Source organism: Mesorhizobium sp. L103C131B0 (assembly GCF_000502275.1).
Taxonomy (GTDB): domain Bacteria; phylum Pseudomonadota; class Alphaproteobacteria; order Rhizobiales; family Rhizobiaceae; genus Mesorhizobium.
Map to the genome: position 1 here is coordinate 55,803 of NZ_AYXC01000010.1, position 54,835 is coordinate 110,637.

Annotated in this window: 60 protein-coding genes and 1 pseudogene (1 of these 61 running past the window's edge); 27 read left to right on the forward strand and 34 right to left on the reverse strand. The window is 63.2% G+C overall.

Annotated elements, in window-relative coordinates; translation table 11 throughout:
• The 7 genes from purE to X730_RS147275 all read right to left on the reverse strand — a co-directional run.
• Window positions 1-133, reverse strand: the 5' portion of a protein-coding gene (purE, locus tag X730_RS147305) for a 5-(carboxyamino)imidazole ribonucleotide mutase (RefSeq protein WP_023822296.1). Its footprint begins 365 nt before the window's first position; 133 of the gene's 498 nt are visible here — the first part of the coding sequence; its start codon is at window positions 131-133; its stop codon lies beyond the left edge, outside the window.
• A gap of 74 nt (window positions 134-207) precedes the next feature.
• Entirely contained in the window at window positions 208-1,413 is a 1,206-nt protein-coding gene (locus X730_RS147300) for an aminotransferase class V-fold PLP-dependent enzyme (RefSeq protein WP_031197096.1), read from the reverse strand.
• Between the two features lie 20 nt (window positions 1,414-1,433).
• Complete coding sequence (locus X730_RS147295; protein ID WP_023673109.1) at window positions 1,434-1,895, reverse strand: RidA family protein; 462 nt, start codon at window positions 1,893-1,895, stop codon at window positions 1,434-1,436.
• Between the two features lie 117 nt (window positions 1,896-2,012).
• Window positions 2,013-2,807, reverse strand: coding sequence for an amino acid ABC transporter ATP-binding protein (locus tag X730_RS147290; protein WP_023673108.1), 795 nt, complete (start codon window positions 2,805-2,807; stop codon window positions 2,013-2,015).
• Window positions 2,808-2,811: 4 nt separating this feature from the next.
• The gene (locus X730_RS147285) at window positions 2,812-3,462 is read right to left on the reverse strand and encodes an amino acid ABC transporter permease (protein WP_023684027.1); all 651 of its coding nucleotides are present in this window, start codon (window positions 3,460-3,462) and stop codon (window positions 2,812-2,814) included.
• Window position 3,463: 1 nt separating this feature from the next.
• Window positions 3,464-4,129, reverse strand: coding sequence for an amino acid ABC transporter permease (locus X730_RS147280; protein ID WP_023673106.1), 666 nt, complete (start codon window positions 4,127-4,129; stop codon window positions 3,464-3,466).
• Between the two features lie 69 nt (window positions 4,130-4,198).
• Window positions 4,199-5,029, reverse strand: a complete 831-nt coding sequence (locus X730_RS147275; protein WP_023673105.1) for a transporter substrate-binding domain-containing protein — start codon at window positions 5,027-5,029, stop codon at window positions 4,199-4,201.
• Between the two features lie 156 nt (window positions 5,030-5,185).
• Here X730_RS147275 and X730_RS147270 point away from each other — a divergent pair, with 156 nt between their 5' ends.
• The gene (locus X730_RS147270) at window positions 5,186-6,001 is read left to right on the forward strand and encodes an IclR family transcriptional regulator (RefSeq protein WP_023752881.1); all 816 of its coding nucleotides are present in this window, start codon (window positions 5,186-5,188) and stop codon (window positions 5,999-6,001) included.
• Between the two features lie 24 nt (window positions 6,002-6,025).
• Here the strand turns inward: X730_RS147270 and X730_RS147265 are convergent, their stop codons facing one another.
• Window positions 6,026-6,229: a YdcH family protein gene (locus tag X730_RS147265; RefSeq protein WP_023673103.1), complete on the reverse strand. Its 204-nt coding sequence runs from the start codon at window positions 6,227-6,229 to the stop codon at window positions 6,026-6,028.
• A 239-nt stretch (window positions 6,230-6,468) separates the two neighbouring features.
• On the opposite strand from X730_RS147265, the gene X730_RS147260 reads away from it, so the two are divergent.
• The 6 genes from X730_RS147260 (at window position 6,469) to X730_RS147240 (ending at window position 11,747) form a co-directional block, all read left to right on the forward strand.
• On the forward strand, window positions 6,469-6,648 hold the full coding sequence (locus X730_RS147260; RefSeq protein WP_023684024.1) for a YdcH family protein: 180 nt from the start codon (window positions 6,469-6,471) through the stop codon (window positions 6,646-6,648).
• Window positions 6,649-6,936: 288 nt separating this feature from the next.
• Entirely contained in the window at window positions 6,937-8,190 is a 1,254-nt protein-coding gene (gene ispG, locus X730_RS147255; RefSeq protein WP_023684023.1) for a flavodoxin-dependent (E)-4-hydroxy-3-methylbut-2-enyl-diphosphate synthase, read from the forward strand.
• A gap of 4 nt (window positions 8,191-8,194) precedes the next feature.
• Window positions 8,195-9,052, forward strand: coding sequence for a lytic transglycosylase domain-containing protein (locus tag X730_RS147250; protein ID WP_023826714.1), 858 nt, complete (start codon window positions 8,195-8,197; stop codon window positions 9,050-9,052).
• Between the two features lie 8 nt (window positions 9,053-9,060).
• On the forward strand, window positions 9,061-9,612 hold the full coding sequence (locus X730_RS147245; RefSeq protein WP_023698479.1) for an AAA family ATPase: 552 nt from the start codon (window positions 9,061-9,063) through the stop codon (window positions 9,610-9,612).
• A gap of 165 nt (window positions 9,613-9,777) precedes the next feature.
• Entirely contained in the window at window positions 9,778-10,914 is a 1,137-nt protein-coding gene (locus X730_RS0134015) for a sterol desaturase family protein (protein ID WP_050588126.1), read from the forward strand.
• Between the two features lie 80 nt (window positions 10,915-10,994).
• Window positions 10,995-11,747 carry a Stf0 family sulfotransferase gene (locus X730_RS147240; RefSeq protein WP_023826715.1) on the forward strand — a complete coding sequence of 251 codons (753 nt, stop codon included), beginning with the start codon at window positions 10,995-10,997 and terminating at the stop codon, window positions 11,745-11,747.
• On the opposite strand, the gene X730_RS147235 is transcribed toward X730_RS147240, so the two are convergent.
• The 3 genes from X730_RS147235 to X730_RS147225 all read right to left on the reverse strand — a co-directional run bounded on the left by X730_RS147235 (window position 11,748) and on the right by X730_RS147225 (window position 15,418).
• On the reverse strand, window positions 11,748-14,090 hold the full coding sequence (locus tag X730_RS147235; RefSeq protein WP_023826716.1) for a response regulator: 2,343 nt from the start codon (window positions 14,088-14,090) through the stop codon (window positions 11,748-11,750).
• 85 nt (window positions 14,091-14,175) lie between these two features.
• Window positions 14,176-14,361 (reverse strand): hypothetical protein, encoded by a 186-nt coding sequence (locus tag X730_RS147230; RefSeq protein WP_023684018.1) that lies wholly within the window; start codon window positions 14,359-14,361, stop codon window positions 14,176-14,178.
• A 37-nt stretch (window positions 14,362-14,398) separates the two neighbouring features.
• Window positions 14,399-15,418 (reverse strand): substrate-binding domain-containing protein, encoded by a 1,020-nt coding sequence (locus tag X730_RS147225; protein ID WP_081731605.1) that lies wholly within the window; start codon window positions 15,416-15,418, stop codon window positions 14,399-14,401.
• Between the two features lie 218 nt (window positions 15,419-15,636).
• Here X730_RS147225 and X730_RS147220 point away from each other — a divergent pair, with 218 nt between their 5' ends.
• The 4 genes from X730_RS147220 to X730_RS147205 all read left to right on the forward strand — a co-directional run bounded on the left by X730_RS147220 (window position 15,637) and on the right by X730_RS147205 (window position 20,968).
• Window positions 15,637-16,470, forward strand: coding sequence for an inositol monophosphatase (locus tag X730_RS147220; RefSeq protein ID WP_050588128.1), 834 nt, complete (start codon window positions 15,637-15,639; stop codon window positions 16,468-16,470).
• A gap of 34 nt (window positions 16,471-16,504) precedes the next feature.
• The gene (locus X730_RS147215; RefSeq protein ID WP_050588127.1) at window positions 16,505-17,557 is read left to right on the forward strand and encodes an ABC transporter substrate-binding protein; all 1,053 of its coding nucleotides are present in this window, start codon (window positions 16,505-16,507) and stop codon (window positions 17,555-17,557) included.
• Window positions 17,558-17,666: 109 nt separating this feature from the next.
• A complete protein-coding gene (locus X730_RS147210; protein WP_050588129.1) occupies window positions 17,667-19,853 on the forward strand; it encodes an iron ABC transporter permease in 2,187 nt (728 codons plus the stop codon).
• 14 nt (window positions 19,854-19,867) lie between these two features.
• Window positions 19,868-20,968: an ABC transporter ATP-binding protein gene (locus tag X730_RS147205; RefSeq protein ID WP_245261380.1), complete on the forward strand. Its 1,101-nt coding sequence runs from the start codon at window positions 19,868-19,870 to the stop codon at window positions 20,966-20,968.
• A gap of 164 nt (window positions 20,969-21,132) precedes the next feature.
• Here X730_RS147205 and X730_RS147200 read toward each other — a convergent pair whose 3' ends face one another.
• From X730_RS147200 to X730_RS147185, 4 genes are all read right to left on the reverse strand, one after another.
• Window positions 21,133-23,514: a xanthine dehydrogenase family protein molybdopterin-binding subunit gene (locus X730_RS147200; protein WP_023826723.1), complete on the reverse strand. Its 2,382-nt coding sequence runs from the start codon at window positions 23,512-23,514 to the stop codon at window positions 21,133-21,135.
• The gene (locus tag X730_RS147195) at window positions 23,511-24,503 is read right to left on the reverse strand and encodes a xanthine dehydrogenase family protein subunit M (RefSeq protein ID WP_023826724.1); all 993 of its coding nucleotides are present in this window, start codon (window positions 24,501-24,503) and stop codon (window positions 23,511-23,513) included. Before X730_RS147195 ends, X730_RS147200 begins: the two co-directional genes overlap by 4 nt.
• Entirely contained in the window at window positions 24,500-24,991 is a 492-nt protein-coding gene (locus tag X730_RS147190; protein ID WP_023730815.1) for a (2Fe-2S)-binding protein, read from the reverse strand. Before X730_RS147190 ends, X730_RS147195 begins: the two co-directional genes overlap by 4 nt.
• 239 nt (window positions 24,992-25,230) lie before the next feature.
• The gene (locus X730_RS147185; RefSeq protein WP_023826725.1) at window positions 25,231-26,064 is read right to left on the reverse strand and encodes an SDR family oxidoreductase; all 834 of its coding nucleotides are present in this window, start codon (window positions 26,062-26,064) and stop codon (window positions 25,231-25,233) included.
• A gap of 154 nt (window positions 26,065-26,218) precedes the next feature.
• Here X730_RS147185 and X730_RS147180 point away from each other — a divergent pair, with 154 nt between their 5' ends.
• Window positions 26,219-27,112 (forward strand): LysR family transcriptional regulator, encoded by an 894-nt coding sequence (locus tag X730_RS147180; RefSeq protein WP_023826726.1) that lies wholly within the window; start codon window positions 26,219-26,221, stop codon window positions 27,110-27,112.
• Between the two features lie 313 nt (window positions 27,113-27,425).
• Here the strand turns inward: X730_RS147180 and X730_RS147175 are convergent, their stop codons facing one another.
• Window positions 27,426-28,010, reverse strand: a complete 585-nt coding sequence (locus X730_RS147175) for a TetR/AcrR family transcriptional regulator (RefSeq protein WP_023826727.1) — start codon at window positions 28,008-28,010, stop codon at window positions 27,426-27,428.
• A 105-nt stretch (window positions 28,011-28,115) separates the two neighbouring features.
• On the opposite strand from X730_RS147175, the gene X730_RS147170 reads away from it, so the two are divergent.
• Entirely contained in the window at window positions 28,116-28,931 is an 816-nt protein-coding gene (locus X730_RS147170; protein ID WP_023826728.1) for an oxidoreductase, read from the forward strand.
• 68 nt (window positions 28,932-28,999) lie between these two features.
• On the forward strand, window positions 29,000-30,001 hold the full coding sequence (locus tag X730_RS147165) for an NADP-dependent oxidoreductase (protein ID WP_023673085.1): 1,002 nt from the start codon (window positions 29,000-29,002) through the stop codon (window positions 29,999-30,001).
• A 96-nt stretch (window positions 30,002-30,097) separates the two neighbouring features.
• Here X730_RS147165 and X730_RS147160 read toward each other — a convergent pair whose 3' ends face one another.
• Window positions 30,098-31,015, reverse strand: a complete 918-nt coding sequence (locus X730_RS147160; protein WP_023826729.1) for a polyprenyl synthetase family protein — start codon at window positions 31,013-31,015, stop codon at window positions 30,098-30,100.
• 132 nt (window positions 31,016-31,147) lie between these two features.
• Between X730_RS147160 and X730_RS147155 the strand changes: the two genes are divergently transcribed.
• The 4 genes from X730_RS147155 (at window position 31,148) to X730_RS147140 (ending at window position 33,930) form a co-directional block, all read left to right on the forward strand.
• The gene (locus tag X730_RS147155; protein WP_050587122.1) at window positions 31,148-31,855 is read left to right on the forward strand and encodes a transglycosylase domain-containing protein; all 708 of its coding nucleotides are present in this window, start codon (window positions 31,148-31,150) and stop codon (window positions 31,853-31,855) included.
• A 153-nt stretch (window positions 31,856-32,008) separates the two neighbouring features.
• Window positions 32,009-32,191: a 50S ribosomal protein L32 gene (gene rpmF / locus X730_RS147150; protein ID WP_008834724.1), complete on the forward strand. Its 183-nt coding sequence runs from the start codon at window positions 32,009-32,011 to the stop codon at window positions 32,189-32,191.
• A 196-nt stretch (window positions 32,192-32,387) separates the two neighbouring features.
• Window positions 32,388-33,335: an agmatinase gene (locus X730_RS147145; protein ID WP_023826730.1), complete on the forward strand. Its 948-nt coding sequence runs from the start codon at window positions 32,388-32,390 to the stop codon at window positions 33,333-33,335.
• Window positions 33,336-33,528: 193 nt separating this feature from the next.
• Window positions 33,529-33,930 (forward strand): hypothetical protein, encoded by a 402-nt coding sequence (locus tag X730_RS147140; protein WP_023670154.1) that lies wholly within the window; start codon window positions 33,529-33,531, stop codon window positions 33,928-33,930.
• A gap of 122 nt (window positions 33,931-34,052) precedes the next feature.
• On the opposite strand, the gene X730_RS147135 is transcribed toward X730_RS147140, so the two are convergent.
• From X730_RS147135 to X730_RS147125, 3 genes are all read right to left on the reverse strand, one after another.
• Window positions 34,053-34,484: a heme-binding protein gene (locus X730_RS147135; protein WP_023690074.1), complete on the reverse strand. Its 432-nt coding sequence runs from the start codon at window positions 34,482-34,484 to the stop codon at window positions 34,053-34,055.
• Window positions 34,485-34,659: 175 nt separating this feature from the next.
• Window positions 34,660-34,893 carry a hypothetical protein gene (locus X730_RS147130; RefSeq protein ID WP_023684002.1) on the reverse strand — a complete coding sequence of 78 codons (234 nt, stop codon included), beginning with the start codon at window positions 34,891-34,893 and terminating at the stop codon, window positions 34,660-34,662.
• A 79-nt stretch (window positions 34,894-34,972) separates the two neighbouring features.
• On the reverse strand, window positions 34,973-35,500 hold the full coding sequence (locus tag X730_RS147125) for a helix-turn-helix domain-containing protein (protein ID WP_023684001.1): 528 nt from the start codon (window positions 35,498-35,500) through the stop codon (window positions 34,973-34,975).
• Between the two features lie 115 nt (window positions 35,501-35,615).
• Between X730_RS147125 and X730_RS147120 the strand changes: the two genes are divergently transcribed.
• The 5 genes from X730_RS147120 to X730_RS147105 all read left to right on the forward strand — a co-directional run bounded on the left by X730_RS147120 (window position 35,616) and on the right by X730_RS147105 (window position 38,433).
• Window positions 35,616-36,449 (forward strand): alpha/beta hydrolase, encoded by an 834-nt coding sequence (locus X730_RS147120; protein ID WP_023727309.1) that lies wholly within the window; start codon window positions 35,616-35,618, stop codon window positions 36,447-36,449.
• A gap of 116 nt (window positions 36,450-36,565) precedes the next feature.
• Window positions 36,566-37,222: a glutathione S-transferase family protein gene (locus tag X730_RS147115; protein WP_023826731.1), complete on the forward strand. Its 657-nt coding sequence runs from the start codon at window positions 36,566-36,568 to the stop codon at window positions 37,220-37,222.
• A gap of 5 nt (window positions 37,223-37,227) precedes the next feature.
• Window positions 37,228-37,554, forward strand: coding sequence for a metalloregulator ArsR/SmtB family transcription factor (locus X730_RS0134020; protein WP_031197100.1), 327 nt, complete (start codon window positions 37,228-37,230; stop codon window positions 37,552-37,554).
• Between the two features lie 23 nt (window positions 37,555-37,577).
• Window positions 37,578-37,952: a nuclear transport factor 2 family protein gene (locus tag X730_RS147110; protein ID WP_032910126.1), complete on the forward strand. Its 375-nt coding sequence runs from the start codon at window positions 37,578-37,580 to the stop codon at window positions 37,950-37,952.
• Between the two features lie 16 nt (window positions 37,953-37,968).
• A complete protein-coding gene (locus tag X730_RS147105) occupies window positions 37,969-38,433 on the forward strand; it encodes an SRPBCC family protein (protein ID WP_023826733.1) in 465 nt (154 codons plus the stop codon).
• 29 nt (window positions 38,434-38,462) lie between these two features.
• On the opposite strand, the gene X730_RS147100 is transcribed toward X730_RS147105, so the two are convergent.
• The 3 genes from X730_RS147100 to X730_RS147090 all read right to left on the reverse strand — a co-directional run bounded on the left by X730_RS147100 (window position 38,463) and on the right by X730_RS147090 (window position 40,288).
• On the reverse strand, window positions 38,463-38,726 hold the full coding sequence (locus X730_RS147100) for a metalloregulator ArsR/SmtB family transcription factor (protein WP_023690079.1): 264 nt from the start codon (window positions 38,724-38,726) through the stop codon (window positions 38,463-38,465).
• Window positions 38,727-38,758: 32 nt separating this feature from the next.
• Window positions 38,759-39,997 (reverse strand): MFS transporter, encoded by a 1,239-nt coding sequence (locus X730_RS147095; RefSeq protein WP_023683997.1) that lies wholly within the window; start codon window positions 39,995-39,997, stop codon window positions 38,759-38,761.
• A gap of 96 nt (window positions 39,998-40,093) precedes the next feature.
• Window positions 40,094-40,288, reverse strand: coding sequence for a DUF1192 domain-containing protein (locus X730_RS147090; RefSeq protein ID WP_023670145.1), 195 nt, complete (start codon window positions 40,286-40,288; stop codon window positions 40,094-40,096).
• 136 nt (window positions 40,289-40,424) lie between these two features.
• Here X730_RS147090 and X730_RS147085 point away from each other — a divergent pair, with 136 nt between their 5' ends.
• The 3 genes from X730_RS147085 to X730_RS147080 all read left to right on the forward strand — a co-directional run bounded on the left by X730_RS147085 (window position 40,425) and on the right by X730_RS147080 (window position 42,951).
• Entirely contained in the window at window positions 40,425-41,435 is a 1,011-nt protein-coding gene (locus X730_RS147085; RefSeq protein ID WP_032887144.1) for an NAD(P)H-quinone oxidoreductase, read from the forward strand.
• Window positions 41,436-41,791: 356 nt separating this feature from the next.
• Window positions 41,792-41,932, forward strand: a complete 141-nt coding sequence (locus X730_RS1000000166345; RefSeq protein ID WP_023670143.1) for a DUF1127 domain-containing protein — start codon at window positions 41,792-41,794, stop codon at window positions 41,930-41,932.
• 326 nt (window positions 41,933-42,258) lie between these two features.
• On the forward strand, window positions 42,259-42,951 hold the full coding sequence (locus X730_RS147080) for a DUF1013 domain-containing protein (protein WP_023670142.1): 693 nt from the start codon (window positions 42,259-42,261) through the stop codon (window positions 42,949-42,951).
• Window positions 42,952-43,014: 63 nt separating this feature from the next.
• Here the strand turns inward: X730_RS147080 and X730_RS147075 are convergent, their stop codons facing one another.
• From X730_RS147075 to X730_RS1000000166350, 3 genes are all read right to left on the reverse strand, one after another.
• Window positions 43,015-43,734: a YafY family protein gene (locus tag X730_RS147075; RefSeq protein WP_023683994.1), complete on the reverse strand. Its 720-nt coding sequence runs from the start codon at window positions 43,732-43,734 to the stop codon at window positions 43,015-43,017.
• A 126-nt stretch (window positions 43,735-43,860) separates the two neighbouring features.
• Window positions 43,861-44,271: a hypothetical protein gene (locus X730_RS147070; protein WP_031197101.1), complete on the reverse strand. Its 411-nt coding sequence runs from the start codon at window positions 44,269-44,271 to the stop codon at window positions 43,861-43,863.
• Window positions 44,272-44,452: 181 nt separating this feature from the next.
• Complete coding sequence (locus tag X730_RS1000000166350) at window positions 44,453-44,623, reverse strand: hypothetical protein (protein ID WP_023670139.1); 171 nt, start codon at window positions 44,621-44,623, stop codon at window positions 44,453-44,455.
• Window positions 44,624-44,827: 204 nt separating this feature from the next.
• Here X730_RS1000000166350 and X730_RS1000000166355 point away from each other — a divergent pair, with 204 nt between their 5' ends.
• Window positions 44,828-44,989, forward strand: coding sequence for a hypothetical protein (locus tag X730_RS1000000166355; RefSeq protein ID WP_023683991.1), 162 nt, complete (start codon window positions 44,828-44,830; stop codon window positions 44,987-44,989).
• Window positions 44,990-44,998: 9 nt separating this feature from the next.
• On the opposite strand, the gene X730_RS147065 is transcribed toward X730_RS1000000166355, so the two are convergent.
• From X730_RS147065 to tkt, 8 genes and pseudogenes are all read right to left on the reverse strand, one after another.
• Window positions 44,999-45,319 carry a hypothetical protein gene (locus X730_RS147065; protein WP_155922469.1) on the reverse strand — a complete coding sequence of 107 codons (321 nt, stop codon included), beginning with the start codon at window positions 45,317-45,319 and terminating at the stop codon, window positions 44,999-45,001.
• Between the two features lie 25 nt (window positions 45,320-45,344).
• Window positions 45,345-46,058, reverse strand: coding sequence for an SGNH/GDSL hydrolase family protein (locus tag X730_RS147060; protein WP_023706280.1), 714 nt, complete (start codon window positions 46,056-46,058; stop codon window positions 45,345-45,347).
• Between the two features lie 63 nt (window positions 46,059-46,121).
• Window positions 46,122-46,862: pseudogene (locus X730_RS01000000164575) on the reverse strand (thioredoxin family protein).
• 172 nt (window positions 46,863-47,034) lie between these two features.
• Complete coding sequence (locus tag X730_RS147055) at window positions 47,035-48,060, reverse strand: class I fructose-bisphosphate aldolase (protein WP_023826734.1); 1,026 nt, start codon at window positions 48,058-48,060, stop codon at window positions 47,035-47,037.
• Between the two features lie 120 nt (window positions 48,061-48,180).
• Window positions 48,181-49,383 (reverse strand): phosphoglycerate kinase, encoded by a 1,203-nt coding sequence (locus X730_RS147050; RefSeq protein WP_023670132.1) that lies wholly within the window; start codon window positions 49,381-49,383, stop codon window positions 48,181-48,183.
• A 145-nt stretch (window positions 49,384-49,528) separates the two neighbouring features.
• Complete coding sequence (locus X730_RS147045) at window positions 49,529-51,415, reverse strand: potassium/proton antiporter (RefSeq protein ID WP_023826735.1); 1,887 nt, start codon at window positions 51,413-51,415, stop codon at window positions 49,529-49,531.
• A gap of 206 nt (window positions 51,416-51,621) precedes the next feature.
• Window positions 51,622-52,632: a type I glyceraldehyde-3-phosphate dehydrogenase gene (gene gap, locus X730_RS147040; RefSeq protein WP_023826736.1), complete on the reverse strand. Its 1,011-nt coding sequence runs from the start codon at window positions 52,630-52,632 to the stop codon at window positions 51,622-51,624.
• Window positions 52,633-52,786: 154 nt separating this feature from the next.
• The gene (gene tkt, locus X730_RS147035) at window positions 52,787-54,778 is read right to left on the reverse strand and encodes a transketolase (RefSeq protein WP_023734661.1); all 1,992 of its coding nucleotides are present in this window, start codon (window positions 54,776-54,778) and stop codon (window positions 52,787-52,789) included.
• Window positions 54,779-54,835: the final 57 nt, after the last annotated feature.

The following is a 54,835-nucleotide window of genomic DNA, read 5'->3' on the forward strand; positions in this document are numbered from 1 at the left end:
TGCGGTGGGCGGAGACGATCAGCCGCTTGTGCGGAATGCCCAGCGCCTCCAGCGTTTCGGCGGCGTGGCGCATCGTCGCCCAGTCGGACTGGCTGCCCATGATGATGGCGACGTCGGCGCGGTGGTCGGTCAAGCGCATGCTCCCGGCGGTAAAGGCGCGCCTTAGCGGAATTCGGGCTGGCCCGCAAGGATGGCGGCCGCCGCAGCCTAGTCCGGCCAGCGCAGGGCGCCGGATGAATCCTTTCGCGGCTGTCTCATCGCATCCGCCGGCCTGTCGGCCGCGGTGAGCACGGCGCGGAGGCGTTCGGCGACGATCTCGGCCTCGCCTGGGTGCAGGTTGCACGGGTCGAGGAAGAAATGGCCACGCTCGACTTCGTGGTTGCGCACGATGATGGGCGGCGATCCGGCCGCCAATGCCGAGGCGAGGCCGGCGGCACTGAAGCGGCTTTCGGGGGAGACGAAGATCTGCAGCCGGTCGAGCGGATTGGCGGTCGGGTCGGGAATGATGTTTGCGACGATGCCGGGTATTCCCTGCAGCGAATCCCTCCATAGATGGAGCGCCGCTTCCTCGCGTCGGCGGATGCCGGCATGGTCGCGCTTTTCCCAGGCTTCGAGCGCCGCGATGGTGCCGGCGATGCTTTCCTTGCCGACCTTCATGGCGCGGGCGACGCCGCGGTTCTGCAGATAGGCGGCGCGGACGAGATCCTTGCGGCCGGTGACGATGCCGCTGGTCGGCCCCGAAAGGAATTTGTGGCCGCTATAGACGACGATGTCGGCGCCGCGCGCCAGGAAGCTGCGCAGGTCATATTCGGAAGCCGCATCGACGATCACCGGCACGCCCCTGGCGTGGCAGATATCGCAGAATTCCTCAAGGGAAAGCATGCCGTATTGCACGGTGTGGTGCGCCACGACGTAGAGCGCCGCCGCCGTGCGCTCGTTGATAGCCTCGCGCACATGATAATCCTGCGTGACGCTGACCGTGCCGGCCGGAATGACCTTGGCGCCGGCGACGCGGATCGACTGGTCGATCGGTGCGCCGTAATTGACGATATGGCCGAGCTGGATGACGACTTCGGACTTCAGCCCTTCGGTATCGTCGGGCAGCCGTTCGATCGCCAGCAAATTGGTGCCGGTCATCGCCCCGGCGATCGCCATTGTGATGCCTGAGGCGCAGCAGGCGGTGATGAAGCCGGCCTCGCCGCCGGTGAGGCGGGCGGTGATCACGCTTGCGGCGCGCTGCAGATCGTCCATCTCCACCCATTGCGAGGCGATCTCGGCCATGGCGCTGATCGCCTCGGGAACGATGATCGAGGCGCCGAGCGTCGTCATCGTGCCGGAGACGTTGATGATCGGCCGCAGTCCCAGCCGTTCACGGATCGTGGTGTTGGAGCCGGTGTCGGAATAGGTTTTCATGTTCAGCAATCCCTTGACGGTCAGGCGGCGATCTCGACGACCGCTTCGATTTCGACGGTGATGTTTCCAGGCAGCGAGCCGACCCCGATCGCCGAGCGGGCATGGCCGCCGATCTTGTCGAAGACGCTGGCGAACAGGTCCGAGCAGCCATTGACCACTTTCGGGTGGTCGCTGAAGGTCGGCGTCGCATTGACGAAGCCGAGCAATTTGACGACGCGCACGATGCGGCCGAGATCGCCGGCGGCGGCGTGCATGACGGCGAGCAGGTTGAGGCCGGTGAGGCGGGCATGCTCATAGGCCTGCTCGACGGTGACGTCCTCGCCGACCTTGCCGGTGCACAGCGTGCCGTCGGCGCGCAGCGGCCCTTGACCCGAAAGAAAGATCAGCCGGCCGCTTTCCGCATGGGTGACGAAATTGGCGATCGGTGTCGGCGGCTCGGGCAGCGTCAGGCCGAGTTCGGCGAGCCGGATGTAAGGCGTCATGGAAGAATTCTCCTTGGGCCGGCCTGTTGTTTTACGCAATTCCCAGGGGAAAGCGCTTCGCGCTTTTCCCGAGAAAACCGCTTACACTTCTCCTGGAATTGCTTTGGGCCGCCCATGTCAGAAATGGGAGGCGCGGAAGCGCGCCAGGAAAGAGCGGAGGCGCTCATTGGTGGTCTCTTCGGCAAGGATCTCCTTCGGCGGGCCAACAGCGCTGACACCGCCATCGGCCATGAAGACAATGCGGCTCGAAGCGTCGCGGGCGAAGGCCATCTCGTGCGTGACCATCACCATGGTCATGCCGTCTTCGGCCAGGCTGCGCACAACGGCCAGCACCTCGCCGACCAATTCGGGATCGAGCGCGGAGGTGATCTCGTCGAGCAGCAGGATCTTCGGCTCCATGGCGACTGCCCGCGCTATGCCGACGCGCTGCTGCTGGCCCCCGGAGAGTTCCGCCGGCAGGCTGTCGGCCTTGTGGGCCAGGCCGACGCGGCTCAGCCAATGCTCGGCGATCTGGCGCGCCTCGGCCTTGCTCTTGCCGCGCACCTTGGTGAGGCCGAGCATGATGTTGCCGGCGGCGGTGAGGTGCGGAAACAGGTTGAAGCTCTGGAACACCATGCCGGTTTCGGCGCGCATATTGGCAAGGTCGCGCTCGCTGCGCCGCTGGCGCGCGCCGGCCTCACGAAAACCGACCTCCTTGCCGTCGATTCGGATCGAGCCTGAGTCGTAGCTTTCGAGAAAGTTGACGCAGCGCAGCAGGGTGGTCTTGCCGCTGCCGGAAGGGCCGATGACGGTGACCACCTCGCCCCTGTCCACCTTGAGGCTGACCGAGCGAAGCACCTCGACCGAACCAAAGGCTTTCGAGACCCCGGCAATGTCGAGAAGGGCAGCATTGTCGTTCGAGCTTGTGGCCATCGTGCTAGTCCCGGATGAAGGCAAAGCGCCGTTCCAGCCGCCGGCTGGCGTAGGAAAGCGCATAGTTGACGGCGAAATAGATCAAGGCGCCGAGGATGTAGAGCGGCATCGCCTCATAGGTGCGGCCGATGACCTGGTTGATCGCCTGCATCAGGTCGGTGATGCCGAGCAGCGAGACCAGGGCGCTGCCCTTGACCGCATCGGTGACGCCGTTGATCCAGGGCGGCAGGAAGCGCCGGAAGGCCTGCGGAAAGATGACGTAGGTGAGCCGCTGGCGAAAAGTCAGCCCAATGGCCATCGCCGCTTCTGACTGGCCCTTGGGAATAGAGCCGACGGCGCCCCGGAGATACTCAATGACCTGCGCCGTCTTGAACAAGGTCAGCGCCAGCACCGCCGCCGAGAAGGATTGCAGATGCAGGCCGATGGCCGGCAGGCCGTAATAGACGAAGAACATCAGCACCAGGATCGGGATGCCGCGGATGGTGTCGGAGAAGATGCGCACGGCCCAGCGCAGCGGCGCCGGGCCGTAGACCAGGCCGACGCCGAGCGCGACGCCGGCAATCAGCGACAGCACCACGACCAGCAGCGACACCCACAAAGTGATGGCGAAGCCCTGGGCGAGGAACGGTACGGCGTAGAGGATCTGGCTCAGCATGTCAGCGCGCAGCCCTGAACCGGCGTTCGACCAGCCGCAGTCCGAACAGCAGGGTGTAACCGGTCACCAGATACATCGCCGTCGTCACCAGATAGACCTCGACGATGCGGAAGGTGTTGAAGTTGATCCACTGGGCGCCGAAGGTGAGCTCGGGCACCGAGATCACCGAGGCGATCGACGTGTCCTTGAACAGCGAGATGAAGGTGTTGGACAGCGCCGGCAGCGTGATGCGCAGCATGGTCGGCAGGCGCACATGAACCAGCCGCTGCCAGGGCGTCAGGCCGATGGCTTTGCCGGCATCGAGCTGGCCGCGCGGCACGGCTTCCAGGCCGGAGCGGAACACCTCGACCAGATAGGCGCCGCTATAGACCGACAGCGTCAGCACGAACGAGGTCGGCGCGTCGTAGGCGACGTCGATCACCGTCGGCAGGCCGTAGAAGACGAGATAGACGAGCAGGATCAGCGGCACGTTGCGGATGAATTCGACGTAAGCCGCAATGATGGCGCGCACCACGCGTCCGGCCGAGACATACCAGACCGCCAGCATCAGGCCGATGACGACGCCGATGGCAATCGAAATCACGGCAAGCTCGAGGCTGAGCAGAAGGCCGCCCCACAGCTTGTCGAAATGCCGCCAGATCAGGTTGAAGTTGAGCGTATAGCCCATGCGTCTCCCGCAATAACCAAGGGGATGCGAACTAGAAGGCGGAAGGGCTAACCCTTCCGCCAGCACTTGTCAGACAACCGGGAAACCCGGATGGCGGGCCGGCGGCTCTTGGCCGAAATAGTCCTTGAAGGCGGCGTCGTAGAGTGCGGTCTCATGGCCGAACATGGCGATGGTGAAGGTCTGGTTGACGAAGGTCAGCCAGTCCAGGTCGCCCTGCCTGACCGCCGCGCCGTAGAGCATCGAGTACCAGCTCTTGCCGGCATCGAAATATTTGTCGGGGTTGCGCGAGGCCAGCCAGCGCACGGTTGAAAGATCGACAGCGGCGGCATCGGCGCGTTTCGATTCCAGTGCCTGCAGCACATTGGCCTGGGTGTCGATCTGCAGCACCTGCGCCTCCGGCAGGGCGTAATGGACCGAGCTTTCGGCGTCGACATTCTGCAGGATCGAGATGCGCGTCGCCGAACCGCCGGCGAGCAGCTTGTCGAAGGTCTTGTTTTCCGCGGTCGGCAGCGTCAGCAGGGCGACGCCCTCGACATAGTATGGCCTGGAGAAGTGGATCAGCTGCGAGCGCTGCGCGGTCATGGTCATGAACTGGATGGTAATGTCGACCTTGTTGGTGGTGACATTGGGGATGCGCTGCGCCGGATCTTGCATGACGAACTCGACCTTGCTCGGATCGTCGAACAGACCCTTGGCCAGGATGCGGCCCATGGTGATGTCCATGCCGACCAGCTCGCCGGCATCGTTTTCGAAATGCCATGGCGCGTTGGTGCTGCCGGTGCCGACGATCAGCTTGCCGCGGTCAAGCGCGGTGCGCAGAACGCTGTCGGATGCGGCTTGTGCCGCCGCCTTTTCGGCGCTGACAGCGGTCATCACGCCCGCCGTTGCAAGCCCGGCCATGCCCAGTTTCAGAAAATCTCGCTTGGATGCGTCGTTCACTGCGACCTCCTGTTGTTTGAGTTCCCCTTACAGACACACGTGTCGCCGACTTGAATTGTCTCTTACAATAGACACATGTATCCTATACAAGACAGATACTAACATCAGGAATCAGTTATGCAAGACAGCAATGGACTCACGGATCGGGCGGAGCTTGGTCCAGCCGAGAGCCCGACGCCCGACAAGACCTCCGGCTCGCGTGAGAAGGGCCTCAACCGGGTGCTGGAGATCCTGGAATTCCTGCATGTCACGCAGCGCGCCATCGGCATTGGCGATCTCGCCAAGGGGGTGAATGCGCCGCGCTCCACCACCTATACGCTGGTGCGTTCGCTGGTCGATGCGGGTCTCCTGGAGATGGAGGGCGACGGCAACCGGGTCTATTTCGGCAAGAAGCTCTACCTCTATGGGATGGACTATGTCAGGGGCAACGACCTGCTTAGGCGGGGCCGGCAGGAGGTCGACAATCTGTCGCGCGAGACCGGCGAGACCTCCGAATTGTGCATGCTGCAAAGCGGGCGCTATACCATCGTCCATTCCAGCCCCGGCACCAGGCCGTTCCGCATCAGCTCGGCCACTGGCTTACAGATCCCGCTGCCATGGACGGCATCGGGGCGGCTGCTTCTGGCCGGATTGGAAAGGGCCGCCATCCAGGACATGGTCTCGGAAGACGACCTTTTGCTGCCCGACGGCCGCAGGCTGCAGTTCGACGACTTCATTGCCGATATCGCGACGGCCAGAACGACCGGCTATTGCATCACTTCGGGGCTGGTCGACGCCTACACCAAATGCCTGGCCGCCCCTGTCTTCGCGGCCGCCGGCAAGGTCGAGGCGACGCTGTGCCTGGTGGTGCCGATCGACACTTCAGCGGAGAAGACCGACGAATTGCTGACGTTGCTGCGCCATCGCGCGGCGCGGCTGTCGATAGCGGGGTGAGCAGTTAGGCCCCGAGGCCGTCGGCTAAGCGATGATGTCCGGAATGATCTTGTCTTCCAGCGCCATCAGCCGGTCCTTGAGGAAAAGCTTCTTCTTCTTCATGCGCTGGATCTGCAAGGGGTCGCAGCCCATGGCGATCATCGCATTGATGGCCGCGTCGAAATCGGCATGCTCCTGCTTCAGGCGGGAAAATTCGAGGCGGACATCGGCCTTTTCCTGGTCGGACATTCTCTACCGTCTGCATGTCTGCGGCGCCCGGCAATGGGCATGATTGGGCGGGGGCGGCATCAATTGCCGCCGGCGCGCAGCCAATATCACATATCACATTGTCGTGGAATGCTACCACGCAGCATTCGACATCGCAGCCGGATGGTGGCAGACTGTCATGGTGCCGTCACAGATGCGACCTGCGGTGGACGTGCCTTTGACGGCTGCAATCGAGGAAACCATGAAAGGGAGAACCAATCATGTCTCTTGCATCCCATCTTGATGAGTTGCAGCGGAAACACGGTGATATCGAACGCGAGATCGACGATGCGATGAACCATCCATCGGTCGACGACCTCGAAATCGTGAATCTGAAGCGACGCAAGCTGGCACTCAAGGACGAGATTGAAAAACTGAAGGCGAAACCGACGAGACACTGACGCCCTTCCAGGATTAGACGCGCCGCCTTGGCGCGTGACTATCGCTCCGGTGGCGACATGCCGCCGGAGGCCTGTTTTTGCTACTTGATTCCGATACTGTTGGCCGGCGAAACCCGTCTGTGGGGTCGCCGCGCTGCTGCGATTTGGCGGCTCTGCTTGTCTGTCGCCATTGACAAGCCATCTTTGCTCCTCCACCTCATGCCCGAACCTCAGCGCTATGCGCTGATAGCTGTTTGAGCGTGCGTCGACGTGGACGTATGTCGCTCGGGTGATCAAGAGGCTGCCGGCATGACCGGGTATTTTTCCTCCCCCTTTGCGCGCCGGACATCGGTCGGCGTCGATGTCGGCGGCGTGGTCGTCGGCGGCGGCGCGCCGGTCGTCGTGCAGTCGATGACCAACACCGACACGGCCGATATCGACCAGACCGTCGCGCAGGTTGCGGCTTTGCATCGCGCCGGCTCCGAGATCGTGCGCATCACCGTCGATCGTGACGAGAGCGCTGCCGCCGTGCCGCGCATCCGCGAACGGCTCGAGCGGCTCGGCATCAATGTGCCGCTGGTCGGCGACTTCCACTATATCGGCCACAAGCTGCTCGCCGACCATCCGGACTGCGCCGAGGCGCTGGCCAAATACCGCATCAATCCCGGCAATGTCGGCTTCAAGGACAAGAGAGACCGCCAGTTCGCGGCGATCGTCGAAATGGCGATCAGGCATGACAAGCCGGTGCGCATCGGCGTCAATTGGGGGTCGCTCGATCAGGAACTGCTCACCCGGCTGATGGACGAGAACCAGCGCCAAGGCTTCCCGCTGACGGCGCAGGAAGTAACCCGCGAGGCGATCGTGCAGTCGGCGATCCTGTCGGCCGAAATGGCCGAAGAGATCGGCCTCGCCCGCGAAAAGATCATCCTGTCGGCCAAGGTCAGCGGCGTGCAGGATTTGATCGCCGTCTATACCGAGCTTGCCACGCGTTCCAACCATGCGCTGCATCTTGGCCTCACCGAAGCCGGCATGGGCTCCAAGGGCATCGTCGCCTCGTCGGCTGCCATGGGCATCCTCTTGCAGCAAGGCATTGGCGACACCATCCGCATCTCGCTGACGCCGGAGCCGAATGGCGATCGCACCCGCGAGGTGCAGGTCTCGCAGGAACTGCTGCAGACCATGGGCTTCCGTCAGTTCGTGCCGATCGTCGCCGCTTGCCCCGGCTGCGGCCGCACGACATCCACCGTGTTCCAGGAACTCGCCCAGAACATCCAGGCCGATTTGCGCAAGAACATGCCGGTCTGGCGGGAGAAATATCCCGGCGTCGAGAACCTCAAGGTCGCGGTGATGGGCTGCATTGTCAACGGCCCCGGCGAATCCAAGCACGCCGATATCGGCATCTCGCTGCCCGGCACCGGCGAGACGCCGACCGCGCCGGTCTTCGTCGACGGCAAGAAGTCAGCGACGCTGCGCGGTCCGTCGATCGCCGCCGATTTCGAAAAAATGGTTGCCGACTATATCGAGCAGCGGTTTGGACAGCACGGCAAAGCCGCGGCCGAATGAGCACATGCGGGGGCTGCTCAAAGCCGGTTTGTTCCTGCTCTGCGCGCTGAGTGCCGGACAGGCGCTCGCCGATCCACCGCAATCGCGCTCGGCGGCGAAACGATTGATCGGCCGTGTCTGTGACCTGATCGAGACGCATGCCGAGCGGAACGGCCTGCCGAAGGATTACTTCGCCCGGCTGATCTGGAAGGAAAGCCGCTTCGACCCCAATGCGGTGAGCCCTGTCGGTGCCGAAGGCATCGCCCAGTTCATGCCGGGCACCGCCAAGATGCGCGGGCTGGCCGATCCTTTCGACATCGACCAGGCGATCCCGGCTTCGGCGAAATATCTCGCCGAAATGAAGACCGGCTTCGGCAATCTCGGCCTGGCGGCGGCTGCCTACAATGCCGGCGAGAGCCGCGTTTCGCGCTGGCTGGATTCCGGCGGTTTCCTGCCGATGGAGACCGAGAGCTACGTCTTCGACATCATGGGCGAACCGGCCGACAAGTTCTCCGACAGCGCCTACGCCGGAACGATCGAGCCGCTCGACGCGAAAACCAGCTTTGCCGTCGCCTGCCGCAAGCTGCCGGTGATCATGTCGAGAACCGTGGCCATGGCGTCGATCAATGTGAAGCCATGGGGCGTCCAGGTGGCCGGCAATTTCCGCAGGGGCGCGGCGATCAATCAGTGGCTGCGGGTCAGGAGCCGGTTTCCGGCGCTGCTTTCCGGTCGTGACCCGGTGGTCAGCCGGGTGCGCACGCCGATCGGCCGACGCGGCATCTACGCCGTCAGGATCGGCGTCGACGACCGTGCCGCCGCCAACGTCATCTGCCAGAAACTGCAAAGCGTCGGCGGCGCCTGTATCGTCGTGCGCAACCGATAGGGGGCGACATGACGGCCAAAATCGTCCTGCTTAATGGCGTCGGCAGCGCCGGCAAAAGCTCGATCGCCAGGGCGCTGCAAACAATCACCGCTGAACCGTTCCTGCATGTCCAGATGGATGCTTTCATCGACATGCTGCCGCCGGCGCTGCAGGATCATGCCGACGGGTTTTCCTTTGAGACGGTGCTGGAGGACGGCAAGCCGTCGGTGGTGATCAGGAGCGGGCCGATCGGCGCGCGAACCATGCGCGGCATGCGCCATGCCATCGCCGCCATGGCCGGGCAAGGCAACAATCTCATTGTCGACGACGTGATCTTCAATGACGAGATAGCGGAGTATGTCGAGTTGCTGTCGAGCTTTGACCTGCATCTGGTCGGCGTCATGGCGCCGCTGGAGGTGCTGGAAGCGCGCGAGGCCGCGCGCGCCGACAGGCTGCCTGGCCTGGCGCGCTGGCAATATGGACGCGTCCACAAGGGCATGGACTACGACCTCGAAGTCGACACCAGCCGGCTGACGCCGCTTGAATGCGCCCGTCGCATCCAGGAAAGATTCCGACTATAGTGGCCGGTGTCTTTGACACGATCGCAGCTTTTACCAATTGCCCAAAACGCCGATAGCCGTCTCTGGCCTGCAAAGTCGTGTCGATTAAATATTTATGAGCCTTGCTGTAGTAAGACGGGTCGAAATTTTCTGGCGAGACCTTTGGGGCCGTTAACGGGGGAAATCATGCCGGTGACAAATTTCCTTGGACGCGTCGTCGGTGAACTTGAAACGCCGCGCGCCAAACGGCCGTTCGGTTCTGGGTGGCTGTCCGGCTCGATTGGCTTGCTTGCCGGGGTCACCGCCCTGCTGATGGTCATCGTGCTGCGCTACCCGTCGCTTACATCGATGCCGGATCTGGCCCCCATCCACCAGATGCTGTTCTTCAAGCCGGTGCTCTATTTCGTCCTCATCTCCGGCTATATCCTGGCGATCCTCAGCATGACGCTGCGCAGGCAAAAGACGCTCGGCGCGGCAGCGATGTTCACTGTGCTGCTGGCGTCGCTGGTCGGCATGCTTCCGGTGCGCCATCAACTGCACATCGACGGGGTGTTCTTCGGGCTCGATTTCTTCATCCTGAACGCCTTGTTCATGGGTGTGCTGTTCGTCCCGCTCGAACGTCTTTTCGCGCGCAACAAGGATCAGACCGTGTTCCGCGACGAATGGCGCGAGGACCTGTTCTACTATCTGGTCTCATCGCTGCTGGTGCAGATTTTGACCTACCTGACCTTGGCGCCGTCCAACTTCGTCAATGCACAGGGCGCCCTTGGTTCGGTGCGCGCCTGGGTCCACGACTTGCCGTGGCTGGTGCAACTGATGGCGGTGATGTTCCTGACCGACCTTGCCCAGTATTGGGTGCATCGGGCCTTTCATCGCATTCCCTGGCTGTGGAAGTTCCATGCCGTGCACCATTCCGCCAAGTCGATGGACTGGATTGCCGGTGCGCGCATGCATTTCCTGGAAATCATCGTGCTGCGCAGCCTGACGGCCACCCCGATGTTCGTGCTGGGGTTCGATGAATCGGCTATCCAGACGTATATATTGATCGTCTACGTCTATTCGTCGTTCATCCATTCCAACATCGGAACCAGTTTCGGTCCAGTCGAAAAGGTGCTGGTGTCGCCGCGTTACCACCACTGGCATCACGGCCTCGAAAAAGAAGCGATCGACGTAAATTTCGCCATCCATTTCCCGCTGCTCGACCGGCTGTTCGGCACCCATCATATGCCCGAAGGGCGCTGGCCGAACGGCTACGGCATTCACGGACATCCCGTTCCGAACGGATACTGGCAGCAATTCCTCTATCCCTTCCGGCGCGGCTAGACTGGAGTCCTTCGCGAAGCGCGCGTGTCACCGCGCCTGGCGAGGTTAGCCCAATCCATGACAAGCGACAGAGCCCCGAGATGCGTGACGGCTACATAATCTGCGGCACGCCGAGAACCGGAAGCACCTTGCTGTGCGGCCTTCTGGCCTCGACGAAAACAGCCGGCGATCCGCACTCGTTCTACCGGCGGCAGGACAAAGCGGAATGGGCAGAAGAGTGGAAATTGCCGCATCCCGATACGATGAGCGCGCATGACTTCGATGTCGCCTACCTCAAGGCGGCAATCAGCGCGGGAAAGGGCGGAACAGCCGTCTTCGGGTTGCGCCTGATGCGGGAAAACCTGGATGAACTCTCGGCGATCGTCGACCGGATCTACCCAGACCTGCCATCGGACAAAGCACGCTTTGAAAAGGCCTTCGGGCGGGTCCTCTACATTCACCTGTCGCGCGAAAACAAGCTGGCGCAGGCGGTGTCGCTGATCAAGGCCGAGCAGACCGGGCTTTGGCACATCGCGCCCGACGGAGCCGAGATTGAACGGGTCGCACCGCCGGAGGAACCCCGCTACGATTTCAAGCGGATCCAGCGCGAGCTTGCCGAACTCGAAGCCTATGACGCGGCCTGGAACGTCTGGTTCGCGGAGCAGGGGATCGTCCCGCTGCGCATCGGCTATGAGCGCCTGTCAGCCGAGCCGGCAGCGGCATTGTCATCCATCTGCAAGGCCCTGGGCGTTCCGGCGCCGAATGCCGCCGACGTAAAGCCGGGCGTCGCCAAGCTCTCCGACGAGACCAGCCTCGACTGGATGCGCCGCTATCATCTGGACGCGGCGATTTGATCACGCCCTCTTTACCGCCACCGTTTCGCTGAGCCATGTGCCGATCTTGCTGCCGAGGCGGTCGGGCGACACCGGCTTGGGCAGATAGTCGTCCATGCCGGACTCGATACATTTGTCGCGGTCGCCCTTCAGTGCGTGCGCGGTGACGCCGATGATTGGTGTGTGATTGCCACTCGCTGCCTCCGCCGCCCGGATGGCGCGGGTCGCCTCGTAGCCGTTCATCTCCGGCATGGAGACGTCCATGAGGATCAGCTTCGGCCGCAGCGCCCGGTACATCTCGACGGCCGTGCGGCCATTGCTGGCGATGCGGTAGCTGAGGCCAAGCCCATTGAGGATCTGGCCGAACACCAGCTGGTTCACGTCATTGTCCTCGGCGATCAGAATATCGATCGGGCCGTTTGGCGTGGCGATCGATTCAGGCACTGTGGCCGCCGGAATTGCCGGGCCGCGAATGACGGTGAAGGCGGGTGGCGCCACAGGTGCCGCCTGCGGAACAACAGGCTCGCGAACGAACTGGGCCTTGCCGATCTGGGCCCGCGCTTTCTGGATTGCCGAGATGACGGTGCCGAGCAGGACGGCCGAGCGCGCCGGCTTGGTGAGATGCGCGGCGATGCCGAAATCGATGACCATCTTGCCGAAATCGACCTGGTCGACGGAGGTCAGCAGCACCACCGGGATAGCGGAGAGACGGCTGTCGGCGGAAATCGCCTTGGCGACATCGGCGCCGTTCATGCCGGGCATTTGGTAGTCGAGGATGATGCAGTCGACCGCAGCAGCGAGTTGGCTGGCCCGGTCTAGGAAGGCGAGGCCGACGGCGCCGCTTTCGGCGGCCGCGCAGTCGAAGCTCCAGCTTCTGAGCTGCTCCAGCAAGATCTCGCGGTTGACCGGGTTGTCGTCGATGACCAGCACGCGAGCGCCGGTGACATCGACCGGCACGACCTCGTTGCGCGTGTCCTGCTGATGCGCCGGCAGCGGCACGGCGAACCAGAACACCGAGCCGCGGCCGATCTCGCTTTCGACGCCGATCTTGCCGCCCATCAGGTCGATGAGGCGGGCGGCGATGGCAAGGCCGAGGCCGGTGCCTTCATGGCGGCGCGTCGACGAGCCGTCGACCTGCGCGAATTTCTCGAACACGTTCTCGAGCTTCTCGGCAGGAATGCCGATGCCTGTGTCCTCGACGCGGACCTTGAGCTGGACCATGCCGTCGACCACCTCGCCGCCGACATCGATCAGCACATGGCCCTTCTCGGTGAACTTCACCGCATTGCCGAGCAGATTGGTGACGATCTGACGGAACCGTCCGGCATCGCCGACGACATGGGCAGGCAGGCGCGGGTCGACACGCACGATCAGCTCGAGGTTCTTTTCGGCGACGCGCGCCGACACCAGTGTGGCCACGTCCTCGACCGCTTCGGCAAGCCGGAAGGGTGCAGGATCGAGCGTCAGCTGACCGGCATTGATCTTGGAGAAATCGAGGATGTCGTTGATGATGGTGAGCAGCGCATTGCCGGACTTGACGATGACTTCGGTGAAGGTCTTCTGGCGTGCGTTAAGCTCGGTCTTGGCGAGCAGTTCGGCCATGCCCAGCACGCCATTCATCGGCGTGCGGATCTCATGGCTCATATTGGCCAGGAATTCCGATTTGGCGCGGTCGGCCGCTTCGGCCTTGAACAAGGATGCGGCGGATTCGGTGAAGGCGCGGCGGATCGCCTTTTCCATCGGCCGGAAGATCCAGAGGGCGACGATGGCAAGAACCGCGAACAGAAGGCCGCTCGCCCAAAACAGCAGCCTGTCGCTGGAGGCGTCGGCCAGATGGCGTTCGCCATCCATGGCGGTACGCACACGCACCAGCATCGGCTGGACGAACAGGTCGTTCTGGTTGAGGATTTCGCGCGAGCTCCATTCGTCGGTCTGTTGCGCCGCCGACATCAGGTTGAAGTTGCGCACGATGTCACGCGACGACCAGAACAGGTCGCCGTTGACGGCGGCCGACGAGAGTTCGTCCAGCGTTTTGGCCGACAGGCTCGGCTTGATCGCGGCCAACTCCGCGGACAGTGTTTCGATCTCGCCGGTCAGGCGTTGCGAATGGCCGCGCGCGGCGGCGGCAAGGCCGTCTCGGGTTTCGGTGCGCCAGGCCGTGCTGGCGGTTTCGGCAAAGCTGGAGGCGTTGCGCAGGTCGCGGGTGAAGACGACGAGATTGCTGCTCAGCGCGTCGATGTCGTGGCGGAAGGAATTGACGCGATTGAGCGCAAACATCACCGCGGTGGAAGCCAGCGCAAAGATGAGCAATCCCGAGATGTAGCGGATCCGGATCGAGCGGATGAAGAAAGAATATTCCGGCATGCGCAACCCCAACACATACGCATCATTTTAACGGTCGGGATTACGCTTGATTTACATTAAAATTCCGTTCGCGCCTGGCGGGCCGTCAAGATCCTGGCTGCACGTGCCCGGAGTTGGCGCCATAGAGGGTGGCATCGCATTCGCGCATCATGCGCAGTGCTTCTTCCTCGGTCAGGCCAAACTTGCGCATCATGCTCCGGATTTCGGGGCCTACAGCTATCTCCACCGGTCTTGCCGCCTGGCGGGTCTTCCTGGCCTTTTTCTTGGACATCAGTTCGTTTCCCGTCTTGACCGGCACATGTTTCGCATCAGCCCTGGCCCGGCCTCACCGTGCTGCGCCAGACCATGGGCGCATGGCAGATCAGGCGGCTGCCAGCCTCCTCCCGCGCGCCGGTCGCGAGCCGCACGGCGCGCCTGGCGATCTCCTCGATCGGCGGCGAGAACGTCGTCAGCCGGTAAGAGGCCCAGTCGGCCTGTTCAATGTCGTCAAAGCCGATGACGCAGAGATCGCGGGGTACGCTGATGCCGAACTCGTGGCGGGCCGCATCGAGAAAGCCGCACGCAATCAGGTCGGTCACGCAGAACGCCGCATCCGGCCGCTGCCGGCCGGAAAAGAGCCGCCTGGCGCCATCGGCTCCGGTGGCATAGCCGGTGCGGCCCTCGCGCCACACGGTCACCTCCAGCCCTTCCTTCTGCGCGGCGGTAAGGAAGGCGGTTTCGCGGGAGAGCAGGCTGGGCGTGCCGGCAGCCGAGGTCACCAGGGCGGGGCGGGTACAGCCGGCCCGGATGAAGGCATGCAGCCCTGCCTCTGCGGCTGCAGCGTTGTCGACACCGATATTGTGCGGGCCGTCGAAGCGGTCATCGCGATTGATCAGCACCAGCCGCTGGCCGTTCTCAAGACAGGTGCGGATCAGCAACTGCGGCGGCGAGCCGGACAGAACGATGCTCGCATCGGCGCGATAGTTCAGCGTGTTGCGCAGCGCCTGGTCGACATGGTGGCTGGGGCCGGAGGTGTTGAACACCATGGCCATTTTGCCGGCGTCCCGCAGATGTTGGGTCAGCGCCCTCTGCAGGCGGGCATGATAGGGCGTGTCGCCATCGGCAACGATGAGGCAGACAATGCCGGTCGAGGCCCGCATCAGGCCGCGAGCCAGATGGTTGACGTGATAGCCGAGTTGCTCGGCCGCCAGCATCACCCGCTCGCGGGTTTCCCCGGAAACGGAAGCGCCGGGCGTGAAGGTACGTGACACGGCCGAGCGCGAAACCCCGGCGAGGTCGGCAACCTGCTGGGCGCTGGAAAAACCGGTGCGGATTCTCGGAACCGTCAAGCGAACGCTCTCGCTGCTGTTTTCGTGATTCTTTGCACACCCGTGCAGTGTAATGCAACTCTTCTGCCATTGCCACCCACCGCACTTGACAGGCATGGCGGAATGCAACAGCTTTGCACAGCCGTGCAATACAAGCCGGCTCAAGAGTGGCATCGGAGGAATACCCTGTCCATTTCGCCGAAGACGGCATTGAGGGCGCGATTGTCCGGACCGGCTGCATGAGCAGGGCGGCGGCGCATCCGAAGGCGGACCGGCTGTCCGAGGCCGAGATGGACAGGCGTGCCGAGGTCTGCCGGAAACTGCTTGTCACGGCCGGGCAACTGGCGATGGAAGGCTATGCCCGGCAGGGCGCCGTCCAGCCGGTGGCGATGAAAGGCCCGCAAGATTTTCTCACTGAAACCGACGGCAAGGTCGAGGAGCACATCCGCGCCACTCTGGCAGAGGCTTTTCCGCAGGACGGGTTTTTGGGCGAGGAAGGCGGCGGCATCGGCTCTGCCCGCATGTGGGTCGTCGACCCGATCGACGGCACCGCCAATTTCATGCGCGGTATTCCGCATTTCTGCATTTCGATAGCTTTCGTCGAGGACGGCCGCAGCGAGATCGGCGGCATTGCCAATCCGGCCATCGGCGAAACGTACTTTGCCCGCCGCGGGCAAGGCGCGACGCGCAATGGCGCGCCGATCCGTGTGTCGCCGACGCAATCGTTCGACCGCGCCTTTGTCGAGTTCGGCTGGTCGCCCAGGATTCCCAATCGCGACTATCTGGACAAGGTGAGCCTTGTCTGGGCACTCGGCGCCAATGTGCGGCGCTCCGGCTCCGGAGCGCTTGGGCTGGCCTATGTGGCCGACGGCCGCTCCGATGCCTATGCCGAGCTGCACATCAATTCGTGGGACTGCCTGGCCGGATTGCTGCTGGTGGAGGAGGCCGGCGGCCGGGTGAACCGGTTCCTCGACGGCGACGGCATGGCGAAGGGCAATCCCGTGCTTGCGGCAGCACCCGGTGTCGCAGCGACATTGTCCCAGGTGATCGGAGTGCCGCTCGACGACGGGTAGATCGTTTCCAGTGAGAAGACAGGGAGGAATATCGATGAAGACATTTGACAGTAAGCAAGGCTTGCGCGCCGCCTGGCTTGGCCTTGGCGCGGCGCTGGCCATGTTCGGATTGGCGGGTGCCGCCCAGGCGGCCGATCGCAGCCTCACAATGTATTGCGCGGTCGACGAGGCCTGGTGCCGGGCGATGGCGACCACCTACCAGAAGGAGACGGGCGTCAGCGTCGACATGACCCGCATGAGCGCCGGCGAAATCTACGCCCGCCTCCGGGCCGAGAAGGACAATCCGCAAGCCGATATCTGGTGGGGCGGCACCGGCGACCCGCATCTGCAGGCGGCGGAAGAGGGCCTCACCCAGGAATACAAGTCGCCGCAACTGGCAAACCTGCGCGACTGGGCGCTGAAGCAGGCCGACAGGTCGAAGAACCGCACGGTCGGCATTTATCTCGGTGCGCTCGGCTACGGCTACAATGAGGAAGATCTGAAGCAGCGCGGGCTGACCGCGCCGGCGTGCTGGGCCGATCTGGTCAAGCCGGAATTCCAGGGCGAGATCGAGATGGCCGACCCGAATTCATCGGGCACGGCCTGGACCATGCTTGCCACCATCGTCCAGCTGATGGGCGAGGACAAGGCATTCGACTATCTCAAGCAGCTCAACAAGAACATCGCCGAATACACCAAGGCAGGGGCCGCGCCGGCGCTCGCCGTCGGCAAGGGCGAGACGCTGATCGGCATCTCCTTCCAGCACGACGTGATCAATGCCGCGAAACAGAACTCTGCCGTGAAGGTGGTGTCGCCTTGCGAAGGCACCGGCTTCGAGATCGGTTCGATGAGCATCGTGACGGGCGCCAAGCATGCCGAAGAGGCGCAGAAATTCTACGACTGGGCGCTGAGCCCGGACGCGCAGAAGCTCGCGGCGCCGAACGGCAGCTTCCAGATCCCGTCGAACAGCGCCACGCCGGTGCCGCCCGAGGCGCCGGACCTCTCGAATATCAAGCTGATCGACTACGACTTCGCCAAATATGGCTCGTCCGCCGAACGCAAGCGGCTGTTGAAGAAGTTCACCGACGAGGTCCGCAATGGCGGCTGAGCGCGTTCTTTTGCGCTCACTCTAGCATCTGATCGCCGGCTGCCCTTCGCGGCAGCCGGCGCACCATCCTTTGGCAACAGAAAGACATTGAATGGCCGCGGCCGGTTCCATGGTCAGTTCCGCTCCTGGACGCAGCGCGCTCGCCTGGGTAATGGCCGCGTGGGCGAGCTTCGTGCTCTTGCCTTGGTACAAGGTCGAAGGCGGCTTCCTGTCGTTCGACTGGCTGGCACAGCCGGCGGATGCGACGCCGGCCATCATCCTGGCGCTCGGTGGCCGGCCCTGGCTGTTGCCGCTTGTCCTGCCGCTTCTGCTGGCGAGCTGGCTGGTGGCGCGCAACAACCCCAAGAGCCTGGCGGTTGCAGGCGCGGCGGGCCTGCTGTGGCTGGCCATCGAAGGCTTTTCCATCATCCATTCGGGCTGGGGATTTGGCTTACTTACCCAGATCGCCGGCACGCCGGGACCGATACAGCCGGGGCTCGGCTGGGGTGCGGCGCTCTATGCCGTGGCGATGCTGATGTTCATCGCCGAGGCGCTCGCCGCGCGCGGCTGGTGCAAGGGCGACCGCTTCGTCGTCGGCTCGCTCTCAATCGTGATTGCTTCGCTGATCCTGTTCGTCGCCTATCCGCTGCTGTCGATCCTCACCTCGGCCATCAAGGACAATGACGGCAATGTCGTGCCGGCGCTGTTCTTCGATAAGATCTTTAGCGCCAACATATGGAGCCTGCGCTGCCTCTATGGCGAGGGCTCCTGCGGCGTGGCGTGGAACACGGTGGCGATCGCAGTCCTCGTCGGCTTTTTCTGCACGGCGCTCGGCCTGGCGCTGGCGCTGATCGCGCTACGCACCAAGCTGCCGGCCAAATGGTTGCTGCGCGGCCTGTCCATCCTGCCGATCATCACGCCGCCCTTCGTCATCGGCCTGGCGCTGATCCTGCTTTTCGGCCGCGCCGGCATCGTCACCAACCTCATGTCGGTGCATCTCGGCATTCCGCGCAGCCGCTGGATCTATGGCATGGCCGGCATCATCATCGCGCAGGTGCTGGCCTTCACGCCGATCGCCTTCCTGGTTCTGGTCGGCGTGCTGCAAGGGGTCAGCCCAAGCATGGAGGAAGCATCACAAACCCTGCGCGCCAGCCGCTGGCGCACGTTTCGCACCGTCACCTGGCCGTTGATCCGGCCGGGGCTGGCCAGCGCCTTCCTGATTTCGTTTATCGAGAGCATGGCCGATTTCGCCAATCCGCTGGTGCTGGGCGGAAACTTCAACGTGCTGTCGACCGACATCTTCTTTGCAGTGGTCGGTGCGGCGCACGACCAGGGCCGCGCGGCGGTGCTGGCGATCGTGCTGTTGATGTTCACGCTGGCAGCCTTCGTCATCCAGCGCCGCTGGATCGGCAGCCGCAGCTACGTCACCGTCGCAGGCAAGGGCGATGGCGGTGTACCGGCGACGCTGCCCAAGGCCTTGCGGATCGGCTGCTACGCCGCCGTCGTTCCGTGGCTGGTTCTGACCATCGTGGTCTACGGCATCATCCTGGGCGGCGGTTTCGTGCAATCGATCGGGCGCGACAACACGCCGACGCTCGAATATTTCCTCACCGCCTTTTCGATCGAGAAAGGCGTCAATGGCTGGTTTTTCAGCGGCTCGGCCTGGCCGTCGCTGCTGATGACCATCGGCCTGGCGCTGGTGGCGATGCCGTTCACCGCGGCGCTCGGCATCCTGACGGCCTATCTGCTCGACCGGCAGCGTTTCGCCGGGCGTACCATGTTCGAGTTCCTGGCCATGATGAGTTTCGCCATTCCCGGCACGGTGATCGGCGTCAGCTATATCCTTGCCTTCAACGTGCCGCCGGTGCAGTTGACCGGTACCGGGTTGATCATCGTCATCTCCTTCATCTTCCGTAACATGCCAGTGGCGATCCGTGCCGGGCTCGCCAATCTGGGCCAGATCGACAAGAGCCTGGACGAGGCATCGCTGACGCTTGGGGCGCGGTCTTTTGCTACCTTGCGGCGGGTGATCCTGCCGATCCTGAAGCCGGCGATCGTGACCGCGATGATCTACAGTTTCGTGCGCGCGGTGACGGCGGTCAGCGCCGTCATCTTCCTGGCGAGCGGCCGGTTCAATCTCGCCACGGTCTACATTGTCGGGCGCGCAGATGTCGGCGAATACGGCATCGCGATTGTCTATTCGGCGGTGATGATCGTTGTCATGATGGTCATCCTCATCGGCATCCAGCTGCTGGTCGGCGAACGCCGGCTCGGCCGGCGCCGGCCTGGTCCGGAAGCCGTTGTGGCAGCAATCTGATGGGGAGAAGCGGCGTGGATCAGACGGCGAAGACTGCTGCCCCGGTTGCGACGGACAGGCCAGCGGTGCGGTTCGAGGGCGTCACCAAGAAATATGGCGCGGTGACCGCCGTCGACAACGTCAGCTTCGACATCGCGCCGGCCAGCCTGGTGACGCTGCTCGGGCCCTCGGGTTGCGGCAAGACCACGACGCTCAGGCTGATCGCCGGGCTGGAACAGACCAGCACCGGGCGCATCCTGATCGACGACAAGGATGTCACCTTGCTGTCCGCCGCCGAGCGAGATGTCTCCATGGTTTTCCAGTCCTATGCGCTGTTTCCGCATATGAACGTGATGGAGAATGTCAGCTACGGCCTGCGGGCTATGGGGCTTGGCAAGGCGCAGGCAGCCGAGCGCGCCGCCGAAAAGCTGTCGCTTGTCGGCCTGTCCGGCTACGAGAAGCGCCAGCCGAGCGAATTGTCCGGCGGCCAGCAGCAGCGCGTCGCGGTGGCGCGCGCCATCGTGCTGGAGCCGAAGGTGCTGCTGTTCGACGAGCCGCTGTCCAATCTCGACGCCAAGCTGCGCCGGCGGGTGCGCGACGAAATCCGCGGCCTGCAGCAAGATCTGGCGCTGACCATGGTCTATGTCACGCATGACCAGGAAGAGGCGCTCGCCGTCTCCGACCGCATCATCGTCATGAACGCCGCTCGCGTCGCCCAGGACGGTACGCCGCGCGACCTCTACAACGAGCCGACCAACCGTTTCATCGCCGACTTCATGGGCGACGCCAACCTGCTCGACGTCGAGGTGCTTTCCAGCAATGCGACCAGTGCAAGGGTCAAGGTCGGACCCTTGCTGCTCGACATGCCGGGTCGCGGTAACGCTCCGGGGCCGGCGATGCTCGCTGTGCGCCCGAATGCCGTGCGCATCTTGCCCGGCCAGCCAGCGGGCACCATGAAGGGCCGGGTGGTCAAGAGCTCGTATCTCGGCGACCACATGGAATACCGCATCGCGATCAGCGATCCGGCGGTCGAACTGTTCGCGACATCGCCTGATGTCACACCCGCCGTGGCGGAAGGGACGATGGTCGGGATCGATTTCGATCCGGCGAAGATCGTGCTGATCAAAGACGATTGAACGCGCCGGGAAAACCGTTGCACACTTTCCCGGCGTTGCTTGGTGACGTTACAACAGGCGGCGACCAGGGATTAGCGACCCGTTTTGCCTTGGGTTTAGAATCGTTGTTTTTGCATGCTCGCCTATTTGCGAGCCTGAGGGTCACCAGGGCGCATCGACCGAACTCAAACGAGCTTTTCCAGCGTGATCGGAAGGCTTCGAATGCGTTTGCCGGTCGCGTGGAAGACGGCATTACCGATCGCAGGTGCGACCCCTACGACACCGATCTCGCCGACGCCTTTGCCGCCAAGAGCGGTTGCCTGCATGTCCGGAATTCCAACCGAAATCACCTGGATGTCGGGCACATCGGCGTTAACCGGGACGGCATAGTCGGCAAAATTCGCGTTGATGGTGCGCCCGTCTCGCTGGTCGACGTAACCTTCTTCCAGGAGAGCCTGCCCGAGACCCATGACCATACCGCCGATCCACTGGCTTTCCGCAAGCTTCGGATTGAAAATCCTGCCGCTGTCGAATGCCGAGACCATGCGCTTGACGCGGATCGTGCCAAAATCCTCATCGATCCGAACTTCCACGAAATGCGCACACCAGCTATGGGCCGAGACGCCTCCTTCCACAGCGCCCTTCAACTGTGCAAAACTGCGGTCAGCTCCGTTCTTCATCTCCTCGGTGGCGCCGGGAGCAAAGGTGTTACCCTCGATTTCCAGTTTGTCTTTGCCCACTGCCTTCAAGAGTTCCGCGATGCCGATACCGCCGTTCGGCCGTCGGGTCGGTTGCACCGAGCCGTTTTCGAACGTGAGGTCAGTCGCCTTCGAGGCTGCCAGCGGCGACTTCGGATCGGATGCGGCAAGCGCCAGCAAGGCGTCCCGTGCATTCCTGGCCGCCTTGTCCACCGCTCCCGTCAGGTTGTTGGCCTGCTGGGAACCGCCTGCGAGCGCCGATCTGGGGAGGAGGGTATCGCCCAGCCGCACCGCGACTGTCTCAACAGGAACGCCCAATGCGTCAGCCGCTGTCTGGGCGAGAATGGTATAGGTCCCCGTTCCCATGTCGGTGCCCGCGCTGAGGACTTCGATCTGTCCACTGGCATGGAGTACGATCTTGGCTTCGCTCGCGGTACGGATCATGGGGTATGACCCGGCGGCCATTCCATAACCGATCAACTCGCGGCCTTCGCGCATCGAGCGAGGGGCCGGGTTCCGGTTCCACCAGCCGAAGGCTTCCGCGCCCACGGCATAGGCTTCGCGTAACTGTCGAGTGCTCCACTTCATCCCATTGCTGGGATCCGTCTCCGCCCAGTTGGCAAGGCGCAGCGTGACCGGATCCATGCTGAGCGCGTACGCCAGCTCGTCGATCGCGCTTTCCACAGCATAGGCACTGGGGTTTTCGCCGGGGCCCCGTTTCCAGCCGGGCTGGACCGTATTGACCGGGACGACGTTGAGACGTGAAGAAAAGTTCGGCGTCGCATACATGATCTTCGTCACATTGTTGCAAGCCTCGATATGGACTTCGTCAATCGCCGTCTCGTTCCAGCTCTCATGGACGATCGAGCTTATCTTTCCGTCCTTCGAGGCTCCGATTGAGAGTGTCTGCCGTGTCGCCGGTCGGCCGCCAAGGCCGGTAAAGGTCTGCGGCCGCGTGAGAGAAACCTTGATCGGCCTGCCCAGTTTCCGCGAGGCCGCGCAAGCCAGCCCCACATGCGGATGTGCCCCGATCTTGGACCCGAACCCACCGCCGACATAGGGCGAGATCACCCGCACATTCTCGATGTCGATGCCGAGCCATTCCGACACGACGCTCCGTGCCCCGCCAACCCACTGGCTGGGCTCCCAGACGGTGATTTTCCCGTTGTCCCAGGAAGCGATGCACGCATGCGGCTCCATCGGCACATTGTATTCGCGTGACGTCGTGTAAGTGACGTCTACCTTGACCTCGGCATTGGCCAACGCTGTCGCCGCATCGCCCCACGCGGCACCCATCTCATTGATGGGCTGCGCTTTTGCCTTGGGATCGTTGATGTCGAGAATAGGGTCGCCGTCCTCGTATTCGACCTTGAGAAGGCTTGCCGCTTCCGTTGCCTGTTCAAAGGTTTCTGCGACCACGAGCGCGATATGCATGCCGTTGAAACGGACCACATCGTCTTGAATTGGGGTAAATTCCTCGGTCGCTCCGCCGCCCTTGCTGTAGACGGTCGGCTTGTTGAGCTTCAGGGAATTCTGCGCGGTGTAGACATCCAGGACACCCGGTAGAGCCTTGGCGGCGGACGTATCGATACTGACGATACGCCCTGCCGGCCGCGTCGATTGGACAGTTACGCCATAGGCCAGGTTCTCCAGCTTCTGCTCGATCGCATAGCGAGCCTGCCCGGTGACTTTCAACGGGCCTTCGGCGCGGGAAAGCCTGGCACCGAGAGCTGGCGCCTTGGCGGGGACGGTCTCAGCCGCAGCGGCTTTTGACGAGAGATCGACAGCGGCGCCAGCGACAGCGGCTACGCCGGCGCCGAGCTTCAAGACGGTGCGGCGGTTGAGTTCGAACGCGTTACCATGTGTCATGCGATACCTCCTACCGTCATCAGGGCGCGGGCCACGACCTTCGGTGCCAGTTCAATCTTGAATGCGTTGTGTCCGCTCGACTTCGCGCCGTCGCCGGCGGCTGACGAGGCGCTACGAAGCGTCGCCTCGTCGAGCGTCTTTCCCTTGAGCAAATTTTCGACGGCGCGCAGGCGCCAGGGCTTGGTGGCGAGGCCGCCGACCGCAATGCGTACTTCGCGAATTGTCTTGCCATCGGCTTCCAATTCGATCCCGACAGCGGCGCTGGCCGCGGCGAACTCGTACGACGCGCGATCCCGGACCTTGAGATAATGCGAGCGTTCCAGGGCTGCCGAACGCGGGATCTCGATCCCGACGACCATCTCGCCGGCCGACAGCTCATGCTCAAGGTGCGGGGTATCGCCAGGGAGAAGGAAGAATTCGTCGACGGGAATTTTGCGTTCGGAAGCTCCCCGGATGATGACCGTGGCGTCGAATGCCACCAGGGAAACCGCAAAATCTCCGGGGTAGATTGCTATGCACGCGTCGCTCGTGCCGAGCACCGCGTGGTTGCGGTTGACGCCCTCAAGGGCAGCGCATCCGGAACCAGGATTGCGCTTGTTGCAGTTCGAATAAGCGCCCGCGTCCCGGAAGTAGGTGCAACGGGTTCGCTGCATCAAGTTTCCACCGATGGACGCCATGTTGCGCAGCTGTGCCGAGGCAGCGCGCCACAGGCTTTCGGAAAGCACCGGCGCAGCCTGCTTGATATCGGCGTGGTCGGCGACCTTGCTCATCTTGGCGAGCGGACCGATGCGAATGGCATCCGCCGATACCTCGATCGTGTCCAGGCCGGGAAGGCGCGTGATGTCGACCACCCGCGCAGGACGCTCGACATTCAGCTTCATGAGGTCAAGAAGCGTGGTCCCACCGGCGAGAAATCTTGTCTCTGGCTTGGTAGCCTCGGCAAGCGCCCTCGCGGCATCTTTGGCGCGGAGATACTCGAAAGGTCTCATAGTGCTGCCTCCTTCTTCAGGCGGCTGGCGGCATCGCGCACCGCGGCGACGATATGGGGGTAAGCGCCGCACCGGCAGATGTTGCCGCTCATGTATTCGCGGATGTCCTCGTCCGTATCGGCGTGGCCCTCACGAATGCATGCAACGGCCGACATGATCTGACCGGGGGTGCAATAGCCGCACTGGAATGCATCGTGCTCGATGAACGCGGTCTGGACTGCGTGCATCACGCCGTCGGCAGCCTGGAGGCCCTCGATCGTCGTGACCTGACGGCCTTCGACCTGGGCCGCCAGCGTCAGGCAGCTCAATACCCGCTCGCCGTCGACGTGGACGGTACAGGCGCCGCACTGCCCATGATCACAGCCTTTTTTCGTGCCGGGCAGGTTGGCATGCTCGCGTAGTGCGTCCAGCAGAGTCACGCGTACATCAAGATTGAACTGGTGGCGCCGGCTGTTGATGTCCAAGGCTAGCTGTCGGGGCTCTGGCATGTCGTCTCCTCGGTGGCGGGCGGGATTGGGACTTCTCGCGAAATCGATCGGACCGACGAAGCCTACGGCATCGGTCGGAAAGGGACGTCTATTCGAAGGCCTGTCATTGGCCGGTTGCCTAAGGGTCAACCCTCAGGAGAGCACGGACGCGACATCCGAATTAGCCCTCAAAATTCGCATGAGCCTATCGACGGCGCTCATAAATAGACCTGCGACGACGGCAGTGCTGGATGCGACGTTCAGCTGTCGAAGGCCAGTGAGCCGGATAGCTCCTCATGGGCATCGACCTGCTGCTGCAGCAGAGCGAGCTTCTGCCTGACCATTGCAAGAGCATCGGCACCGGCGATGAACCGACGGGGCAGCTCCGGCTTGTCGACCAGAGTGATCAACGCCTGCGCGAGTTTGGCGGGGTCGCCGACTTGCTGGCCGTTCGCGGCTTTCCAACCCGTTATCTGCTGGGCGCGACGTTCGCTGTAATCGCTGACGAATGACGGAGCATATTGAGTGGATTCGTCCGTCAGCAGCTCCGTGCGGAAAAACCCGGGGTTCACGATCATCGTTTCAATGCCGAACGGCGCCACCTCGGCTTGCAGTGACTCGATCCAGCCATCAACGCCGAACTTTGCCGCGGCGTATGCAGAACAGAACTCAAAGCCGACCAGGCCTGCCGTCGATGAGATGGCAATGACCTTGCCAGAACCCTGCGCGCGCATGACCGGCAGGACTGCGCGGGTGACGTTCATGGCGCCGGTCAGGGTGGACGCGAGCTGAAGTTCGATATGGGCCGGAGTCAGGTCCTCGAAATAGCCGGCATAGAAGCCCGCGGCATTGTTGACGAGCACGTCGAGGCGACCAAAGCGGTCCAGGGTTGCCTTCACCGCGGCGTCGGCGTCGGCCGGCTTGGTCACGTCCAGCGTGACGACCAAAAGATTGTCCGACTGCCCGATCGCCTTGGCGACCCGATCTGGGTTACGACCGGTCGCAACGACCTTATCGCCGATGGCCAGGGCCGCTTTGGCAAAGTCGAGGCCCATGCCTCGCCCTGCGCCGGTGATCATCCATACTCTACTCATAGTCGTATCCTTCCTGGTCGGTATCTTTCAGTTTATGCCGCGTTGGCTTGGCACGTCCGTCTCAGCGTTTCGTTGTCTGCCAGGTGACATAGGGAATAGGACTCGATACGATTAGCCTCTATAATCTGCATGAAGTTAGAAATGGGATTGATAAATGAGGCGCGGAGATTTCAGCGAGCTGGCAGTCTTCATCGCCGTAGCAGAGGCGGGCAGCTTCACGCGCGCCGCAGCAAAGCTTGGTCTATCGCAGTCGGCGCTCAGCTACGCTGTCAGAACGCTGGAACAGCGCATGGGAGTCCGGCTGATCTCACGCACCACCCGCAGCCTGTCCGTGACGGTAGCTGGAGAGCGCTTGCTGCGAAGCCTGCGACCGGCCTTCGATCACATCGAAAGCGAGATCGCCGCCGTCGCCGCCCTGCGCGACAAGCCCACTGGCCTCATTCGCCTGACGACATTCCGGTATGCTGCCAAATCAGTACTGTGGCCCGTCATCGCCAGACTCCTTCTGGAGTATCCGGATATCGAAGTAGAATTGAGCCTGGACGAAGGTCTGGTTGACATCGTTGCAAACAAATTCGACGCCGGTATCCGGATCGGCGAGCAGGTCCAGAAGGACATGGTGGCAGTAAGGATCGGCCCGGACCTGCGTATGGCGGTAGTTGGATCACCGTCGTATTTTGCAACCCGAACGGTTCCAAAGACACCGCGCGAACTTGGGGAACACAAAGGCATCAGCTACCGTCAGAAGACCGGCGGCGGGCTCTTTGCCTGGGAGTTCGAAAAACGCGGTGAGGAACTTGAAGTCAGGATGAATGGCCCACTCATTATCAATGACGGGGAAATGCTGGAGGCTGCGGCCCTCGACGGGCTCGGACTAGCATTCACATTTGAAAGCCAGGTCGCTCCGTTCGTCGCAGACGGACGCCTGATCCGGGTGCTGGAAGACTGGTGCCAACCCTTCCCGGGCTATCACCTCTATTATCCCAGCCGACGCCAGCACACTGCAGCGTTCGCTCTTCTTGTGGAGGCACTCCGTCTCAAGGCGTGACGGAAGGGCGAAAACACGCCGCTCTAACTTGGCAAAGTGAGTTATCCCTCCCTCATCAGCACAATTTTCGGGCATCCAATCGATTCCTCCGTCGCAACTTATCCCTTACGACTGCGTCGCGGTGGCCGTCCGATTCCGAGCCTTGAAGCTGCCAGTCGCTTCCGGCCCCTAATGCGGTCATTCCCTGATGCAGGTTGAGATGGCCTCGTGCTGGCAGTGGCTGACAACTTTTAGGCAAAGCGGATCCTTCTTGTAATGCGGCCCGCCATGATGAGGATGTCGGGCTCTTTGCTGCTTCTGCTCTATCTCTAAATTAGGATGCCTTCTCCCCGTCACGTGGCTGGATCAGCCTGCGCGCGGCATCTGCTCCTGCCGCAAGGAAGCGATCCGACAATTCGGTCCCTGCCACCGCGCGGGCCAGTTGAAGCGCGCCGATGAGGGTCGCAAAGACGCCCATGGCAACGCCTTCCGGATCCCTGGCCTGCGGAAGCGCTGCAGACAACTGGCGCACCAAAACCAGCAAGCGTTCGGTGTAGACTTGGCGCGTTTCGAGCGGCTGACGCGCGAGTTCCGGGAGCAGCGCGGCGTTGGCGCAGCCCGTTCCCGGATTGTCCCGGTGCCCGGCTGACAGATACGCCGCTATCCCCATCTCCGGACCACCGGCGGCCAATACCTCTTGCAGTTGCTGCACCTGGCTCTCTAGCGCCGCTACCAGGCTTTCACGCACAAGCTCCGCCTTGGATTGGAAATGCGGATAGAAGGCTCCGTTCGTCATCCCGGCGTCGCCCATAATGGCTGCCAGTCCGGACGCGGCGATGCCGTCACCGCGAAAACGCTGGGCTGCGGCCTCGACGATGCGATCGCGGGAGGCGTCCTTTCGGCCCTTTTCGTAGCGCATGGCGGCTCTTCCTTTCTGCTATTGCATTACGGTCGTAATTTGATATTATGATCATAATTCAACCAGCGAACGAAAGCTAGCCCCAGTGGCTTTGGAGCATAAAAAATGAATGCGAACTCTGGAAAGACCGCTGTTGTGACCGGAGCCTCCTCGGGCATCGGCCGCGCAAGTGCCGAGGCCTTGGCGCAGGCGGGGTATACCGTCTTCGGGACAAGCCGCAGCAAGGCTGGCAACGGCCCGGCGCAGGTGTCCATGCTGACCTGCGACGTGACCGACGGAGAGTCGGTCAGCGCCCTGGTTTCAACCGTGCTGGCCCAGACCGGCCGCATCGACCTCTTGGTCAACAATGCCGGTGTCGGCCTGCTTGGCGGCGCCGAGGAATCTTCGGTCGAACAGGTCCAGGCTCTGTTCGACGTCAATCTGTTCGGCGTCATGCGCATGACCAATGCGGTGTTGCCGTCGATGCGGCGCCGCGGCCAAGGGCGCATCGTCAACATCGGCTCGATTCTAGGATTGGTGCCCGCGCCATACTCAGCGCACTACTCGGCGGTCAAGCACGCGCTGGAGGGCTATTCGGAATCGCTCGATCATGAGGTTCGCGCCTTCAACATTCGCGTCTCGGTCATCGAGCCGGCATTCGTGCGCACCGTCTTCGACCAGAACGGCATCGAGCCGGATTCCCTGTTGAAGGACTACGATCAGGCGCGCGCCGGTCTCAAGGCGCTGCTTGCCGATGTGATGCCCAAAGCCGATCGGCCGGAAGTGGTGGCGGATGTGGTCGTCAAGGCAGCGACCGACGCCCGTCCGCGACGGCGCTATACCGCAGGGAAGGCAGCGCGCCAGGTCAGCCTGCTGCGCCGCTTCGCCCCCGCGGGGATGTTCGACAAGACCTTGCGCAAGCAGTTCCGCCTGCCGGTCTGAACAACGGTGGGACGGAGAATTTCACACACAAACGGCGCACCAACGGACACTCTCAGAAAGTCACTGCCATGAAGGCATTCGTTGTCGATAAATATAGCAAGAAAGGCATTTTGCGGCTGGCCGAGATGCCGGAGCCGGAGCTGCTGGACAATGACGTCCTGGTCGAGGTCCATGCCGCCGGGGTGAACCTGCTGGATTCCAAAATCAGAACCGGCGAATTCAAACTCGTCCTTCCCTATCGCCGGCCCTTCATCCTCGGTCACGACGTTGCCGGGAGGGTTGTCAGGGTGGGCTCGAAAGTCCGCAAATTCAAACCCGGCGACGCCGTCTATGCGCGGCCGCGCGACGGCCGGATCGGGACATTCGCCGAATTCATCGCAATCGATGAAGCCGACGTGGCGCTGAAGCCGGCGAACCTCAGCATGGAAGAGGCGGCCTCGGTCCCGCTGGTCGGTCTGACCGCCTGGCAGGCTCTCATCGAGAGGGCGGGTCTGAAGACAGGCCAGAAGATCTTCATCCAGGCTGGCTCCGGCGGCGTGGGGACATTCGCCATCCAGTTGGCAAAGCACCTCGGCGCGATCGTTGCGACAACAGCGGGCGCGGCAAGCAACGATCTGGTCAGGGATCTCGGCGCCGATGTCGTCGTCGACTACAGGAAGGACGACTTCGAGAAAATCCTGTCGGGCTACGACGTCGTCCTGAACAGCCAGGACGCCAAGACGCTTGAGAAATCCCTGACTGTGCTGAAACCGGGTGGGAAGCTCATCTCGATTTCCGGTCCTCCGGATCCCGAATTTGCCTGGAAACAGGGACTGAACGTGGTGCTAAGGCTGCTGCTGCGGCTGCTGAGCCGTGGTATCAGGACCAAAGCCAAGCGCCGGGGCGTGGGATTTTCGTTCCTGTTCATGTCGGCGCAAGGTGAGCAACTGAGCAAAATCACGTCCCTCATCGAAGATGGGGCGATTCGCCCGGTCGTCGACAGGGTCTTTCCTTTTGAAGCGACCAATGAGGCGCTGGCTTACGTCGAAACAGGACGCGCCAAGGGCAAGGTCGTCGTCAAGGTCAGATAGCGCGCCCAGTTGCTTTGGGGCATTTGAGAGACACCAAGCAAGGCAGCGCAAGGCCGACAAATTCCGAAAACGGTTCGGCATCCGATTGCCCAAACCTCAGTTGTTGCGGATTGCCACGAAGCTTGCCGCTGCCTTCAGCAAGGCTGCCTGTTCACCGTAAGGCTCAAGCAATTCATGGGCCTGCTTGACCAGCCCATGGAGCTGGCTGCGCGCCCAGTTCGCGCCATGCAGCGCGACCAGCGTCGCCTTGCCGGCGGCTGCGTCCTTGCCGGTCGCCTTGCCCATCTGGCTGGCATCGGCGGTCAGGTCGAGCAGGTCGTCGGCAAGCTGGAAGGCAAGCCCGACCGCCGAGCCGAATTCGGCCAGCCGGTCGCGGTCCTGCGGTGCAGCGCCGGCAATGATCGCGCCGGCTTCGCAGGCGTAGCGGATCAGCGCGCCGGTTTTCATCGCCTGCAGCCGGACGATGCCGGCCTCGTCCGGCCTGTTGCGCTCGGCTTCGAGATCGAGCGTCTGCCCGCCGACCATGCCCCCCGTGCCGGCGGCGCGCGCCAGCGCCAGCACCAGCGCCGCCCTGCGCTCCGCCGGCAGCGCCGTCGCCTCATCGGCGAGGACATCGAAGGCAAGCGTCAGAAGCGCATCGCCGGCAAGTATGGCGGTGGCTTCATCGAAGGCCTTGTGCACGGTCGGCTGGCCGCGGCGCAGATCGTCGTCGTCCATGGCAGGCAGATCGTCATGGATCAGCGAATAGCAATGCACGCATTCGAGCGCTGTCGCCACGCGAAGCGACGCCTCGCCATCGGCGCCGAAAAGGGCGGCACTTTCCATGACCAGGAAGGGGCGCAGCCGCTTGCCGCCGTTCAGCACGCCATGGCGCATGGCCGCCATCAGACGCTCCGGCCGGGCGATCTCGCCGGCAAGCGTGCGGCCGTCGAGCAGCAGCCTGAGCCCGGCCTCGATCGCCGCCGCCCGCCCCAGAAGTGCGGCCTCAAAGGCCAATTGCTCGTCTTTCGTCATGGCCGGGAGCGGTAGCCGACACTCAGACGTTGCGCAAGAAGCCTCGCGCCATTATGCCGGAGGCGGGAGAGTGGCGCGGGTGGGGGCGGCTTGACGGAACCGATCGTCGATCATGAAACCGAAGGGTTTGAGATGGCGCGACCAAGGCGCGTGAACCGCGCCGGTCTGAAGCGCCTGGCACGGCGCGGCCTGGTCGTCGCCGTCGTGCTGGCGGCGATACCCATTGTGCTGACCTTCCTCTATCTGCCGTCCTTCGTGCATCCGATATCGACCTTGATGGTCAAAGACCTCGCGACCTTCTCCGGTTACGACCGGCGCTGGGTGTCGATCGACGATGTGTCCCCGGTGCTGGCCAATTCGGTGATCATGTCGGAGGACGGGCAATTCTGCTTCCATCGCGGCATCGATCTCGGCGAATTGCGCGGCGTCGTCGACGATGCGCTGGCCGGCGAGGCGACGCGCGGCGCCTCGACCATCACCATGCAGACGGTGAAGAACCTTTTCCTGTGGTCGCGGCCGCTGGGCTCGGTGCGCAAGGTGGTCGAACTGCCGCTGGCCGTCTATTTCGACGCGGTGATGTCGAAACGGCGGATCATGGAGATCTACCTCAACATCGCCGAATGGGGGCCGGGCATTTACGGCATCGAGGCGGCGGCGCAGCACCATTTCGGCGTTTCGGCCAAACAGCTGTCGCGGCGGCAGGCGGCATTGCTGGCCGTCTCGCTGCCCAATCCGATCGCCCGCAATCCGGCCAAGCCCGGTCCGGGTCTGCGGCGGCTGGCGTCGCTGATCGAACGCCGCGCCGGCCGTTCGGGCGCGTATGTCGGTTGTCTTGATTAGGTAGAACCGCTGCCAGTTCAAAAAAAATCGCCACGGTGCTGGCCAAAACGGCGCAGGGCGTGTATAGGCACCCGACTTTCTCAGATTATGGCCCTGACGCGGCCCTTTCACGAGGGCTATCGGGGCATTTTGACCATGTAGTGGAGCATATCCATGGCCGTTCCGAAACGAAAAACCTCTCCGTCCAAGCGCGGCATGCGCCGCTCGGCCGACGCTCTCAAGGCCCCGACCTATGTCGAGGACAAGAATTCCGGCGAAATGCGCCGCCCGCACCATATCGACCTGAAGACCGGCATGTATCGCGGTCGCCAGGTGCTGACGCCCAAGGAAAGCTGAGACCAGCTTTCGAAGGGTTTGAATGCCAAAAGAACCGGCCATTGGCCGGTTTTTTTGCGTTTGGTGCGCGTCGCGCCGCCAACTATGCCAAAGACCGGGCGTCCGTGGCGATACAAGCTGCGGCGGCGGTGCTGTATTGAGTGATGCCTTGTCGCGGCGCTTCCGCGCGATGATCGGCCGGCTTCAGAGGGACCGCATGACCAAGCTCACCACAGCACCGCGCGATGTCTTCCAGACCTTCATGAACTTCCCGCTGGTCGAGGACCTCGATGCGCTGAAGGCGGATGTCGCCATCATCGGCATGCCTTACGGCAGTCCCTACACGATCGACGAGCTGGTCAACGACCAGACCAACGCGCCGACCGAGGTGCGGCGCGCCTCGCAGCGCATCAGCCTCGGGCTCGACCGCTATGATTTCGACATTGGCGGAACCCTGTTCGACGGGCAGGACGTCAAGGTGGTCGATGTCGGCGATGTTCCCGGCGATGCCGCCGGCGGCCACTACAGGTTGGCCGAAACGGCGATCCGCAAGATCCGCGTCGCCGGCGCCTTGCCGATCACCATTGGCGGCGATCACGGCATTCCAATCCCGATCCTGCGGGCGCTTGACGACGAAGGGCCGATCACCCTGGTTCAGATCGATGCCCATCTCGACTGGCGCGACAATGTCAACGGGGTCAGGGAAGGCTATTCCAGCCCCATCCGCCGCGCTTCGGAGATGGCGCATATAGCCGGGATTTTCCAGCTCGGCATCCGCGGCCAGGGCAGCGCCCGGCTCGAGGAGGTCGAGGCGGCCCGCGCCTACGGCTCCAACATCGTCACCGCCAATGAATGGCAGGATATCGGTACGGCGGCGCTGCTCAAGCGCATCCCGGACCGTGGCCGCTATTACCTGACCATCGATGCCGACGGTCTCGATCCCGCTGTCATGCCGGCGGTCGAAGGGCCGGCGCCTGGCGGCATCAGCTACCGGCAGACGATCGAACTGATCAAGGGCCTGTTCGCCAAGGGACGTGTCGTCGGCATCGACATCGTCGAGATCGCGCCGGCGCGCGACGTCAACGAGATCACCTCGATGACCGCCGGCCTTTTCATCCTCAACGCTATCGGCGCCGCCGTGCGGACAGGCCAGTTCAAGCGCTGAATCCCGGCGTGTCGGTGGTCAGCCGGGGCAACTGTGGCTGACAGGGTTGTTTCGCGCGGTCTTTTTCCGTGTTTGCGGGCGCTAGCGAAAAATCTTGACGGCGTGCCTGCGGGGCATTCTACAGAAGGTGCCCCCATTGTTTAGGCAATTCCTTGGGAAACCGCTTTCCTGGAATTGCTAGAGGAGACGCCTGATGTTCGGTGCCATCCCGCTGCTGATCGTGCCCTTCGTGGCCTACAATCTCGGACTCCTCGGAATATTCGGCAGCGGCGACGATCCGTGGGCGACCGAGATCTTCTCGTTCAGCATGATGTCGGGCGGAGTGTTTTCGATGACGCTCGGCGACTTGATGGTCGTGATCGGGCTGATCTTCCTGTTCCTCGAAATGGTGAAGTCGGTGCGCACCACGAACGCTTCGATCATGGACCATCTGTTGTCGACGCTGGTCTTCGTGGCGTTCCTGGTCGAGTTCCTGCTGGTGAAGGGCGCGGCGCACTCCGTCTTCTTCACGCTGATGGTGATCGCCCTGTTCGATGTGCTGGCCGGGTTTTCGGTGTCGATGCGGTCGGCGAGTAGAGACATAAATTTGAACTAGCCGCCTTCGTTGGATGGTCGCATCCGTTCGCGATTGGCGTGGCTGCTCTTTCTGGTCGTCATCCCAGGGTCTTCGCGACGGAGTTTCGCTCCTGCTTCGCCCTGGGATGACGAAGCTCCCCCTCAGCCCGGATCGGCGGTGAAGCCCGCCGCTTCGATGCCGGCGATGGCGGCGGCCTCGTCATTGTCCGACGTATCGCCCGAAATTCCGACGGCGCCGATGACGGCGCCTGCCTTGTCGCGGATCAACACGCCGCCGACGACCGGCAATACGCGTCCACCCGAAACGTCCGAAATGCCGGCGACGAGATGCGGCCGCTCCTTGGCGAAAGCCTCGACACGGCGCGAGCCCATGCCGATGGCCAGCGCCCCATAGGCCTTGCCGGCCGACATTTGCGGGCGCAGGAACGAGGCTCCGTCCTGACGCTGGAAGGCGACGAGATGCGCGCCGGCGTCCAGCACGGAAACGCCGAGCGGCTTGAGCTTCAGCTCGGCGCCCTTGGCGAAGGCGGCGTCGATGATGTGCTTGGCTTTTTCGAGGGTCAGTGCGGTCATGGCTGTCTCCTGATCAAAACGCGTCAATCATCGCCTGACATGCGGGATGCGAAATCCCGGTTGCGGTTGAAATTGCTTCGCGTGGGAAAGCGGAAATGGCGGGCATTGCTGATCGTGGCACATGGCGGATACGATCCGCCGGCATCCAGATCGGGCGTCGATGAAGAAGGCCGCGCTATTTTTTCTTGGCTCGGGGCGCTTTCTTGACCGGAACGGCAGGGGCGTTGGCGAGGTCTTCCGCTTCCTTGGCAAGGCGCAATGCCCGGAGCTTGTTGGTCTTGGCCTGGCGGGCGTCGGCCTCGGCGACATACTCCGCCATCGCCTTTTGCCGCACCGTGGCTGCCTCTTCCTGCTTCTTGAAACGCATATCTGCCCTGGCGCGGGCAGTATCCTTAGAGTTCTCGACCAAGAGCGTTATCCAATCCCGTAAATTATGTTTTTCAGCCCCTTGATAGCAGAGCCGGCCTGATAATGGGGAAATAAGTTGGTCAAGCGGCCGGGGCCTCGATGCCGCTCGACGCCTTGCGGGCTACCACCGCCTCATATCCGGCCTGCAATGTAGCGCGGACGGAAGGCTGCGCGGGTGTGGCGACAGGCGTGCCCAGATGGTCGTGGCGCAACTCGTCCATGAACTGCTCCCACATTGGCGGCCCGCCTTTCTCCAGCAGCTCGGCGCGGATCGAAAGCTCCTCGCTCACCGGCAGCCAGACGCGGCCCCAAGCGCCGAGATGCGCCATGATCGGCACCAGCGTGATGGCCATCTCGGTCAGGCTGTAGATCGCCTTCTGCTTGTGCGAGGGGTCGTCGGCCTTGGTCAGCATGCCGAGTTCCATCAGCCGCTTCATCCGGTCGGCCAGGATATTGGAAGCGATGCCCTCGATCGAGCCGTTGAGCAGTTCGCGAAAGTGGCGTTTGCCGCCAAAAATCATGTCGCGCAGGATGATCAGGCTCCAGCGATCGCCGAACACTTCCAGCGACAGATTGATAGGGCATCCCGAGCGGTGTTCGGTTTTCATCCGACTCTCCTCAAAAAACCGGTTGCATTATCGTATCAGTTTTATTATCGTGCAACCGATTGCAAAATGCAACCAGTTTGATTGGCCTTTGATTGGCCGATAGGAGGAGAGTCCCATGACAAGGGCCGCAGCACCCGAAATCGTCTCCCAGACGTTTGGCGATCCCGGAGATCCAGCCATTCTGCTGATCATGGGCGCCATGGCCTCGATGCTCTGGTGGCCGGAGGCGCTCTGCAAAAAGCTCGCCGGCGAAGGCCACTTCGTGATCCGCTACGACAATCGTGACACCGGCCTGTCGACCAAATATACGCCGGGCGAGCCGCCGTATACGTTCGACGACATGGCGGACGATGCGGTGCGCGTCCTCGACAGTTGCGGCATCGGCAAGGCGCATGTGATCGGGATGTCGATGGGCGGCATGATCGCGCAACGACTGGTGTTGAAACATCCCTTGCGTGTCATCTCGCTGACCGTAATCAGCAGTTCGCCGGTGGGGATCGACACATCGCAGCTGCCGGGAACGACCGAAGCCTATATGGAGCACTCGGCCGATGGCGCCAGGGTCGACTGGTCGAACCGCGACCAGGTGGTCGGCTTCGTCGTCAAGGATGCGCGTGCGATCGCCAGCACCGCGCATCCCTTCGACGAGAAGGCGATGCGGGCGTTCGTCGAACGGGACTACGACCGATCCGGCGGCTTCCTGAGCGCGACTAACCATTTCATGCTGAAGAGCTGCGAGGATCTGAAAGGACGCCTGCGCGAGATCAAGGTTCCGCTGCTCGTCATTCACGGGACATCGGATCCGATCTTTCCGGTCGAGCATGGCGCAGCCCTTGCCGACGCTGTTGCCGGCGGGCGGCTTGTCCGCGTCGAAGGCGGTGGCCACGAACTGCACCCCGACGACTGGGGCACGATCGTTGCCGCCATCGTCACGCATACCAAACCCTGAAGCAGTCTAGAACCTTGACACATTCTCCTCACGGAAATAGTTAAGTAAATGCTTCAGTGTTGGCGCTGGCTGGCACCGCTCCAGCATCCGACGAGTCGCAAACAGACGAGCAAAAAATGTCCCTGACGTTCCATTTCCATCCGCTGGCATCGCTCTGCTGGAAACCGCTGATTGCGTTTTACGAGAACGATACGCCCTTTACGCCGGTTATGGTCGACCTCGGCGATGAGCAGTCGCGGGCAGCGTTCCTGAAGGTGTCCCCGACCGGCAAGATGCCGGCGCTGCGTGACGATGCACGCAACCGCACGGTGCTGGAATCGACCATCGTCATCGAATATCTGGCGGCGCATTATCCCGGGCCGGTTGAGCTTATCCCGGCCGAGGCCGACCTTGCTCTCCAGGTCCGCCAGGCCGACCGTTTCTACGATTTCTACGTGCAGGCGCCGATGCAGAAGATCGTCGGCGACAGGTTGCGCCCGCAGGACAAGACCGATCCGTTCGGGGTCGATGAGGCGCGCGCGCAACTGCGCAACGCCTATGCGATCATCGAGGAGGAGATGCGCTCGAAACTCTGGGCGGCCGGGCCTACCTTCACCATGGCCGACTGCGCGGCCTCGCCGGCGCTGTTCTACGCCAACAAGGTCGAGCCATTCGGCGACAGCTATCCGGCCGTGAAACACTACCACGACCGCCTGCTCAAGCGGCCGTCCTTCGCCCGGGTGGTCGAGGAGGCGCAGCCCTACTTCAAGTTCTTTCCCTACAATAACGGCTGATCGCGATGCTGCACGATCCCGCCCAGTTCGACCTGATGTTCCAGGCGCTCGCAGACCCGGCCAGGCGCAGCATGGTCGAACGGCTGTCGCGTGGGCCGGCCTCGGTCAGCCAGTTGGCCGAACCGCTGGCGATGTCGCTGTCGGCCGTCGTCCAGCATCTCAACGTTCTCGAAGCAAGCGGGCTGGTGCGCTCGGAAAAGCTCGGCCGTGTGCGCACCTGCCAGATCGCGCCGCAGGCGCTGCGCAGCGCAGAACACTGGATCAACGAACGGCGGCTGACATGGGAGCGTCGGCTCGACCGGCTCGGCGATTTTCTCGCCGAGACCGAATGACCTGAAGCAGAGGAGAAATGACCATGCCCGGCAAAAGCAGAGCGGAGTTGATCCGCGGCTATTTTTCCGCCTACCAGGCGAATAACAAGCCTGCCGTCGCGGCGGTGCTCGCCAACGATTTCACCTTCACCAGCCCCTATGTCGACGCCATCGACCGTGCGACCTATTTCGAGCGCTGCTGGCCGGACAGCCCGGCCTTCAGCTCGATCGTCATCGAGCGGATATGCGAGGACGAGGACGCCGCCTTTGTCCTCTATCGCTGCGAGACGGCGGACGGAAAGACCTTCCGCAACACCGAACTGCATCTGTTCCATGGCGACAGGTTGCGCGCCGTCGAAGTCTATTTCGGCGCGTCCTATCGCGACGGCGTCTTCGTCGCGCAGAAACCATCAAGCTGACCAAGAGGACCCGACCATGGCCGAACGATCCGTCGTCCACTCCACCTTCGTCCTCGAGCGCCTCTATCCAGTTGCGCCGGCGAAAGTCTATTTCGCGCTCAGCGATCCGGCCGCCAAGCGGCGCTGGTTCGCCGACCCCGACAACCCGATGACCCACAGGCACGAAATGGATTTTTGCGTCGGCGGCCAGGAGGTCAATGCCGGCGGGCCGAAGGACGGGCCGATCCACACCTATACCGCCACCTATCAGGACATCGTGCCCAACCAGCGCATCGTCTACAGCTACGACATGCTGTTCGGTGATGTCAGAATCTCGGTTTCGCTGGCGACAATTGAGCTTCGCCCGGAAGGCACGGGCACGCGTCTGGTGCTCACCGAGCAGGGCGCGTTTCTCGATGGGCACGACACACCGTCATCGCGCGAGCATGGTACCCGATTCCTGCTCGATGCGCTGGGCAAGGCGCTGGCAACGGACACTTGAAAGCCAGGGAGGCGAGCTGGAATCTCGGCCTATGCTTCCCAGAACTGATCAAGCCAAATATTGAGCTTGAGGAAGCCGGCACTGCTGACTGTATAGACGCGCCTCGTGCCCTCGGCCCTGGCCTGAACCAGACCGGCGTCCAGCAACACTTTCAAGTGCTGGGACACGGCCGGGCGGGAGACTGGAAGGCCCGAAGCCAGCTCGTTGACGGTTTTCGGGCCACGCCGGAGCTCTTCCAGAAGATAGCGCCGGTTGGGGTCGGCAATCGCCATGAAGGCGTCAGAAAAGATCATGCCTATACTTGTGGGGCAAAGCTTTTCAAATCTCAACCGTCGGCTTCCGCTTTTCTGAGCCGCAGTGCTTCAGGGGTGACCGAGCGATCGGCCGGCTGGGTCTTGAAGGCATCGCGGTCTTCGATCGGCACCGGCGCGCGGCGGCTGATGCGCAGCAACGTGTAGGCGGCGAGGCTGAGATGCGCCAGCGCGGTGGCCAGGAACAGGCCTTCGGGGCGGAGCCAGCCCATCAGGGCGGCAGCCAGCAAGGGCCCGATCATGGTTCCGAAGCCATACAGAAGCAGCAGGCCGCCCGAGACCTTGACGAAATCCTCCGATCGGGCGTGGTCGTTGGCATGCGCCACGGCGATCGAATAGAGCGTGTAGGCAAAGGCGCCGTAGGCAGCGGCGAAGACAATGACGAGGACGGCGGAACGCGGTTCGAACAGGAAGATCAGGATGGCGAACAGTGCGGCGCCGAAAGCCGCGCCCGCCAGCACGAAACGGCGGTCGGTCTTGTCGGAGAGGCGTCCGGCCGGAAGCTGCATGGCCGCGCCGGCAATAACGACAAGGCTCATCATCAGTGCGATCTGGGCGGTGGAGATGCCGATACGGGCGCCGTAGACGGCGCCAAGCGTGCCCCAGGCGCCATTGGCGATGCCGACCAACAGGCAGGCGATCGCCGACACCGGCGAGTTGGCGTAGAGACCTTTGACGTCGAGCTTGACGTCCTGCAAAGGCTTGGGAGACGAAGCCGACGACACCGCGGTCGGGATCAGCGACAGGCAGAACAATATGCCGGTGATCATGAACAGCGATGCCGATCTGACGTCGCCGCCGGCAACGATCATCTGGCCGCCCATGATCGAGGCATAGGTGACCATCATGTAGAGGCCGAAGACGGTGCCGCGGTTCTCGTTGGTGGCCTTCTCGTTCAGCCAGCTTTCGATGACCATGAAGGCTCCGGCCATGGTGAAGCCGGTGAAGGCGCGCAGCAGGATCCAGACATATTCGTCGATGATCAGGCCGGTAAGCAACGCCACGATGGCGCCCGAAGCGGCAAAGGCGCCGAACGCCCGGACGTGGCCGGCGCGGCGCACCAGGCGCGGTGCGAAGAAGCAGCCGGTGACGAAGCCACCGGCCCAGGCCGTGCCCATCAGGCCGAGCGATGCGGTCGAAAACCCTTCGAGCTGGCCGCGCAACGGCAACAACAGGCCGTGCAATCCCGAAGCCGCGAGCAGGAAAGCGGTGCCGCGAAGCAGCGAGAGGATCGGCCTGTAGCTTGCAAACATTGTTTGATCCGTCTGGAGATTCGGTGGCGGGGTCTGAAGACAGGCGCATTCGGGCTTTTCGGCGGCGGATGCTCAACGCCGAAACTAACGCGAAAACTAGCCGCGGCGAAACAGGGCTTCGGCCGCCGATTTGGTGCTGCCCTTGGTCTGGAGCTCGGCTTCGAGCCGGGCAATCTCCTCGCGCAGGATGCTGATCCGTTCGGTCAGGTCACCGACCGAAAGCAGCGACAGATCCTGTCCGATCTCATGCGGGCGGGCTTTCTTCTTGGGTTCGTCGTCGAAGATCGCCATCGTCGCTCCTCCCTATTCAGTATTGGGGCTGATTTGGCCATTTGCCTGATCCGGCAATCAGCATACATAGGGCAGGGGCGTAGATGCAAACAGCCGGCAAGAAGCTGGCAGCCGGCGGACCGAGACGGGAAATTTCATGGCGAGCGGACATAAAATTCCAGCCACGATGACGGCCATTGCAATCTCGCAACCGGGCGGGCCGCGGGTGCTGAAACCGGAAACGCGCGACGTGCCGGTGCCTGGTCCCGGCGAAATCCTGATCCGGGTGCGTGCGGCCGGCGTCAACCGCCCCGACGTGCAGCAGCGCAAGGGCGCCTATCCGGCGCCGCCCGGCGCTTCCGACCTGCCCGGCCTCGAAGCATCGGGCGAAGTGGCCGCCCTTGGCGACGAGATATCGCGCTGGCGTATCGGCGACCGGGTCTGCGCGCTGACGCCGGGGGGCGGTTATGCCGAATATGTCAAGGTTCATGCCGGCAGCGTGCTGCCGCTGCCCGCCGGCTTCACCCACACGGAGGCGGCCGCGGTTCCGGAAAACTATTTCACCGTCTGGCACAATGTGTTCGAGCGCGGCGGCCTGAAAAAGGGTGAGACGCTGCTGGTCCATGGCGGCTCATCGGGCATCGGCACCACGGCGATCCAGCTGGCGTCGGCCTTCGGCGCCTATGTCGTCACCACCGCCGGCAGCAAGGAAAAATGCGACGCCTGCCTGAAACTCGGCGCCGACCGGGCGATCAACTACCGCGAGGAGGATTTCGTCGCGGCGGTCAAGGATGCGACCGGCGGCAAGGGGGCCGACGTCATTCTCGACATGGTCGGCGGCGACTATATCGCGCGCAACTACGAGGCCGCCGCGGTCGAGGGCAGGATCGTCCAGATCGCCGTCCAGGCCGGCGCGGTGGCGAGCGCCGATTTCTCGAAAATCATGGTCAAGCGGCTGACCCACACCGGCTCGACGCTGCGGCCTCGCACGGTCGAGTTCAAGGCGGCGCTCGCCGCCGCACTGGAAGCACAGGTGTGGCCGCTGCTCGGCACCCGGAAGGTAGCGCCGGTGATGGACATGATCTTCCCGCTGACCGACGCCTGGCGGGCGCATGAGCGCATGGAAGAGGGCGAGCATATAGGCAAGATCGTTCTCGACGTCGGCTAGATGGGGCGAGATTTAGGTGAGGCCGGCCTGCGAATGGCGGCTCCCTGCGCTTCCGGCCTTCGCCGGCCGAAGCCCTCATGAGGCGTTGCGGCAGTTAAGGCTACGGCCGGCGTAGGCCGGTGCTTCGTACTGAAGTACGCTTCGCTCCGGTTCTCGGGAGCCGCCATTCTCTGCTCGGCCTGACCTGAACCTCGCGCCATGCTCCGCGCTCAGCCTGTCGGCAAGATGAACACAAGCTTAATGCTGCAATGCAGCATTTGCATTGCGGCTATGCAAAGACGTCTGTTCAATTCGTGGGCAGCACTGCCTATCTAAGCGTCATCGAAACGATTTGATCCAACAACTGGAGGACAACCATGAACCCGATCCGCGCTTTCCGTAACTGGCGTATGTACAACGAAACCGTGCGCGAGCTGAACAAGCTCAACGCCCGTCAGCTCAGCGACCTCGGCATCAGCCGCGGCGACATCGAGAGGATTGCCCGCAAGGCCATCTAATTCGAAGCCTGGTCGGCCGATGAGGCCTGACCACGCGGCAGAAGCAAGAGCCGCCGCAGACGGTATCCCGTCGCCGGTTCCGAGCCCGCTGGACCCTGTCCGGCGGGTTTTGTCGTCTTGGACCCCCTGTACAACTCGGCATCAATGATCGCCGGAGCCGAGGTCCTCCTGGCCTCCCCCGCTGTCCGGTGTCCGACGGCTGCGCCCTGCGCCAAAAACATTGCGAAACGGCAGCGGAGCGGTTATACAGGCCGCGAATTTCCCATTTTGGTGGCTCTAAACCACCGCCCGCGCGGGAACGCGGGCGAACGAGAAGGATTTTTGAAATGGCCAATACGCTGCTGATGCCCAAGGCGACCGCCGTCTGGCTGGTCGACAACACCGCGCTTTCCTTCGAGCAGATCGCGCAGTTCTGCGGGTTGCATCCGCTCGAGGTCAAGGCGATCGCCGACGGCGAATCGGCGCAGGGCATCAAGGGCATGGATCCGATCATGACCGGACAGCTGACCCGCGACGAGATCGCGCGCGCCGAGAAGGATCCGAACCAGCGCCTGAAACTGTCCGACCCCAAGGTGCGGGTGCCGGAATCCAAGCGCAAGGGTCCCCGCTACACACCGCTGTCGAAGCGCCAGGACCGGCCCAACGCCATCCTGTGGCTGGTCCGCAACCATCCGGAATTGAAGGACGCGCAGATTTCGCGCCTGGTCGGCACGACCAAGTCGACGATCGAACAGATCCGCGAGCGCAAGCACTGGAATTCGGCCAATCTGCAGCCGATGGACCCGGTGACGCTGGGTCTCGCTTCGCAGATCGACCTCGACATGGAAGTCAACCGCGCCTCGCGCGGCCGCGAGCAGGCGCAGCCTGTCGGCGACACGCTGCTGCCGGCTGCCGTGACCGAGCGCCTGGTGCCGGCGCCGGAGAAGCCGAAGGACGAGGATGCCGAGCTCGACGCAAACGCCGTGTTCGCCAAGCTCTCGGCGCTCAAGTCCAAGAAGGAAGATGCGGACGACGAGTAAGGTTTGCGACAGTTCATCAAAAAAGCCCGCTTCGAGCGGGCTTTTTCATTGATTATCGAAGTCTCAGCTGCGCGCCGCCCGGTCCGGCGTCATGCCATAGTCCTCCGAGCGTTCGACGGCGCGGTAGAAGTCGGCAAGCTGCTTGCCTCGCTCAGGCTTGAAGATGCGGCCGGCGATGACCACCGAGGCGATGCGGTCGATGCGGAAGGCGCGGAAATCGTCGCGCATCTCGCACCAGGCAACCAGCGTCCATACCTTGCCCCAGAACCACAGACCGAGCGGACGGATGTCACGCCCGGTGCCGCGGCCGGCCTCGTCGCGGTAGTCGATGGTCAGCACCTGTCGCTTCTCGACAGCGCGCTCGATCACGTCGATCGCCTCACGCGCGGCGTCGCTCACCACCCACATCGGCGTGTGGATCTCGGTGCGGGCGATGCGGTCCTTCTCGGCGTCGGGCAGGACGGCGCCGATCTTGACCAGCGCCTCGTCGGCCGCACGCGCCATGGCCGCGCCGCCAAAGGCCCGCACCATGCGGGCGCCGGCGACCAGCGCGACGATTTCGTCACGCGTGAACATCAGCGGCGGAAGGTCGAAACCCTCCCTCATCATGTAGCCGACGCCGGCCTCGCCGTCGATCGGCACTCCGGTCGACTGCAAATCGGCGATATCGCGGTAGATGGTCCGCTCGGAAACCTCGAGCCATGTGCCGAGCTTCTGGGCGGTGACCAGCCGGCCGCCACGCAGGTGCTGCACGATCTGAAAGAGCCTGTCGGCACGTCGCATCGTATGGTCCCTCGGCTGCTTGTCTATGAATGTCATGGTCCCAAAACCGGTTCCGGGTGACATCCATGTCCTGTTTTATGCTTGTCGTTCTCCCAAAAACCGCTGCGCACTTTTGGGCGACACGCATTATGGTTTAAGTCCTTCGCGCCTGCGCTGCACGGCGACGAATTCCGCGCCGAAGGACAATTTCTTCGTTGTCGGCGTGTTCACGTCGAGCACACGCCAGTACGGCGTGATATCGTTCAGCGTCATGCCGCGTTCGAGATCCTCATTGGCGGCTTCGGCGACGGTGCGCAGATGATAGCCGATGGTGACCGGACATGTCACTTGCGCCCCATGCTCGATGGCGAGGGCGGTGCGCAAGGCGCGTACATCCATCTCGACGCCGTTGGGGATCGTGCGAATGAAATCATCGACCTGACGGGCCGTCGGCACCAGCATCGGCTGGCCCTCGACGACGTCGCCCATTGTGCGTGGCGTCGGCTTCACGCCGTTGACGCCCGGCGTGTTCAGCCTGTCGTTCCAGCTTTTCACCATTCATGTCTCCTGACACGTTTATGGCATGGTGCTCCTGACAGCATTCTGTCAGGAGCCTTCAGCATTGTCCGTAGCAGGCGCCAAAGTTTTTGCGCCAGCCCGAGGGGTCGCCGCCCGGGGGTCGATGTCAATGATCCGGGCGTTGCGGGGTCCGCATCCAAGCATTGTCATGTAAAACGCCTCAGATCTCGCGAATGCGGCTGTGACCCTCATACATATCCGGCCAGCCAATGTCCTTGCGGATGTCCGCCGGCAAGGAGTTCAGGAAGCGCTGGGTACGAACTTCATTGCGCATCGTGCGGATCTTGCCGACATAGTGCTGTACGCTGTTCAAAATACCAAAGCTGTTCATGACCATCTCCTCTTCTCTGATGGAGACACTATCGCATACCCCTCCTGACAGCAGTCTGTCAGGAGCATGTCAGCTCGTTGAAGAAAGCTGCGAGGTGCTTGGCGGTCGGTTCGGAAACGAGCCTTTTGTCAGGAATGGCCAAGTCGACCGAGACCATGCAAGAACCGCTTTGACAGCCTGTCGCGATGCTGCTCAAAGGCGGGCATGTCGAAACTCCTCGCGCTCGTCATCATCGGCATGATGGCCATTCAGCTGATCAAGCCGCTCGGCTGGCCGGGCCTGAAGCGGCGCGGCGATTTCTGGAAGCTGGCCCTAATCGCCATGGCGGCCATCGCGCTGGCGGGTGCGCTGGGGCACTGGGCATAGCCTTGAGGGTCAGGTCGGGTCCACCGTTCCCATGGCAATCATCCGGATGGCGTTGAGGCTGGGCACGAAGAAGTAATCGCCACCGCGCGTCGTCATGAATTCCGGCAGGTTCGCCGCAATAAAAGGCGTGGCGTTGGCCGGGCCGGCCGGAATGACATGCTTGCTCGATTCGGCGCGGTTGCCGGTCAGCGTGCAGGTGTCGTTGCCGGTTTCGGAATCCAGGCCGTAGCTCATCCATTGCTGCTGGATGATATTCTGGCTCAGATCCATTGGAAGCAGGCTGCAATCAACAGTATTTGGAAATACTCGCGTCAGTTCTCTGAAGCCCACCAGTCCGAGCTTGTGCCCCCTCAGGTCAATCGGCGAGCACCCATCCGACCAGATGTTCGGCCCAGGCGCGGTAACCGGCTTCCGAGGCATGAAAGCCATCGGAGGCAAAGCCGGCCTCAGGGTTGGTGATCGGCAGCCGTGGCGCCGGCACGGCGCCGCGCTCGAAACAGAGGCGCTCGCCCATGCGGTTCATTGCGGTAGCGCGGATTTCGAGTATCTTGCCGAGCAGCGGCGGCATGGCCGGCGCACGGGTGAATTCCAGCACCGGCGACCAGACGACGCGGGCCTCCGGCCATTTGGCGCGCAGCGCGTAAAGCAGGCCGCCGAACTCTTTCTTGAAGCGCGGCACCGAGTGGAAATTCTTGGTGTCGTTGGTGCCGATGGCGAGCACGATGTGCGTCCACCGATCGGCCGACAGATTGGGCAGCACATGGTCGCGGATCTGGCCCGACGTTGCCGAGTTGAATCCGGCGGCGCGCCAGCGCACGGCAAGGCCGGTTCGTTTTGCGACCAGCATTGCAAGCTGCGCGGCAAGCCCGTTCTCGGAATTGCCGATGCCGACGGAAGCGGCCGAGGAATCGCCCAGCACCAGCAGCGAGATGGCCGGCGCCTTGCCCGATATTTCGTGCATGACCGGCCCTTGTGCCGGCAGCATGCGGGTGGTGCGGCGGCGTACGCCGAGGCCCTGCCAGACATAAACGGGGTAGGCGAGCCAGGTAAGAAGGGCCGGGAAGCGCATGGCGATACCGTTTAGAGATCAGCGGCAGCCTTAGCGCAAGTTTCGCCTGAGGTGAACGAGCTTCTAGTCGCAGCAGTTCGGCTTGTCCGCCTGCTTGTCCTGATATTCGTCATGCAACCGCACCCAGTCCATCAGGCTATGATAAGGGCCATTTTCGCCGCGGCCCTTCGGTGTCATGTCGAGATAGTCGTAAGTGCCGATCTGGGCCTCGCCGCCGCGGGCGCGCGACATAAAGGTAAGGAATATGTCGCCGTTCTCTTCCTTGTAGAAAACACTGGTGCCGGGAAGGTCCTTTGACGTGCGCGGACGCGTCTCGAAATTGTAGGTGGTGTCGCCGGCCGCGATCTGCTTGTCGGTGAAGGAGACCTGCATGTCGAAGTTGAAATCCTAGGCGTAGGACGACACCCAGTCGAATTTCCAGCCCATACGCTGCTTGTAAGGCAGCAGTTCCGCCAGCGGCGCGCGCGCAACCACCACCAGCGACACGTCGTGGTGCCTGAGATGCTGATCGGCGCCGTCTATATGGTCGGCAAGGAAGGAGCATCCTTCGCAGCGGTGGTTCGATCCTGGCGTCATCATGAAGTGGTAGACGATCAGTTGGCTGTTGGCGCCGAACAGTCCGGCCAGGTTCTTCGGACCCTGCTCGGTCTCGAAGACATAGTCCTTGCGGATTTTCATCCAGGGCAGTTCACGCCGCTCGGCGGCGATGCGCTCACGCAACCGTGTCAATTCCTTCTCGCGCGCCAGATGCGCCTTGTGCGCCTCAAACCAGTCTTCACGCGAAACCACCTTGCTGCGAGTCATGAAGTTCTCCCTGTCTGTTCACCCAAGGACGTTTGGGGTGGGCAGAAACCGACATCGCCGTCAGCTTTTGCCGAAAAGGAGATAAGGATGGACGAACTCCGTCCAAGCCGGGCTTTGCATAAACAAACCCGGGCGCATCGGCCCGGGTTGTATGACAACGGGAGGACTGCGCTCAGGCGGCCTGTTCGAGGCTCGCCGTCCATTGTCCCAGCGCCGCCAGATGGTTCATGTGGGCACGATGGGTGAAGGCGGCCTGGCCGGCGGCGACGTTCGATGCCTTGCCGCTCCAAGCCTTTTGCGGGGCGGCCTGCAAGGCGCGGCCATAGGAGAAGGTCAGCTTCCACGGATGCGGGCCGATGGCGTTGATGGCGTTGAGGTTGGCGGTAGCCTCCTCGTCCGACTGCCCGCCCGAAAGGAAGGCGATGCCCGGCACCGCTGCCGGTACGGTTTCGCGGAACAGTTTTATGGTCTTTTCCGCGACCTCTTCGGGGCTGCTCACCTTGCCCGACTTCCTGCCGGCCAGCACCATGTTCGGCTTCAGGATGGTGCCTCCCAGCAAAACGCGCGCCGCATGCAGCTCGTCATAGAGCTTGATCAGCGTTGCCTTCGAGATGTCGTAGCAGGTGTCGATGTCGTGCGCGCCGTCCATCAGCACTTCCGGCTCGACGATCGGCACGATGCCGGCCTCCTGGCACAGTGCGGCATAGCGGGCCAGCGCATGGGCGTTGGAGGCAATCGAATTGACCGAGGGCACGGCCTTGCCGGTGTCGATGTCGATCACCGCGCGCCATTTGGCGAAGCGGGCGCCGAGCTTGTAATAATCTGCGAGCCGCTCGCGCAAGCCGTCGAGGCCTTCGGTAACGGTATCGCCGGGAAAGCCGGCGAGTGGCTTGGCGCCGGCATCGACCTTGATGCCGGGAATGGCGCCCGCCGCCTTGATGATGTCGACCAGAGGCGTGCCGTCGGCAGCCTTCTGACGGATGGTCTCGTCGTAGAGAATGACGCCGGAGATGTACTTCGTCATTGCGTCCTTGGCGCGGAACATCATCTCGCGGTAGTCGCGGCGGCTATCGGCGGTCGATTCGACGCCGATAACGTCGAAGCGCTTCTTGATGGTGCCGGAGCTCTCATCGGCGGCCAGCAGGCCCTTGCCGCCGGCCACCATCGCGGCGGCAATGTCTTCGAGACGTTCGCTCATTTTTCTTCTCCTAAGGGGGTACGTTCCGCGCGTAACGGAAGTCTACCGCCAAAGGAATGGGATCGGAAAGCTCGAATCGATTGAAAGTTCCTGGCGTCCGTTTTTGCGCCCCCGATCCGGTCAGGCTTGTTTCTTCAGCACGTCGACGCCGGGCAGCGGCTTGCCTTCCATCCATTCGAGGAAAGCGCCGCCGGCGGTCGAGACATAGGTGAAGTCGTCGGCGACGCCGGCATGGTTGAGGGCGGCCACCGTGTCGCCGCCACCGGCGACCGAGACCAGCTTGCCGGCCCTGGTGCGGGCCGCCGCGTGCCTGGCCGCCGCCACCGTGGCGTGGTCGAAAGGCTCGATCTCGAACGCGCCGAGCGGGCCGTTCCAGACCAGCGTCGCGGCGCGGTCGATCCATTCACCGATCGTCTTCACGGTCTTTTCGCCGACATCGAGGATCATGCCGTCAGCCGGGACATCCGAAATGGCAACGGTCTCGCTGGCCGCACCCGCCTTGAATTCCTTGGCGACGACACCGTCGACAGGCAGGATGATGGCGCAGCCGGCCTCGGCGGCCTCGATCATGATCTGCTTGGCGGTCGCGGCAAGGTCATGCTCGCACAGCGACTTGCCGACAGCGGTGCCACGCGCGGCGAGAAAAGTGTTGGCCATGCCGCCGCCGATCACCAGCGCGTCGACCTTCTTCACCAGGTTCATCAACAGGTCGATCTTGGTCGACACCTTGGCGCCGCCGACAATGGCGACGACAGGGCGGACCGGATTGCCGAGCCCCTTCTCCAGCGCCTCGAGCTCGGCCTGCATGGTGCGGCCGGCATAGGACGGCAACAGCCGCGCCAGGCCTTCGGTCGAGGAGTGCGCCCGGTGGGCGGCGGAAAAGGCGTCGTTGACGAAGATATCGCCATTGGCGGCGAGCCGCTCTGTAAAGGCCGGGTCGTTCTTCTCCTCGGTCTTGTGGAAGCGGGTGTTTTCCAGCAGCAGCACATCGCCCTTGTTCATGGCGGCGACCGCACTGCCCGCCGTGTCGCCGACGCAGTCGCCGGCAAAGCCGACGGGGCGGCCAAGCACCTCCGCGGCAGCCTTGGCGATCGGCTCCAGCGAGAATTCGGGCGAGGGACCATCCTTCGGGCGGCCGAAATGCGCGAGCAGGATGACCTTGGCGCCCTTGCCGGACAGTTCGGCGATGGTCGGCGCAATGCGTTCGATGCGGGTGGCGTCGGTGACCTTGCCGTCGGCGACGGGCACGTTGAGGTCGACGCGCACCAGCACGCGCTTGCCGCTGATATTGCCGATATCGTCGAGTGTCTTGAAGGCGGCCATGCGGGTTCCTTTCCGTGGAAAATCGCCGGGACCATACCTCGCATCGATGACGATGCAAGGCTTGAGCCGGAGTGCGAGCTAAATTTTGAGATCAAGGAGAAGGCTGTCGTGATGATGCGGGACGTCAGCGTGAACCGATCGCTTGTCAGCCTTCGGTCGTTACCTTTTCCGCCGTCGGCTCAAGGGCCTTCTCATTGGCTATCGCCTCTGCAGTCTGCGTCTCGGTCGGCTTGCGCCAGTTGCGGATGAAGGCGGAGACACGATCGCCGATCTCGCCGGCGCTCAGGAACACCGGAACCCGCGCCACCGGCGCGGTCGGCTCGAAGGAGAGGCCGAGACCGGTGATCTTGCCCTTGTCGTCGACGTCGCGGACGATCAATTCGATCGGGCCGATCAGCACCCGGTCGGCATATTCGGCATGGCCGCCAAGCCTTGCCGTCACCAGCGCGCCGACGGTGAGCTTCTGCTCGGCTTCGCTCAATCCCGGTGTGTATGCGGCCTCGAGTTCTGCGGCCGAGCGGGCGGGGTCGACGGCAAAGGCGCCGAAGAAGTCGGCATCCTCGGGGTCGACTACGGCGCGGCTGGCAAACAGCTTGTCAAGCAGGCGCGGATAGCGGTCGGGCACGAAGATGTAGACCTGGTCGCCGGCCGCGAGCCGGCCCATGTCCTGGAAACGCATCGAGCGGCCGTCGCGCAGCACCAGCGAGGGCCGTGCCCAGCGCGGGATGCGCTCGCCGCGCGCCACCGGGCTGCCCGGCGCGACGCGGTAGGCGAGCAGTTCGTGGTGGGCGGAGCCCGGCAGTTCGAGTTCGACCTTGTCGAGCGGCCCGAGTCTCGCCGGCACGATCAGGCCGAGCCGGCGCGCCAGCGGACCGACCGACCAGCCCTGCACCACCAGCGATACCAGAACGATGATGAAGGCGACGTTGAAGATGGTGCGGCCGTTCTCCAGCCCTCCGAGCAGCGGAGTGATGGCAAGCAGGATGGACACGGCGCCGCGCAGGCCGACCCAGGAGACGAAGGCGATCTCGGGACGCGGCAGGCGGAACGGGATCAGGCAGAGCCAGACGGCGACAGGGCGCGCGACAAACATCAGGAACAGGCCGAGCAGCACCGCCGGCACCATGATCGCCGGAAACTGCGAGGGTGTCGCGAACAGGCCGAGGATCAGGAACATGATGATCTGTGCCAGCCACGACATGCCGTCCTGGAAGCGCTTCAGGATGGTGACGGCGCGGATGTCGGAGTTGCCGGCAATCAGCCCGGCGAGATAGACCGCCAGGAAGCCCGAGCCGCCAATGGCGCCGGCGGCGGCGAACACCATCAGCGACAGGGTCAGCACGAAGATCGGCAGCAAGCCATGGTCGAGGTTGAGCCGGTCGACGAGGCGCACGATGCCGAGCCCGCCAAGCACGCCGACGACGGCGCCGAGCCCCATATTGAGCAGGAAGCCGAGGATCAGGTCGGTGACCAGCACATGGGTCTCGGGATTGGCGTGGGCAGCGATGATCTCGACCAGCGTGATGGTCAGGAAGATGGCGATCGGGTCGTTGGTGCCGGATTCGACTTCCAGTGTCGCGCGCACGCGCTCGCGCAGATTGATCTCGCCGGCGCGCAGCAGGAAGAACACCGCAGCCGCGTCGGTCGAGGCGACGGCAGCTCCAAGCAGGAAGGATTCCAGCCAGCTGAGGTCGAGCAGGTAATAGGCGGCGGCGCCGAACAGGCCAGTGGTCAGGATTACGCCGAAGGTCGCCAGCGACAGCGCCGGTCCGGCCGCCTGGCGCAGCGCGTTGAGCGGCGTGCCGAAACCGGAATCGAACAGGATGACCGCCAGCGCCAGTGAGCCGGCAAAATATGCCACGCGCGCATTGTCGAATTCGATGCCGAGACCATCGACGCCGCTGGCGAGGCCGATGCAGAGGAAGAGCAGCAGCAAAGGGGCGCCGAAGCGAAAGGCGATCAGGCTCGAGAACGCTGCGGCGACGACTAGCGCTGTGCCGACCAGCGTGACGAGATAGATCGCATGCTCCATCCGTGATTTGCCCCTCGAATTCCTCTTTCTACCGATTCACGGGAGAGTGGGGCGAAGGCATGGCCGGTGCAAGGCGCAAGGGTGGCTTTTTGCCTTATGCCGCTGATTTTCCGGCGTTTGGCGGCTCGGCGCGCCTTGCCCGGCGCGCTGACGAAAAACGCCCGGGCAAAGCCGGGCGTTCGAAGCTGCAAGACGATGCCTTCAGGTCAGGCGATGGTCTTGCCGAAGGCGACCGAGGTGTCGGCCATGCGGTTGGAGAAGCCCCACTCATTGTCGTACCAGGACAGCACCGAAACGAAGTTGCCGTCCATGACCTTGGTCTGGTCGAGCGCCAGGATCGACGAGCGCGGATCGTGGTTGAAGTCGATCGACACATTCGGATGATGGGTGACGCCGAGAATGCCCTTGAGCTTGCCGTTGGAGGCGGCGATCACCGCTTCGTTGATCTCCTGCACGGTGGTGGCGCGCTTGGCGATGAACTTGAAGTCGACAACCGAGACGTTGGGGGTCGGCACGCGGATCGAGATGCCGTCGAGCTTGCCCTTGAGGTCGGGCAGCACCAGGCCGATCGCCTTGGCCGCACCGGTCGAGGTCGGGATCTGCGACAGGGCAGCCGCGCGGCCGCGGTAGAGATCCTTGTGCATGGTGTCCAGCGTCGGCTGGTCGCCGGTGTAGGAGTGGATCGTCGTCATCATGCCCTTTTCGATGCCGACGGTCTCGTGCAGCACTGCGGCCAGCGGCGCCAGGCAGTTGGTGGTGCAGGACGCATTCGAGATCACGATGTGGTCCTTGGTCAGCTTGTCGTGGTTGATGCCGTAGACGACGGTGAGGTCAGCACCTTCGGCAGGCGCGGAGACGACGACGCGCTTGGCGCCGGCGGTCAAATGCGCGGCAGCCTTGTCGCGGGCGGTGAAGATGCCGGTGCATTCGAGCGCGATGTCGATGCCGAGTTCCTTCCACGGCAGTTGCGCCGGGTCCTTGATCGCGGTGACCTTGAAGGCCTCCTTGCCGACGGTGATCTGGTCGCCCGAGACCGACACTTCGTGCGGGAAGCGGCCGTGCACGCTGTCATAGCGCAGCAGATGCGCGTTGGTCTCGACCGGGCCGAGGTCGTTGACGGCGACCACGTCGATGTCCTTGCGGCCGGATTCATGGATGGCGCGCAGGATGTTGCGGCCGATGCGGCCAAATCCGTTGATGGCAACTCTGACGGTCATTTTACTCTCCCTGGGAGCTGGAGGCGGCAGATGGGTCCGCAGCTTCATAGCGGCGGATGGCACAAGAATCCAGCCGCAGAAGGCCGAATTTAAATCGATTAGGTTGGTCCACCCCGCGAATCCGCCTCGGAGGTGCGCGGGACTGACCCTGATCTTACTGGCCGTGCAGGCGGGCTTCCGCCGCCTTGGCCGCGGCTTCGGCGGTGATGCCGAAATGCGGGTAGAGCTGCTCGATGGTGCCGGAAGCGCCAAAGCCGGTCATGCCGATGAAGATGCCGTCGGAGCCGATCAGGTGATCCCAGCCCTGACGGATGCCAGCCTCGATCGCCATCTTGATCGGCGCGTTGCCGATCGTCTCCTTGCGGTAAGCGTCGCTCTGCTGGTCGAACAGTTCGAAGCAAGGCACCGAGACGACGCGGGTCGGGTGCCCGTGCTTTTCAAGCAAATCACGGGCGCCGAGCGCGATCTCGACCTCGGAGCCGGTGGCGAAGATCGTCACCGCCGCTTCGCCGCTCGCCGCGGCCAGTTCATAGGCGCCCTGGCTCGAGAGGTTCCTGGCCGAGTGCTCGGTGCGCACCGTCGGCAGGTTCTGACGGGTGAGCGCCAGGGTGGACGGGGTCTTTTCCGATTCAATGGCGATCTGCCAGCATTCGGCGGTTTCCACCGCGTCGGCCGGGCGGAAGACATTGTGGTTGGGGATGGCGCGGAGCGCCGCCAGGTGCTCGACCGGCTGGTGGGTCGGGCCGTCTTCGCCCAAACCGATCGAATCATGGGTCATGACGAAGATCGAGCGGATGCCCATCAGCGACGCCAGCCGCATCGACGGACGGGCATAGTCGGAGAAGCACATGAAGGTGCCACCATAGGCGATGAGGCCGCCATGCAGCGTCAGGCCGTTGAGGGCGGCCGCCATGCCATGCTCGCGGATGCCGTAGTGGACATAGCGCTGGCCGTAATCGTCCGGCGTGATGTTCTTGGTCTGGCTGGTCTTGGTGTTGTTGGAGCCGGTGAGGTCGGCAGAGCCGCCGATGGTTTCCGGCACCGCGCCATTGATGACTTCCAGCGCCATTTCCGACGATTTGCGGGTGGCGACCTTCGGCTTGTCGGCCGACAGCTTCTTCTTGTAGTCGGCAATGACGGCATCGAAATTCGACGGCAGCTTGCCGGCGAGGCGGCGCTCGAACTCGGTCTTCAACTCAGGCTTGGCCTTGGCCAGGCGGCCTTCCCAGTCGGTGCGCGGCTTGACGCCGGCCTTGCCGGCGGTGCGCCAGGCGTCGAGAATGTCGGCCGGAATTTCGAAGGGCGGCGAGTCCCAGTTGAAGAATTTCCGCGCGCCTGCGATCTCGTCGGCACCGAGCGGCGAACCGTGGGCCTTGTTGGTGCCGGCCTTGGTCGGGGCGCCGAAGCCGATGGTCGTCTTGCAGGCGATCATCGTCGGCTTGTCGGAATGGCGGGCGGCTTCGATGGCGTAGGCGATCGCCTCGGGGTCGGTGCCGTCAATGTGGCTGGCGTTCCAGCCCGAGGCCTGGAAGCGGGCGACCTGGTCGGTGTTGTCTGCAAGCGAAACCGGACCGTCGATCGAGATGTTGTTGTTGTCCCAGAAGACGATCAGCTTGTTGAGCTTGAGGTGGCCGGCCAGCGCGATGGCTTCCTGGGAAACACCTTCCATCAGGCAGCCGTCGCCGGCCAGCACATAGGTGTAGTGGTCGACGAGGTCGTTGCCGAAGGCGGCGTTCATGATGCGCTCGCCGAGCGCGAAGCCGACCGAATTGGCGAGACCCTGGCCGAGCGGGCCGGTCGTCGTCTCGATGCCGGTGGCATGGCCGTATTCGGGATGGCCGGCAGTCTTGGAACCCAGCTGGCGGAAATGCTTGATCTGGTCGAGGGTCATGTCCTCGTAACCGGTCAGATGCAGCAGCGAGTAGAGCAGCATAGAACCATGGCCGGCCGACAGGATGAAGCGGTCTCGGTCCGGCCAATGGGGGTTCTTCGGATCATATTTCAGAAAGCGGGTGAACAGCACTGTGGCGATGTCGGCGCAGCCCATGGGCAGGCCGGGATGGCCGGACTGGGACTTCTCGACGGCGTCCATGGAGAGAAAACGGATCGCATTGGCCATCCGGTCATGTTGTTCACGCGACGTCATGGTACCTCCGGGGTGGGAATTTGTGGGCTTGGCAGAGCCCAGGAAAGAGTGCGCGAC

Coding starts and splice junctions, on each gene's coding strand:
- X730_RS147300 (WP_031197096.1), bottom strand. CDS start 1,413: ATGAAAACCTATTCCGACACCGGCTCCAACACCACGATCCGTGAACGG.
- X730_RS147295 (WP_023673109.1), bottom strand. CDS start 1,895: ATGACGCCTTACATCCGGCTCGCCGAACTCGGCCTGACGCTGCCCGAG.
- X730_RS147290 (WP_023673108.1), bottom strand. CDS start 2,807: ATGGCCACAAGCTCGAACGACAATGCTGCCCTTCTCGACATTGCCGGG.
- X730_RS147285 (WP_023684027.1), bottom strand. CDS start 3,462: ATGCTGAGCCAGATCCTCTACGCCGTACCGTTCCTCGCCCAGGGCTTC.
- X730_RS147280 (WP_023673106.1), bottom strand. CDS start 4,129: ATGGGCTATACGCTCAACTTCAACCTGATCTGGCGGCATTTCGACAAG.
- X730_RS147275 (WP_023673105.1), bottom strand. CDS start 5,029: ATGGCCGGGCTTGCAACGGCGGGCGTGATGACCGCTGTCAGCGCCGAA.
- X730_RS147270 (WP_023752881.1), top strand. CDS start 5,186: ATGCAAGACAGCAATGGACTCACGGATCGGGCGGAGCTTGGTCCAGCC.
- X730_RS147265 (WP_023673103.1), bottom strand. CDS start 6,229: ATGTCCGACCAGGAAAAGGCCGATGTCCGCCTCGAATTTTCCCGCCTG.
- X730_RS147260 (WP_023684024.1), top strand. CDS start 6,469: ATGTCTCTTGCATCCCATCTTGATGAGTTGCAGCGGAAACACGGTGAT.
- ispG (WP_023684023.1), top strand. CDS start 6,937: ATGACCGGGTATTTTTCCTCCCCCTTTGCGCGCCGGACATCGGTCGGC.
- X730_RS147250 (WP_023826714.1), top strand. CDS start 8,195: ATGCGGGGGCTGCTCAAAGCCGGTTTGTTCCTGCTCTGCGCGCTGAGT.
- X730_RS147245 (WP_023698479.1), top strand. CDS start 9,061: ATGACGGCCAAAATCGTCCTGCTTAATGGCGTCGGCAGCGCCGGCAAA.
- X730_RS0134015 (WP_050588126.1), top strand. CDS start 9,778: ATGCCGGTGACAAATTTCCTTGGACGCGTCGTCGGTGAACTTGAAACG.
- X730_RS147240 (WP_023826715.1), top strand. CDS start 10,995: ATGCGTGACGGCTACATAATCTGCGGCACGCCGAGAACCGGAAGCACC.
- X730_RS147235 (WP_023826716.1), bottom strand. CDS start 14,090: ATGCCGGAATATTCTTTCTTCATCCGCTCGATCCGGATCCGCTACATC.
- X730_RS147230 (WP_023684018.1), bottom strand. CDS start 14,361: ATGTCCAAGAAAAAGGCCAGGAAGACCCGCCAGGCGGCAAGACCGGTG.
- X730_RS147220 (WP_050588128.1), top strand. CDS start 15,637: ATGAGCAGGGCGGCGGCGCATCCGAAGGCGGACCGGCTGTCCGAGGCC.
- X730_RS147215 (WP_050588127.1), top strand. CDS start 16,505: ATGAAGACATTTGACAGTAAGCAAGGCTTGCGCGCCGCCTGGCTTGGC.
- X730_RS147210 (WP_050588129.1), top strand. CDS start 17,667: ATGGTCAGTTCCGCTCCTGGACGCAGCGCGCTCGCCTGGGTAATGGCC.
- X730_RS147200 (WP_023826723.1), bottom strand. CDS start 23,514: ATGACACATGGTAACGCGTTCGAACTCAACCGCCGCACCGTCTTGAAG.
- X730_RS147195 (WP_023826724.1), bottom strand. CDS start 24,503: ATGAGACCTTTCGAGTATCTCCGCGCCAAAGATGCCGCGAGGGCGCTT.
- X730_RS147190 (WP_023730815.1), bottom strand. CDS start 24,991: ATGCCAGAGCCCCGACAGCTAGCCTTGGACATCAACAGCCGGCGCCAC.
- X730_RS147185 (WP_023826725.1), bottom strand. CDS start 26,064: ATGAGTAGAGTATGGATGATCACCGGCGCAGGGCGAGGCATGGGCCTC.
- X730_RS147180 (WP_023826726.1), top strand. CDS start 26,219: ATGAGGCGCGGAGATTTCAGCGAGCTGGCAGTCTTCATCGCCGTAGCA.
- X730_RS147175 (WP_023826727.1), bottom strand. CDS start 28,010: ATGCGCTACGAAAAGGGCCGAAAGGACGCCTCCCGCGATCGCATCGTC.
- X730_RS147170 (WP_023826728.1), top strand. CDS start 28,116: ATGAATGCGAACTCTGGAAAGACCGCTGTTGTGACCGGAGCCTCCTCG.
- X730_RS147165 (WP_023673085.1), top strand. CDS start 29,000: ATGAAGGCATTCGTTGTCGATAAATATAGCAAGAAAGGCATTTTGCGG.
- X730_RS147160 (WP_023826729.1), bottom strand. CDS start 31,015: ATGACGAAAGACGAGCAATTGGCCTTTGAGGCCGCACTTCTGGGGCGG.
- X730_RS147155 (WP_050587122.1), top strand. CDS start 31,148: ATGGCGCGACCAAGGCGCGTGAACCGCGCCGGTCTGAAGCGCCTGGCA.
- rpmF (WP_008834724.1), top strand. CDS start 32,009: ATGGCCGTTCCGAAACGAAAAACCTCTCCGTCCAAGCGCGGCATGCGC.
- X730_RS147145 (WP_023826730.1), top strand. CDS start 32,388: ATGACCAAGCTCACCACAGCACCGCGCGATGTCTTCCAGACCTTCATG.
- X730_RS147140 (WP_023670154.1), top strand. CDS start 33,529: ATGTTCGGTGCCATCCCGCTGCTGATCGTGCCCTTCGTGGCCTACAAT.
- X730_RS147135 (WP_023690074.1), bottom strand. CDS start 34,484: ATGACCGCACTGACCCTCGAAAAAGCCAAGCACATCATCGACGCCGCC.
- X730_RS147125 (WP_023684001.1), bottom strand. CDS start 35,500: ATGAAAACCGAACACCGCTCGGGATGCCCTATCAATCTGTCGCTGGAA.
- X730_RS147120 (WP_023727309.1), top strand. CDS start 35,616: ATGACAAGGGCCGCAGCACCCGAAATCGTCTCCCAGACGTTTGGCGAT.
- X730_RS147115 (WP_023826731.1), top strand. CDS start 36,566: ATGTCCCTGACGTTCCATTTCCATCCGCTGGCATCGCTCTGCTGGAAA.
- X730_RS0134020 (WP_031197100.1), top strand. CDS start 37,228: ATGCTGCACGATCCCGCCCAGTTCGACCTGATGTTCCAGGCGCTCGCA.
- X730_RS147110 (WP_032910126.1), top strand. CDS start 37,578: ATGCCCGGCAAAAGCAGAGCGGAGTTGATCCGCGGCTATTTTTCCGCC.
- X730_RS147105 (WP_023826733.1), top strand. CDS start 37,969: ATGGCCGAACGATCCGTCGTCCACTCCACCTTCGTCCTCGAGCGCCTC.
- X730_RS147100 (WP_023690079.1), bottom strand. CDS start 38,726: ATGATCTTTTCTGACGCCTTCATGGCGATTGCCGACCCCAACCGGCGC.
- X730_RS147095 (WP_023683997.1), bottom strand. CDS start 39,997: ATGTTTGCAAGCTACAGGCCGATCCTCTCGCTGCTTCGCGGCACCGCT.
- X730_RS147090 (WP_023670145.1), bottom strand. CDS start 40,288: ATGGCGATCTTCGACGACGAACCCAAGAAGAAAGCCCGCCCGCATGAG.
- X730_RS147085 (WP_032887144.1), top strand. CDS start 40,425: ATGGCGAGCGGACATAAAATTCCAGCCACGATGACGGCCATTGCAATC.
- X730_RS1000000166345 (WP_023670143.1), top strand. CDS start 41,792: ATGAACCCGATCCGCGCTTTCCGTAACTGGCGTATGTACAACGAAACC.
- X730_RS147080 (WP_023670142.1), top strand. CDS start 42,259: ATGGCCAATACGCTGCTGATGCCCAAGGCGACCGCCGTCTGGCTGGTC.
- X730_RS147075 (WP_023683994.1), bottom strand. CDS start 43,734: ATGCGACGTGCCGACAGGCTCTTTCAGATCGTGCAGCACCTGCGTGGC.
- X730_RS147070 (WP_031197101.1), bottom strand. CDS start 44,271: ATGGTGAAAAGCTGGAACGACAGGCTGAACACGCCGGGCGTCAACGGC.
- X730_RS1000000166350 (WP_023670139.1), bottom strand. CDS start 44,623: ATGAACAGCTTTGGTATTTTGAACAGCGTACAGCACTATGTCGGCAAG.
- X730_RS1000000166355 (WP_023683991.1), top strand. CDS start 44,828: ATGTCGAAACTCCTCGCGCTCGTCATCATCGGCATGATGGCCATTCAG.
- X730_RS147060 (WP_023706280.1), bottom strand. CDS start 46,058: ATGCGCTTCCCGGCCCTTCTTACCTGGCTCGCCTACCCCGTTTATGTC.
- X730_RS147055 (WP_023826734.1), bottom strand. CDS start 48,060: ATGAGCGAACGTCTCGAAGACATTGCCGCCGCGATGGTGGCCGGCGGC.
- X730_RS147050 (WP_023670132.1), bottom strand. CDS start 49,383: ATGGCCGCCTTCAAGACACTCGACGATATCGGCAATATCAGCGGCAAG.
- X730_RS147045 (WP_023826735.1), bottom strand. CDS start 51,415: ATGGAGCATGCGATCTATCTCGTCACGCTGGTCGGCACAGCGCTAGTC.
- gap (WP_023826736.1), bottom strand. CDS start 52,632: ATGACCGTCAGAGTTGCCATCAACGGATTTGGCCGCATCGGCCGCAAC.
- tkt (WP_023734661.1), bottom strand. CDS start 54,778: ATGACGTCGCGTGAACAACATGACCGGATGGCCAATGCGATCCGTTTT.